Origin of the sequence: Streptomyces sp. ALB3 (assembly GCF_044385685.1) — a bacterium.
GTDB lineage: Bacteria > Actinomycetota > Actinomycetes > Streptomycetales > Streptomycetaceae > Streptomyces.
Map to the genome: position 1 here is coordinate 502,747 of NZ_JBISCE010000026.1, position 55,809 is coordinate 558,555.

General features: G+C 71.6%; 51 protein-coding genes and 1 pseudogene (2 of these 52 cut by a window edge). 26 read left to right on the forward strand and 26 right to left on the reverse strand.

The window, feature by feature from the left end:
• The 3 genes from ACHFIV_RS14275 to ACHFIV_RS14285 form a co-directional block, all read right to left on the reverse strand.
• A protein-coding gene (locus ACHFIV_RS14275; RefSeq protein ID WP_398967776.1) for a response regulator transcription factor crosses the window boundary here: on the reverse strand, positions 1-209 show its beginning. 514 nt of this gene lie to the left of the window's left edge; 209 of the gene's 723 nt are visible here — the first part of the coding sequence; it begins with the start codon at positions 207-209; the stop codon falls past the left edge of the window.
• A gap of 105 nt (positions 210-314) precedes the next feature.
• Complete coding sequence (locus tag ACHFIV_RS14280) at positions 315-1,607, reverse strand: YeeE/YedE family protein (protein ID WP_398967779.1); 1,293 nt, start codon at positions 1,605-1,607, stop codon at positions 315-317.
• A 77-nt stretch (positions 1,608-1,684) separates the two neighbouring features.
• A complete protein-coding gene (locus ACHFIV_RS14285) occupies positions 1,685-1,819 on the reverse strand; it encodes a hypothetical protein (RefSeq protein ID WP_398967781.1) in 135 nt (44 codons plus the stop codon).
• Between the two features lie 296 nt (positions 1,820-2,115).
• Between ACHFIV_RS14285 and ACHFIV_RS14290 the strand changes: the two genes are divergently transcribed.
• The gene (locus tag ACHFIV_RS14290) at positions 2,116-2,484 is read left to right on the forward strand and encodes a nuclear transport factor 2 family protein (protein ID WP_398967783.1); all 369 of its coding nucleotides are present in this window, start codon (positions 2,116-2,118) and stop codon (positions 2,482-2,484) included.
• A gap of 9 nt (positions 2,485-2,493) precedes the next feature.
• Here ACHFIV_RS14290 and ACHFIV_RS14295 read toward each other — a convergent pair whose 3' ends face one another.
• Positions 2,494-3,303 carry a helix-turn-helix domain-containing protein gene (locus tag ACHFIV_RS14295; protein WP_398968227.1) on the reverse strand — a complete coding sequence of 270 codons (810 nt, stop codon included), beginning with the start codon at positions 3,301-3,303 and terminating at the stop codon, positions 2,494-2,496.
• Between the two features lie 362 nt (positions 3,304-3,665).
• Between ACHFIV_RS14295 and ACHFIV_RS14300 the strand changes: the two genes are divergently transcribed.
• A complete protein-coding gene (locus ACHFIV_RS14300; protein ID WP_398967786.1) occupies positions 3,666-4,838 on the forward strand; it encodes a 4-hydroxybenzoate 3-monooxygenase in 1,173 nt (390 codons plus the stop codon).
• Positions 4,839-5,325: 487 nt separating this feature from the next.
• On the forward strand, positions 5,326-5,769 hold the full coding sequence (locus ACHFIV_RS14305) for a subtilase-type protease inhibitor (RefSeq protein WP_398967789.1): 444 nt from the start codon (positions 5,326-5,328) through the stop codon (positions 5,767-5,769).
• 253 nt (positions 5,770-6,022) lie between these two features.
• Here the strand turns inward: ACHFIV_RS14305 and ACHFIV_RS14310 are convergent, their stop codons facing one another.
• Positions 6,023-7,300: a lectin gene (locus tag ACHFIV_RS14310; RefSeq protein ID WP_398967792.1), complete on the reverse strand. Its 1,278-nt coding sequence runs from the start codon at positions 7,298-7,300 to the stop codon at positions 6,023-6,025.
• 496 nt (positions 7,301-7,796) lie between these two features.
• Between ACHFIV_RS14310 and ACHFIV_RS14315 the strand changes: the two genes are divergently transcribed.
• Entirely contained in the window at positions 7,797-8,501 is a 705-nt protein-coding gene (locus ACHFIV_RS14315; RefSeq protein ID WP_398967794.1) for a hypothetical protein, read from the forward strand.
• Positions 8,502-8,606: 105 nt separating this feature from the next.
• On the opposite strand, the gene ACHFIV_RS14320 is transcribed toward ACHFIV_RS14315, so the two are convergent.
• Together ACHFIV_RS14320 and ACHFIV_RS14325 are read right to left on the reverse strand one after the other, a co-directional pair.
• Complete coding sequence (locus ACHFIV_RS14320) at positions 8,607-11,615, reverse strand: family 16 glycoside hydrolase (protein WP_398967797.1); 3,009 nt, start codon at positions 11,613-11,615, stop codon at positions 8,607-8,609.
• Between the two features lie 503 nt (positions 11,616-12,118).
• The gene (locus ACHFIV_RS14325; protein WP_398967800.1) at positions 12,119-13,744 is read right to left on the reverse strand and encodes a sensor histidine kinase; all 1,626 of its coding nucleotides are present in this window, start codon (positions 13,742-13,744) and stop codon (positions 12,119-12,121) included.
• 102 nt (positions 13,745-13,846) lie between these two features.
• Here ACHFIV_RS14325 and ACHFIV_RS14330 point away from each other — a divergent pair, with 102 nt between their 5' ends.
• Positions 13,847-14,665, forward strand: coding sequence for a response regulator (locus ACHFIV_RS14330; RefSeq protein WP_398967803.1), 819 nt, complete (start codon positions 13,847-13,849; stop codon positions 14,663-14,665).
• A gap of 194 nt (positions 14,666-14,859) precedes the next feature.
• Here ACHFIV_RS14330 and ACHFIV_RS14335 read toward each other — a convergent pair whose 3' ends face one another.
• Positions 14,860-15,900, reverse strand: a complete 1,041-nt coding sequence (locus tag ACHFIV_RS14335; protein WP_398967806.1) for an NAD(P)-dependent alcohol dehydrogenase — start codon at positions 15,898-15,900, stop codon at positions 14,860-14,862.
• 171 nt (positions 15,901-16,071) lie between these two features.
• Here ACHFIV_RS14335 and ACHFIV_RS14340 point away from each other — a divergent pair, with 171 nt between their 5' ends.
• The 3 genes and pseudogenes from ACHFIV_RS14340 to manD all read left to right on the forward strand — a co-directional run bounded on the left by ACHFIV_RS14340 (position 16,072) and on the right by manD (position 18,596).
• The gene (locus ACHFIV_RS14340) at positions 16,072-17,016 is read left to right on the forward strand and encodes a helix-turn-helix domain-containing protein (RefSeq protein WP_398967809.1); all 945 of its coding nucleotides are present in this window, start codon (positions 16,072-16,074) and stop codon (positions 17,014-17,016) included.
• A 136-nt stretch (positions 17,017-17,152) separates the two neighbouring features.
• A pseudogene (locus tag ACHFIV_RS14345) lies at positions 17,153-17,335 on the forward strand (GntR family transcriptional regulator); the annotation flags it as partial.
• A gap of 46 nt (positions 17,336-17,381) precedes the next feature.
• Complete coding sequence (gene manD, locus ACHFIV_RS14350; protein WP_398967812.1) at positions 17,382-18,596, forward strand: D-mannonate dehydratase ManD; 1,215 nt, start codon at positions 17,382-17,384, stop codon at positions 18,594-18,596.
• A gap of 62 nt (positions 18,597-18,658) precedes the next feature.
• Here the strand turns inward: manD and ACHFIV_RS14355 are convergent, their stop codons facing one another.
• A complete protein-coding gene (locus ACHFIV_RS14355) occupies positions 18,659-19,198 on the reverse strand; it encodes a DUF1707 SHOCT-like domain-containing protein (protein ID WP_398967814.1) in 540 nt (179 codons plus the stop codon).
• Between the two features lie 325 nt (positions 19,199-19,523).
• Here ACHFIV_RS14355 and ACHFIV_RS14360 point away from each other — a divergent pair, with 325 nt between their 5' ends.
• A complete protein-coding gene (locus ACHFIV_RS14360; RefSeq protein WP_398967817.1) occupies positions 19,524-20,021 on the forward strand; it encodes a DUF2975 domain-containing protein in 498 nt (165 codons plus the stop codon).
• Positions 20,021-20,245: a helix-turn-helix domain-containing protein gene (locus tag ACHFIV_RS14365; RefSeq protein WP_398967820.1), complete on the forward strand. Its 225-nt coding sequence runs from the start codon at positions 20,021-20,023 to the stop codon at positions 20,243-20,245. The genes ACHFIV_RS14360 and ACHFIV_RS14365 overlap by 1 nt, the downstream gene beginning before the upstream one ends.
• 144 nt (positions 20,246-20,389) lie before the next feature.
• On the opposite strand, the gene ACHFIV_RS14370 is transcribed toward ACHFIV_RS14365, so the two are convergent.
• A complete protein-coding gene (locus ACHFIV_RS14370; RefSeq protein ID WP_398967823.1) occupies positions 20,390-20,899 on the reverse strand; it encodes a hypothetical protein in 510 nt (169 codons plus the stop codon).
• 524 nt (positions 20,900-21,423) lie between these two features.
• On the opposite strand from ACHFIV_RS14370, the gene ACHFIV_RS14375 reads away from it, so the two are divergent.
• Genes ACHFIV_RS14375 through ACHFIV_RS14385 form a run of 3 tightly spaced genes read left to right on the forward strand, consistent with a single transcriptional unit; the run spans position 21,424 to position 22,576 of the window.
• Positions 21,424-21,837, forward strand: coding sequence for a phage holin family protein (locus ACHFIV_RS14375; RefSeq protein ID WP_398967826.1), 414 nt, complete (start codon positions 21,424-21,426; stop codon positions 21,835-21,837).
• Positions 21,834-22,313, forward strand: a complete 480-nt coding sequence (locus tag ACHFIV_RS14380; RefSeq protein ID WP_398967828.1) for a DUF3618 domain-containing protein — start codon at positions 21,834-21,836, stop codon at positions 22,311-22,313. The genes ACHFIV_RS14375 and ACHFIV_RS14380 overlap by 4 nt, the downstream gene beginning before the upstream one ends.
• Positions 22,310-22,576 (forward strand): DUF4235 domain-containing protein, encoded by a 267-nt coding sequence (locus tag ACHFIV_RS14385; protein WP_398967830.1) that lies wholly within the window; start codon positions 22,310-22,312, stop codon positions 22,574-22,576. Before ACHFIV_RS14380 ends, ACHFIV_RS14385 begins: the two co-directional genes overlap by 4 nt.
• Before the next feature lie 155 nt (positions 22,577-22,731).
• Here ACHFIV_RS14385 and ACHFIV_RS14390 read toward each other — a convergent pair whose 3' ends face one another.
• A complete protein-coding gene (locus tag ACHFIV_RS14390) occupies positions 22,732-23,715 on the reverse strand; it encodes a BtrH N-terminal domain-containing protein (protein ID WP_398967833.1) in 984 nt (327 codons plus the stop codon).
• Between the two features lie 374 nt (positions 23,716-24,089).
• Positions 24,090-24,440, reverse strand: a complete 351-nt coding sequence (locus ACHFIV_RS14395; RefSeq protein ID WP_398967836.1) for a hypothetical protein — start codon at positions 24,438-24,440, stop codon at positions 24,090-24,092.
• 209 nt (positions 24,441-24,649) lie between these two features.
• On the opposite strand from ACHFIV_RS14395, the gene ACHFIV_RS14400 reads away from it, so the two are divergent.
• The 3 genes from ACHFIV_RS14400 (at position 24,650) to ACHFIV_RS14410 (ending at position 30,473) form a co-directional block, all read left to right on the forward strand.
• Positions 24,650-25,228, forward strand: a complete 579-nt coding sequence (locus ACHFIV_RS14400; RefSeq protein WP_398967839.1) for a maltokinase N-terminal cap-like domain-containing protein — start codon at positions 24,650-24,652, stop codon at positions 25,226-25,228.
• Between the two features lie 668 nt (positions 25,229-25,896).
• Positions 25,897-28,719, forward strand: coding sequence for a PQQ-dependent sugar dehydrogenase (locus ACHFIV_RS14405; protein WP_398967842.1), 2,823 nt, complete (start codon positions 25,897-25,899; stop codon positions 28,717-28,719).
• A complete protein-coding gene (locus tag ACHFIV_RS14410) occupies positions 28,716-30,473 on the forward strand; it encodes a ThuA domain-containing protein (protein WP_398967844.1) in 1,758 nt (585 codons plus the stop codon). The genes ACHFIV_RS14405 and ACHFIV_RS14410 overlap by 4 nt, the downstream gene beginning before the upstream one ends.
• A gap of 175 nt (positions 30,474-30,648) precedes the next feature.
• Here ACHFIV_RS14410 and ACHFIV_RS14415 read toward each other — a convergent pair whose 3' ends face one another.
• Both ACHFIV_RS14415 and ACHFIV_RS14420 read right to left on the reverse strand, forming a co-directional pair.
• Entirely contained in the window at positions 30,649-30,957 is a 309-nt protein-coding gene (locus ACHFIV_RS14415) for a hypothetical protein (RefSeq protein WP_398967846.1), read from the reverse strand.
• A 508-nt stretch (positions 30,958-31,465) separates the two neighbouring features.
• Positions 31,466-32,914, reverse strand: a complete 1,449-nt coding sequence (locus ACHFIV_RS14420; RefSeq protein ID WP_398967849.1) for a dihydrolipoyl dehydrogenase family protein — start codon at positions 32,912-32,914, stop codon at positions 31,466-31,468.
• A gap of 115 nt (positions 32,915-33,029) precedes the next feature.
• Between ACHFIV_RS14420 and trxA the strand changes: the two genes are divergently transcribed.
• On the forward strand, positions 33,030-33,419 hold the full coding sequence (gene trxA, locus ACHFIV_RS14425; protein WP_398967852.1) for a thioredoxin: 390 nt from the start codon (positions 33,030-33,032) through the stop codon (positions 33,417-33,419).
• Between the two features lie 75 nt (positions 33,420-33,494).
• Here the strand turns inward: trxA and ACHFIV_RS14430 are convergent, their stop codons facing one another.
• Positions 33,495-33,926, reverse strand: coding sequence for a hypothetical protein (locus tag ACHFIV_RS14430; protein ID WP_398967854.1), 432 nt, complete (start codon positions 33,924-33,926; stop codon positions 33,495-33,497).
• Positions 33,927-33,986: 60 nt separating this feature from the next.
• On the reverse strand, positions 33,987-35,015 hold the full coding sequence (locus ACHFIV_RS14435) for a LacI family DNA-binding transcriptional regulator (RefSeq protein WP_398967856.1): 1,029 nt from the start codon (positions 35,013-35,015) through the stop codon (positions 33,987-33,989).
• 246 nt (positions 35,016-35,261) lie between these two features.
• Between ACHFIV_RS14435 and ACHFIV_RS14440 the strand changes: the two genes are divergently transcribed.
• Positions 35,262-35,729, forward strand: coding sequence for a type II toxin-antitoxin system PemK/MazF family toxin (locus tag ACHFIV_RS14440; protein ID WP_398967858.1), 468 nt, complete (start codon positions 35,262-35,264; stop codon positions 35,727-35,729).
• On the opposite strand, the gene ACHFIV_RS14445 is transcribed toward ACHFIV_RS14440, so the two are convergent.
• On the reverse strand, positions 35,714-36,550 hold the full coding sequence (locus ACHFIV_RS14445) for a TIGR02452 family protein (RefSeq protein WP_398967861.1): 837 nt from the start codon (positions 36,548-36,550) through the stop codon (positions 35,714-35,716). The genes ACHFIV_RS14440 and ACHFIV_RS14445 overlap by 16 nt on opposite strands.
• Before the next feature lie 147 nt (positions 36,551-36,697).
• Between ACHFIV_RS14445 and egtA the strand changes: the two genes are divergently transcribed.
• Genes egtA through egtD form a run of 4 tightly spaced genes read left to right on the forward strand, consistent with a single transcriptional unit; the run spans position 36,698 to position 41,047 of the window.
• On the forward strand, positions 36,698-37,996 hold the full coding sequence (gene egtA, locus ACHFIV_RS14450) for an ergothioneine biosynthesis glutamate--cysteine ligase EgtA (RefSeq protein ID WP_398967864.1): 1,299 nt from the start codon (positions 36,698-36,700) through the stop codon (positions 37,994-37,996).
• Positions 37,993-39,333 carry an ergothioneine biosynthesis protein EgtB gene (egtB, locus tag ACHFIV_RS14455; RefSeq protein WP_398967867.1) on the forward strand — a complete coding sequence of 447 codons (1,341 nt, stop codon included), beginning with the start codon at positions 37,993-37,995 and terminating at the stop codon, positions 39,331-39,333. Before egtA ends, egtB begins: the two co-directional genes overlap by 4 nt.
• Positions 39,333-40,088: an ergothioneine biosynthesis protein EgtC gene (gene egtC / locus ACHFIV_RS14460; protein ID WP_398967870.1), complete on the forward strand. Its 756-nt coding sequence runs from the start codon at positions 39,333-39,335 to the stop codon at positions 40,086-40,088. The genes egtB and egtC overlap by 1 nt, the downstream gene beginning before the upstream one ends.
• Positions 40,085-41,047 (forward strand): L-histidine N(alpha)-methyltransferase, encoded by a 963-nt coding sequence (gene egtD / locus ACHFIV_RS14465; RefSeq protein ID WP_398967872.1) that lies wholly within the window; start codon positions 40,085-40,087, stop codon positions 41,045-41,047. The genes egtC and egtD overlap by 4 nt, the downstream gene beginning before the upstream one ends.
• Here the strand turns inward: egtD and ACHFIV_RS14470 are convergent.
• The 3 genes from ACHFIV_RS14470 to ACHFIV_RS14480 form a co-directional block, all read right to left on the reverse strand.
• Positions 40,990-41,829, reverse strand: coding sequence for a lysophospholipid acyltransferase family protein (locus ACHFIV_RS14470; RefSeq protein ID WP_398967875.1), 840 nt, complete (start codon positions 41,827-41,829; stop codon positions 40,990-40,992). The two genes, egtD and ACHFIV_RS14470, sit on opposite strands and share 58 nt — an antisense overlap.
• Positions 41,826-42,641, reverse strand: a complete 816-nt coding sequence (locus ACHFIV_RS14475; RefSeq protein ID WP_398967878.1) for a GNAT family N-acetyltransferase — start codon at positions 42,639-42,641, stop codon at positions 41,826-41,828. The genes ACHFIV_RS14470 and ACHFIV_RS14475 overlap by 4 nt, the downstream gene beginning before the upstream one ends.
• Before the next feature lie 177 nt (positions 42,642-42,818).
• A complete protein-coding gene (locus ACHFIV_RS14480; RefSeq protein WP_398967880.1) occupies positions 42,819-44,072 on the reverse strand; it encodes an extracellular solute-binding protein in 1,254 nt (417 codons plus the stop codon).
• A 204-nt stretch (positions 44,073-44,276) separates the two neighbouring features.
• On the opposite strand from ACHFIV_RS14480, the gene ACHFIV_RS14485 reads away from it, so the two are divergent.
• Positions 44,277-44,492: a dodecin gene (locus ACHFIV_RS14485; RefSeq protein WP_398967883.1), complete on the forward strand. Its 216-nt coding sequence runs from the start codon at positions 44,277-44,279 to the stop codon at positions 44,490-44,492.
• A 307-nt stretch (positions 44,493-44,799) separates the two neighbouring features.
• Here ACHFIV_RS14485 and ACHFIV_RS14490 read toward each other — a convergent pair whose 3' ends face one another.
• Together ACHFIV_RS14490 and ACHFIV_RS14495 are read right to left on the reverse strand one after the other, a co-directional pair.
• The gene (locus tag ACHFIV_RS14490; protein WP_398968230.1) at positions 44,800-46,056 is read right to left on the reverse strand and encodes a PP2C family protein-serine/threonine phosphatase; all 1,257 of its coding nucleotides are present in this window, start codon (positions 46,054-46,056) and stop codon (positions 44,800-44,802) included.
• Positions 46,056-46,856 (reverse strand): alpha/beta fold hydrolase, encoded by an 801-nt coding sequence (locus tag ACHFIV_RS14495; RefSeq protein WP_398967886.1) that lies wholly within the window; start codon positions 46,854-46,856, stop codon positions 46,056-46,058. Before ACHFIV_RS14495 ends, ACHFIV_RS14490 begins: the two co-directional genes overlap by 1 nt.
• A gap of 154 nt (positions 46,857-47,010) precedes the next feature.
• Here ACHFIV_RS14495 and ACHFIV_RS14500 point away from each other — a divergent pair, with 154 nt between their 5' ends.
• Positions 47,011-47,202 carry a DUF6381 family protein gene (locus ACHFIV_RS14500; protein ID WP_398967888.1) on the forward strand — a complete coding sequence of 64 codons (192 nt, stop codon included), beginning with the start codon at positions 47,011-47,013 and terminating at the stop codon, positions 47,200-47,202.
• 98 nt (positions 47,203-47,300) lie between these two features.
• The gene (locus ACHFIV_RS14505) at positions 47,301-49,727 is read left to right on the forward strand and encodes an ABC transporter (RefSeq protein ID WP_398967890.1); all 2,427 of its coding nucleotides are present in this window, start codon (positions 47,301-47,303) and stop codon (positions 49,725-49,727) included.
• A gap of 13 nt (positions 49,728-49,740) precedes the next feature.
• Here ACHFIV_RS14505 and ACHFIV_RS14510 read toward each other — a convergent pair whose 3' ends face one another.
• From ACHFIV_RS14510 to ACHFIV_RS14520, 3 genes are read right to left on the reverse strand one after another with little or no spacing between them, the layout of a single operon-like run.
• Positions 49,741-50,487 carry a succinate dehydrogenase/fumarate reductase iron-sulfur subunit gene (locus ACHFIV_RS14510; protein WP_398967893.1) on the reverse strand — a complete coding sequence of 249 codons (747 nt, stop codon included), beginning with the start codon at positions 50,485-50,487 and terminating at the stop codon, positions 49,741-49,743.
• Positions 50,484-52,433 carry a fumarate reductase/succinate dehydrogenase flavoprotein subunit gene (locus ACHFIV_RS14515; RefSeq protein ID WP_398967896.1) on the reverse strand — a complete coding sequence of 650 codons (1,950 nt, stop codon included), beginning with the start codon at positions 52,431-52,433 and terminating at the stop codon, positions 50,484-50,486. Before ACHFIV_RS14515 ends, ACHFIV_RS14510 begins: the two co-directional genes overlap by 4 nt.
• A 1-nt stretch (position 52,434) precedes the next feature.
• Positions 52,435-53,139 carry a succinate dehydrogenase gene (locus tag ACHFIV_RS14520; protein WP_398967898.1) on the reverse strand — a complete coding sequence of 235 codons (705 nt, stop codon included), beginning with the start codon at positions 53,137-53,139 and terminating at the stop codon, positions 52,435-52,437.
• 96 nt (positions 53,140-53,235) lie between these two features.
• On the opposite strand from ACHFIV_RS14520, the gene ACHFIV_RS14525 reads away from it, so the two are divergent.
• Complete coding sequence (locus tag ACHFIV_RS14525; RefSeq protein ID WP_398967901.1) at positions 53,236-54,168, forward strand: LysR family transcriptional regulator; 933 nt, start codon at positions 53,236-53,238, stop codon at positions 54,166-54,168.
• 10 nt (positions 54,169-54,178) lie between these two features.
• Here the strand turns inward: ACHFIV_RS14525 and ACHFIV_RS14530 are convergent, their stop codons facing one another.
• A protein-coding gene (locus ACHFIV_RS14530; protein ID WP_398967903.1) for a putative bifunctional diguanylate cyclase/phosphodiesterase crosses the window boundary here: on the reverse strand, positions 54,179-55,809 show its 3' portion. The gene runs 544 nt beyond the window's last position; the window shows 1,631 of its 2,175 coding nt (coding positions 545-2,175); the start codon falls outside the window, past its right edge — the gene reads right to left on this strand; its stop codon occupies positions 54,179-54,181.

The following is a 55,809-nucleotide window of genomic DNA, read 5'->3' on the forward strand; positions in this document are numbered from 1 at the left end:
GCGCGCAGGATGCGGACCACGTCGAGGCCGTCCGCCCCCGGCATCATCACGTCGAGGACGAGCAGGTCCGGTGCCCCCTGACGCGCCTGCTCGAGAGCGGCGAGGCCGTCCGGCACCACTGTGACCGCGTGGCCTTCGCGTTCGAGGTAACGGCGGACCAGCTCGGCTTGTTTGGCGTCGTCTTCCGCGACTATGACGTGTGCGCACACGCGGTCGATCGTAGAGGAGGGCCGGGCCGCGGCCGTCGGCAGTGGTGCGGCACGGGCCGCCCCGGAGCGGCTCGGTGACGAACGGCTCCTGGGCGGCCCGGGTGGTCAGCAGACGCCGTCGCCCGGCTTCGGGTTGCCCAGGCCGAACAGGGGGCGCAGCTTGAGCCCGGCCCAGGTACCGATGAGTGCGACCGCCCCCCACAGCCAGCCGCTCAGGCTGCCCGAGGAGACGCCCGCCAGGTAGGCGCCGATGTTGCAGCCCCCGGCAAGCCGTGCGCCGACACCCATCAGCACACCGCCGAGCACCGACGCGACGGCGGTGCGCCAGGGGATGCCTCGGTGCAGGGCCCAGGTACCGCCGAGCGCGGCGGCCACCGCGGCACCGATCATGATGCCGAGGTCGGTGAGGCTCGTCTTGTCGGCCAGGACGGGGCCCGCCAGCATCTCCGCGTTGCCGGCCTGCCGCCACCAGCTCCAGTTCTCCGGGTGGCCCCCCAGGGCGCCCACGAGTTCCGAACCCCACAAACCGAACGCGCTCGTGACGCCCCAGGCTCCGCCGGAGACCAGGAGCACGCCGGCGCCGAGCACGGACAGCGCCAGCGCACCGGCCGCCAGCGGCCAGGAGCCGCGGACGGCCCGCACGGCCGCGGTGCGGGCCGAGGGCACGGCGCCGACGGGCGGCGGGTTGCGCCGGGCCTGCACGCGTCGAGTGACGAGTACGACCAGCAGCAGCGCCGCGATCGTCACCGCCCATGAGCCGGCCCAGCCGATGTGGTCGGAGAGGACGACCGGCTCCCAGGCGGGAAGGTCCTTCCACAGGTCGAACTGCCAGGCGGCGAGCGTGGCACCCGCGATGAATCCGCCGAGGGTCAGGAGTACGGACGTCTGGCCCGAGCCGACGGCGAAGAGAGTGCCCGAGGCGCACGCGCCACCGAGCTGCATCCCGACGGCGAAGAGCAGCGAACCGACGATCAGGCCGACTCCGATCGCTCCCCCGGACGGCGCCGGCTGCGAGCCGAACAGCCCGGTGCCCGTGCCGATGACCAGCGCGAACAGCGTGGCCGTGGTGCCGAGCAGCAGCGCGTGCGCTCGCAGCCCGGTGCCGTTGCCGACGGCGACGAGCTGCCGCCAGGCGGAGGTGAAGCCGAACCGGGAGTGGAAGAGCGCGACGCCCAGGCCGAGCCCCAGCAGGAGCAGCACGCCGGGCCTGGCGCCGTGTGCGGACCACACGTAGGCGGTCAGCGCCACGGCGAGCAGTCCGGACACGGCCAGTGGTGTCCTGCGCACCGGGGGCAGGGGCGGCGCCTCCGGGGCCGGCGCGGAAGTGGGGGAAGTGACGAACAGGGCGGGCGGTACGCGCGGCGGCGCGGCCTGCCCGGCAGGTGGCGCGGTGGTCACGAGTGGTCTCCGGATGGTGCTCGGACGGACGGCGGCATGGGCTGCCGACGGCGCGGTGCGCGCTGCCGGCACGGGCTTCAGCCGCTACAGAGCCCGTCGTCGACGCACCAGGCCGAGTGCGCGAACAGCGCGAGGCACAGGGGCAGGACCGATGCAGACATGCGTACGAGAATACGGACGGCCTCGCTCCGGATGCCGGGTCGTCTCGCCATGCGGAACCTCTTCGAGACGGCGTCCGCCCCGGCCCCGGCCGACGCGAGCGCCCGCGCATGGCTCAGCGGCTCGTCACCCCGCCGAAGGACCGGTGTACGCCCCGGGCGGTCCGGTGAGGCCGGGGATTACCTCAGCGGTAATCGACCCTCCGCGACAGGTACGGCACGCTGCGGTAGCGGGCAGGGCGGCACACGGCAGGTGGGCCGCCGCCCGGCCGGGCCTTCGCCGACGAGGCGGAGGCCGGGCCCCGGGGACGCGCCGTCCGGTGCGCCCGTTCAGACGAGAGGACACCGTTGTGACCATGCACGAGGACGCTGTCGAGCGCTACTTCGCCGCTTGGAACGCCGCCACCCCGGAGGACCTGGCCAAGGCCGTCGCCTCGGCGTTCACCGAGGACGGCACCTACACCGACCCGCTGGGCGAGGCGAAGGGCCACGAGGGGATCACCGCGGCGATCGCCGGCGCCCAGCAGCAGTTCCCGGGTTTCACCTTCACGCTCACCGGCACGCCGGACGCTCATCACCACCTGGTGCGCTTCACGTGGGACCTGGTGTCCACCGCGGACGGGTCGGCTCCCGCCGCCGGCTTCGACGTGATCACCCTCGCCGACGACGGCCGCATCACGAGCGTCGCCGGCTTCCTGGACCGCCTCCCGGGAGCCTGAGCCCTCGGCTCAGTGTGCCGCGCGCAGGGCGGCGGCCGTCTCCGTGTCCGCGGGCAGGAACGTCTCGACCGCCAGCTCGGAGACGGTCACGTCCATCGGTGTGTTGAACGTCGTGACCGTCGAGATGAACGACAGCACCCGGCCACCCGCCTCGATCAGGAGCGGCAGCGCGAGGGGAGGGCCGGCCGCCGCTCCGGGCCCGGCCGGGCCGGCGGGGGCGTCACCGGCCGGTACCGGATAGGCGGCGACCTCCTCGTACAGGCCGCGCAGGGGCCGGGAGGAGCGCAACGCGGCTTGTCGCTCCATCCGTTCCAGCAGATGGGCACGCCACTCGGCCAGGTTGCGGATGCGCGGGGCCAGACCCTGCGGGTGCAGCGTCAGGCGCATGGCGTTCATGGGCGGCTGGAGCAGGTGGCCGGCGACTCCGTCGAGCAGCAGGTGTACACCCCTGTTCGCCGTCACCACGTCGTACATCCCGTCCATCACCAGTGCGGGGTGCGGTTCGTAGGCGGTGAGGAGCTGCTCCAGGCCGGCCCGGAGCGTCGTCATCGCGGGGGCGGCCAGCGACGTCTCCGGGTACGAGGGGGCGTATCCAGCGGCCAGCAGCAGCGCGTTGCGGTCCCTCATCGGCACGTCCAGCTGCTCGGCCAGGTGCAGCACCATGGAGCGGCTGGGCGTGGACCTGCCGGTCTCGATGAAACTGATGTGGCGTGCGGAACTGTCGGCCTTCAGCGCCAGTTCGAGCTGCGTGACACGTCGAAGCCTGCGCCAGCCCCGCAGCAGGCTCCCGACGCTCACGTCGTCGACCGTCCTGGTCATGGCAGTCGTCATACCCAGGACGCTATCCGATCCGCCGGTACCGGACAGGCCCGCATCCGGGGAATGACGCGCGACCGCTCGCACCCTGGCCGGAACAGCCATGGCCCCCGCGCACGGCACGTCACCCGGCACAGGCGCGCGCCGCTGCCCGGACGACGGAACCATTGACAGGCTGTGAGCCGGGCGGCAAACTCACCGCACACAGTGAACAAAAGTTCACTATGCGAACAGAGCCGGAAGCGCCCCCACGCGGGCGGCGGATACGACTGACGCCCGCGGGGCCGGCCGGCGCTCGGCCGTGCGGGGCGGCGCGTGGCCCGCCCCTGGGCGGGTACGCACCCGAGGACGAGGGAGAACGAGACGTGCACACGACCGTAGGAATCATCGGGGGTGGTCCTGCCGGGTTGCTGTTGTCCCGCCTGCTCCACCGCGCGGGCGTCGACTGCGTCGTCCTGGAGAGCCGCGACCGCGCCTACGTCGAGCAGCGCCAACGGGCGGGCATCCTCGAGCAGTCCACCGTCGACGCCCTTCGCGAGGCGGGAGCCGCCGAACGGCTGGACACCGAGGGACTGGTGCACGACGGCGTGGAACTGCGATGGGAGGGCCGGGCGCACCGGATCGACTTCCCTTCGCTGACGGACGGCCGACGCGTGTGGGTGTACGCGCAGACGGAGGTCGTCAAGGACCTCATAGCCCTGCAACTGGCCGACGGCGCCGCCCTCCGCTTCGGGGCCGAGGTCCACTCCGTCGAGGGCGCCGACACCGGCCGGCCGAGGATCCGCTACACCTACGGCGGCCACGACGAGACCCTGACATGCGACTACGTCGTCGGCTGCGACGGCTTCCACGGGGTGACCCGGGCAGCCGCCCCCGAGGGGGCCCTGCGCACCTACGAGCGCGTGTACCCCTACTCGTGGTTCGGCATCCTGGCCGATGTGGCACCGTCCTGCGACGAGTTGGTCTACGCCCACTCCCCGCGCGGCTTCGCGCTGCACAGCATGCGGTCGCCCGAGGTCAGCCGGCTGTACTTCCAGGTACCCAACGGCACGGATCCGGCCGACTGGACGGACGAACAGATCTGGGACGAGCTCGACGCCAGGTTCGCACGCGACGGATGGAAGCTGGAACGCGGGCCGATCACCGCCAGGAGCGTTCTGCCGATGCGCAGTTCGGTCACCGAGCCGATGCGGTACGGCCGGGTCCTCCTGGCCGGCGACGCCGCGCACATCGTGCCGCCCACCGGCGCCAAGGGACTCAATCTGGCGGCTGCCGACGTCGTGGTGCTGGGGCGGGCACTGATCCGGCAGCACAGGACCGGCGAGTCCGACCTGCTGGACGCCTACTCCGACACATGTCTGCGCCGTGTATGGCGGGCCGAGCACTTCTCCGCCTTCATGACCACGACGCTGCACACCGATCCGGACCAGAGCCCCTTCGATACGCGGCTCCAGATCGCCCAGCTCGACCGGATCGCCGCCTCACCGCACGCGGCGGCCGAACTCGCCATGAACTACGCGGGGTTGCCGCTTCCGTAGACGACACGGCACCTCCCGGGCAGGCGGCTGCGACGGCCGAGCTCGCGGCCGACACCGGACTGCTGCCTTACTCCGGCCGGCACGAGGAGGGGAGGCGGTGAAGCGGACCGTGCCGAGCTCGACACCGAAAGCAGGGGCACGGAAGCCCCCTCGCGCGGCGAACCGCCTGCCCGGTCCGGGCTCGACCGCGCATGCCCGTGCCTGTCTCCAGCGCCGCTTTCCGGCCGAAGCCGGGCTTTTCGCCGGAGTACCGCACGGGCGTCGTCGCAGGTCAGGCGGTAGTTCTCGGTTGTACCACCGCATTTCGTCCATATGGTGGACACTGCGCGAGCGACCCGCGCACCGCCTCCGAGCTGCCCGAACGGTCATTCGGTAGGGCGAGGGCGCGCGGGTCGGGCCGGAAAGCACTGATCGATGTGCACTCACTGTCCGCAGGCATCAGACTCCCCACCGCAACCGCACCCCGCGTACCGAAGGAGAAGTTCGCATGCGTGACCAGCTCTGCAGAATCGGCGCCATCGCCACGGTGTCCGCACTGATCGTGACCGGCACGGCCGCCGCGGGCGTCGCCCAGGCCCGGCCGGCGCAGCCGGCCGGGCTGTACGCCCCGTCGGCGCTCGTCCTCTCGGTCGGCAAGGGCGGCGCCGCCGCTGCGACCGTCCAGCGGGCCGTCACGCTGAACTGCGCGCCCCGCCCCGGTGGAAGCCACCCCGCGCCGGCTGCGGCCTGCGCGGAACTGCACGCCGTGGAAGGTGAGTTCGCACAGCTGACCGCACCGATGCCGCAGGGCTCCTGCACACGCCAGTGGGACCCCGTCACCCTCGACGCGAGCGGTGTGTGGGAAGGCCGTCGCGTCTCCTGGTCGGCGACCTTCGGCAACGCGTGCGAGATGCACGCGAGCCTTGCCGAGGGGCCGGTCTTCGCCTTCTGACCGATCGCGTCCCGTGGGCACGGGCCGGGCACAGGACGGGCCGGTCCCGGGCTGGAAGAGACCCGGGGGCCCGCCGGGGCCCCTCCGGACCTGCGAGTCCGCGACCGGCGCCGCCCTCGCCGCAGTGGTGCGCGGCGAGGGCGGAACGGGCGGGGGCCGGCCGCTACGGGAGTCGGCGACCTGCCGTCCGCCCGGTGGCCGTATCGGCCCGCTCGCGGACGTGACCGCCGAAGTTCCCGGGTTCCCTAGGGAGTCACCGGGTCACCGTCCACTTCTGGTTGGCGGCGCCGGTGCAGGTCCAGATCTGCAGACGGCTTCCGTTGGCACTGCTCCCACCGCTCACGTCCAGACACTTGTTCGCCTGCGGATTGACGATGTCCCGGGCGGCCGGCGTAGCCCACTGCTGCGCCGCCGACCCGTTGCAGTCCCACAGCTGCACCCGGGTCCCGTCCCCCGTGCCACCCGACGCGACGTCCAGGCACTTGCCCAGAGCCCGGACGGTCCCGTCGCCACCCACCGTCCACTTCTGCGCCGCCGTACCGTTGCAGTCGTAGAGCTGTACCGGTGTCCCGTTCGCCACCGCTCCGCCCGCGACGTCCACGCACTTGCCCGCCAGACCGGTGACGGGTCCGCCGCCACCCGGCTGACCGCCGTCGGTGCTGACGCGGACGTAGTCGACGAGGAGCTGCTGCGGGAAGACCGTGCTGCCGTCCGGGTCACCGGGCCAGTACCCGCCGACCGCCAGGTTGAGGATGACGAAGAAGGGCTTGTCGAAGACCCACTGCTTCCCGCCTAGATCGGCCGGGGTGCGCCGCTGGTAGACGGTGCCGTCGACCGACCAGGTGATGGCGTTGGGGCTCCAGTCGACGGCGAAGGTGTGGAACGCGTCGGCGAACGCCTGCCCGCCGGGCAGCGAGTAGCCGGCGCCTATGCCCCCGCTGCCCGAGTAGCCGGGACCGTGCAGGGTGCCGTGCACGACGGACGGTTCGAAGCCGACGTTCTCCATGATGTCGATCTCGCCGCTGTTGGGCCAGCCGACCTGCCCGATGTCGTTGCCCAGCATCCAGAAGGCGGGCCATATGCCCTGCCCGCGCGGGATCTTCATCCGGGCCTCGACACGGCCGTACGTGGTGGTGAACCTGCCCGCCGTGTTCAGGCGGGCGGACGTGTACTCGCACCGCCCGTACCAGCACTGGTAGTTGCCGGGATTCTCCTTGCGGGCGGTGATCACGAGATTGCCCTGGCCGTCGAGCGTGGCGTTCCGGTTGCCGGCGGTGTAGTACTGCCGCTCGTGGTTGCTGACGTTGTCACCGGTCTCGATCTGCCACTTGCCGCCGTCGACGGCGGAACCGGCGGGTCCGTCGAACTCGTCGGCGAACGTGACGGCCGCCGCCGCGGTGTGCGAAGTGGCCGCCGTGCGCTCGGCCACCGGCATAGGCGCGCTCTGCGCGAGACCGGTGGACAGCGAGGCGAGGCCGAGCGCCATGACGAGGGACACGATCAGGCGTCGGGACGAACGGAGGGAACTCATACCTTCTCCCTTCGGGGAGCGCAAGGGAATGACGTGCGCATGTCATTCAGATCCGGGCAGGCACCACATCGAGCTTCCCCGCGCACCCCGAACGGACCGGAGGGGAGGTGAAGGCCGGGAGCGCTTAGTTCAGTTCTTGATTTAAGAAACGAACGTCGGATGTGTCAAGAGCTTGGTATGGACCGCAGCCCTCGGCCGTGCGTCCGGGGGTGCGGCCGACGGCCGGAACGGCACCCGCACCGGCCGACCCGCGCCCCGCAGCCCACCCGTCGCGCACGGACACGGGGGACCACGATCAGCCCCGGGTGCGGCGATGCGGGGCCGCGTCGTGGAGACTTGAGAAGCCGGGCGGCAGCCGTCCCCGGCGGAAGACCTCACAGCCGGGCACGGAGAGCGCGACAGGAGCGCCGCCGCGCTGGAGCACCGGAACGACGCCGACGAGGGGGACACGATCGATACCGCCGAAACGGACCGGCACCCGCTGGACTCCACCAGCGTGGCGAACGCGAGGAACACTCTCCTGGAACTCCTGGGCCGCGCGGGCATGTTCCGCGGTGAGGCCGAAGAGCTGATCGCGCTCGTCGAAGCCGGCGCGATCGCGGAGGCCCACAGCGAGGCCGGGAAGGCGGAGGACCTGCCGGCCGGGAGGGGGGAGGACTACGCCACCGGCTGGCACGACGGCGCCCGGGCCGTCGGCGACGGGCTCGCCCGCGTCGCCGAGCGGGCCCTGGAGCGTGCCATCGGCCCAACGACGAGCGACTCGGTGGAGGACGCCGCGCGGGTGCGTCACCCCGTCGGGAGGATGGACGTGGAGCGGGCGAAGGTCGCCGTCACGCCGCACTTCCTGGCCTTCAGCGACACGTCGGACCTGGACCCCGAGGTGTCGGACGAGGTCCTCGGCGCCCTCCTCGGCACGATGAGCGTCGTGGCGAGGGTCGGGTACGCCGGACGGCTGGAGCAGTTCACCGAAGCCCACCGGGAGCGGCTGTCGCGGCTGTACGCGCGGTTCGGCCCGCACAGCCGCATCGCCGTCCACGGCCGCTACTCCCTCCTCCACTCCCCCACGAGCATCGCGGTGCTCGAACGGCTCACCTCCGCGCCGTCGGCGCTCCGGACGGAATGGGAACACGCGGAGCTGCCCCCCGCGTGGCTGGAAGGCCTGGAGACGGCCTGGCGCGCTTCGGAGATCCCGCGCAGCTGACGGGGGCCGGGGGCGGAGGGCCGTGGCCGGCCCGGGCCGGTCCGTACGGCGGACGTGGGGCACCCCCACTCACGGGTGCCCCACGTCCGTGGCCGGGCCCGGGAGTCAGCCCAGCGGTTCGATCCGGATGTCGCGGAATCGCACCTTGTTCCCGTGGTCCTGGAGACGGATCGCTCCGGCCGACGGGCCCTCCGCCGCGCCCGCGCCGGTCGGGCCGTCGACGGCGATGTCGTCGTGGATCCTCCGGCCGTTCCAGACCACTGTCACGCGGGCGTCGGCCGTCTTGCGTCCGCTCTCGTCGAACCGCGCCGCGCGGAAGGTGACGTCGTACGTCTGCCAGGTCTCCGGGGCCGTGGCGGCGTTGATGTCGGGCGCCTTCTTCTGGTAGATGGCCCCGGCCTCGTTCGTGTCGGGGGTGGTGTCGCCGTACGAGTCGAGGATCTGGAGCTCGTAGCGGTCCTGGAGATAGATGCCGCTGTTTCCCCTGTCCTGGCCGGTCACGTCGTCCGGCAGCAGCGGCACCCGGAACTGGAGCCGCAGCCTGAAGTCCTGGTAGGCGTCCTTGGTGCGGATGTCACCGCAGCAGACCTCCATCGACCTCTCGTCGGCCGTCGGCCATTCGACCCGGCGGCCGTCCGTGTGCTGCCACTGGTCCTGGGAGGCGGTGGTGCCGTCGAAGAGGGAGACCGGTGCACCGTGAGGGCGCACGGTGATCATGTCGAGGTTGACATGACCGGCGTCCCCTGGATCGAAGCGGTAGGACAGGGTGTTGGGTCCGGCGTGCAGGCGGACCCGCTCCGTCTGCGTGGACCAGGCGTCCCAGGTGCCGGTGGGGGCGAGTTCCGTCTGCCCCACCTTCCTGCCGTTGACGTGGAGGGACAGCGGCTTGGTGCCCCGGTAGGGGTCCGGGCCGTTGGAGTAGCGCAGGTTGACGTCGTACTCGCCCACTGCGGGGACCGTCACGTCGAAGGTCGTGGCGGCCTTGCCCTCCGTCCGGTAGCCGTCGACGAAGCCGCTGCCCGAGTAGCCGGTGTGGTCGGTGTTGATGCCGGCCGTCCCGGTGAGCCGTGCCTCCTCCGCCTCGTACAGCGTGGCCGGCGGCGGCTGCTTGCCCGGCAGTGCGTTGAGCGTGTACCAGGCCTCCGTGCTCCACAGCGTCTCACCGGAAGCGGAGGCGAAGGGGCGCGGAGAGCGGAGGTGTACGACCCGGCCGGGCTTGAGCCCGGCGAGGCGTACCCGCACCGTGCGTCCGTCGTCGGCGAGCGTCGCCGAGCTCACCGCGAGCTGCTCCTCGCCGATCTTCGGACCGCCGTAGTCGGACGTCGGTGTGTAGCGCCACTGCTCCGCCCGGTAGCTCGTCGCCAAGTGCTCCGCGGTGGCCTCCGACAGCGGCTGGGTGTACTCCAGGTCGAAGCCGCCGGGGACCGCACGCATCTCCTTGACGTCGAAGGTGTTTCCGCCGTTCGGTGTGAGTTTCTGCAGGCCGAACTTCAGTTTCCCTTCCTGGCCCCAGTTGCCGTCGGCACCGAGACCGCCCGCGTATATCGCACCGTCGGGGCCCATGGTGATGCGGTTGACGCCCGCCTCGAGTCCCTGGGTGTAGCGGAACACGGCCCCCTGGTACTGGCCCTTCACCTTCTCCAGGTAGGCCCGCTGGAGTCCGCCGTAGGTGACGTCCCCGATCAGCATCTGCCCGGCGAAGCGGCCCTCCGTCAGCTGGAGGGGCGTGCTGGGTGAGTTGCCGATCTCGTTCTGCGGCAGCCACACGACCGGCTGGGTGACCGGCCGGTTGTCGAACGGGCCCGACGGCTCGGTGTAGTGGTTGAAGAAGCGGTCCTGCTTGATGTGGACGAGCTTCGATGCCGGCAGCCAGCCGCCCTGGTTGTCGGTGGTGAAGATGTCGCCGCCGGGGCCCCAGCCGATTCCGTTCGGGGTCCGCAGGCCACCCGCGACCGGGTGGATCCTGCCCGTCTTCTTGTTGATCCGGTACGTCGTGCCGCGGCCGGGCGCAGGCTGCGGAGTGGTCGTGGCCCCGCCGTAGTCGATGGCGACGGAGAGGTTCACGTAGAAATGGCCGTCGCGGTAGAGGAGCCCGAAGGCGAACTCGTGGAAGTTGCCGCCGTAGGGCCAGGTCGCGACCGTTCGGTACTCGTCGGTGACGAGGTCCTTGTCGCTGTCGACGAGTTGTGTCAGTTCGTGCTTCTGCGAGACGTACAGCGAACCGTCGACGAACGTGATGCCCATGGGCTCTCGCAGCCCCTCGGCGATCTTCGTCACCGTCACCTTGTCACGGCTCGTGGCACCCGTGACGTGGTCGAGGAGGTACACCTCGCCGGCCTCGGTCTCGGAGCCACCCCACGTCGACAGGGCCAGGCGCCCGTCGGGCAGCCAGTCCATGCCTGTCACCTGCGGTTCGAAGCCGTCCGGGCGGAGGTCGGTGAGGTCGAGGTCGGGACGTACGGCGGTGAGCGGCAGACCGTCGCCAGGGGTGTCCGTGCCGGATTCGCACTCCTTGCGGCCCGGCGCCGTGACCCGGACGACCCCGGCGTCGGTACTCAGGGCCTCACCGGGGATGACACCGAAGTCAGCGGCACCCGGTGGCCTCCAGGACAGCGTCAGCTGTTGCCCGCCGCCCCGCTCGAAGTAGTCGATCCGGAACGGGTGCAGCCCTTCCGTCAGTCGGGCGGACCCGTCCTTGGGCTCGGCGCCGTGCAGGCCGTCGTGGTCGATGACCTCCCGGTCGTCGATGACGAGCCGGGAGCCGTCGTCACTGTTCAGCCGGAAGGTGTACGTCCCGTCGGCGGGGACGACCAGGTAACCGCTGGCCTCGGCCACGAAGTTGTCGGCGAAGCCGCCGAAGTCCCCGGCGGTCGACCAGTCCACGGTCGGCATCAGCTTGTCGTGGTTGGGTGTCTGGCCGGGTTTGAGCGTGCACAGGGAGCTGAGTGGTACCTGGGTGTCGAAGACGCGCAGGGTGACGCCCGGTTCCTGGGGCGGTATGTCGTCGGCTGCGGCGGCGGCCGGGGGCGCGGCCCAGACACCTCCCGCGAGGAAGCCTCCGACGAGCAGGGCGGTGAGCTGTTTTCGGGCACGCTGGACCAGCCGTCGATGCATCGGTCCTCCAGAAGGGGGGTCGCACTCCGGTGGGGCTGTACGGATCCGCTCACGAGCAATACGCCTACGGTTGCGCCGCCACGCTAGGGGCCTTCTGCTGAAGAAGTCCATACTTTGTCATCTGTGAGTTCAAAGTTCGGCGCACTGCTCCCGGCACCGACGAGCGGGCGTCACTTCCTGGCCTGGGTCCTGGGCAGCCTGGTGGCCCCGGGCAGCGAGTACGCAGGAGCCGAGCACCCACCAGAAGGTGTCCGGCAGCGGGTTCTTGGCACCGGCCCGGCCGGCTGGGGCAGCGCGCGGGGTGCGGCGACGGGCCGTCGCCGTCCGCTGCGGTGGAGCCGGGGGCCCGCAGCGGCGCCCAGCGCCGAGGCGAGAGGTGCGGCGCGTGAACGGGCAGTACTCCCCGGACCGGAGCCGGGATCGCCCCGGCGCACGACGAGAGGCGTGTCCGTCCTCCGCCGGGCCCCGGCCCGCGCCCGCCCGCGTGTCCGTCCGGTGGGGCCTCAGACCTCGGAGCCGGCGGTGGACGCGTCGGCGTGGGCGAGCGGCAGCGTGAAGACGAAGCGGGTGCCGGGAGTGTGGTCCGTGTCCACGGCGATGCTCCCCCCGTGGTACTCGACGATCTTCTTGCAGAGCGCGAGGCCGATGCCGTTGCCCGGGTAGGTGTCACGGGTGTGGAGCCGCTGGAAGATCACGAAGATCCTCTCCGCGTACTCCGGGCCGATGCCGATCCCGTTGTCGCTCACGGCGAACTGCCAGCGGGGACGGACGCCCTCGGCTCCGTCGGCACCGTCCGCGCCTCCCACGGGTCCGGCGGCGCCGAGGTGGATACGGGGCACGGTCCCCGGGGCACGGAACTTGATGGCGTTGGAGATCAGGTTCTGCAACAGGACACCGAGCTGGGCCGGGTCTCCGTGGACCGTGGGCAGGGGGTCGTGGGTGAGCACGGCTCCGCTCTCCTCGATCGCCATCGCCAGGGAGTTGGTGGTCCGGCGCAGCACGGTCTCGAGGCTGACGTCGGCGTCCTCGGCGTGCAGACGTCCCACGCGGGAGAAGGCGAGGAGGTCGCCGATGAGGGTCTGCATGCGGTTGGCGCCGTCGACCGCGAAGTCGATGTACTGCTTGGCGCGGTCGTCGAGCTGATCCGCGTAGCGGCGTTCCAGGAGCTGGCAGAAACTGGCGACCTTGCGCAGCGGCTCCTGCAGGTCGTGGGAGGCCACGTAGGCGAACTGTTCGAGTTCCTCGTTGGAGCGGCGCAGTTCGGCCGCCTGTTCCGCGAGCTGGGCCCGGGCACGGTCGCTGAACTCCAGCTCGCCGGCCAGGCGGCGGCGCATCCCGTCCACGTCCGCCGCCAGCGCTCGCAGGTCGGCGGGGCCGGAGGGGGCGATGGCGTGCTCGAACCGGCCGTCCGCGATCTCCTGTACGTCCGTGCGCAGCCTGTCCAGCGGTATCTGGACGCCCCTGCGCAGCCCGGCGAAGGCGAGCGCGATGAGGGCGATGACCACACAGGCGATCGCGGTGAAGACCGTGTTGCGCAGGGTCCGTGCCGCCTCGAGGTCGCGGAGCGACCGGTCCCGTTCGGCCTCGATGTGGGTCTGCTGTCCGGCCAGCGCGGCACGGAGGGCGTCGAAGGTGGCCTTGCCCGACTCGGTGTGCTGCTGAGCGGATACGACGGGGTCGGCCGATTCGCTGACGGGCCGGGCGGTGGTCACCTGCCACCGCTCGGAGTGTTCTCGCACCCGCGCGAGGTCGGCCGTCGCCCGCTCGTCGCCCTCGGCCAGGCGCGCCAGCTCGCCGGCCGCGGCCCTCTCCTGGGTGACGCCGTCCCGGTACGGCTCGAGGAACTCGCGCTTCCCCGTCATTCCGTAGCCACGGATACCCGTCTCCTGGTTGATCAGGGCGCTCTCCATCCGGACGGACGCGATCAGGGCCGGCGACCAGCGCCCGGTGAGCCGTTCGTTGACGTCGGTGGCGTGAGCGAGAACCCAGACGCCGCACCCGGTCAGGGCGAGGAGGAGCACGAGCACTGCCGCCGAGCCGGCACCGAGCCAGCCTCGGGTGGTCCAGCCGCCCGGGACGGACCGCGGCGGAAGGGTGACCGGGTCCTGCTGCACGGTGTCTATCTGCACGGGTTCATCCTCCATGGGCCCGGCAGCGCACCGGGCGGCGCCACCCTACCCGCGGGACAACCCTGGTTGTCGACGGGGTCCCGTGACGTCTACGGTGCATCCATGGCAGTAGAGACGGAGATCAGTCCGGAGCTGGAGGAACTGGCCGAACGGGCGCGACAGGCCGTCGCCGAGGCGGCCCGGCAGCTCGTCCTCCGCACGCCCGTGCCGGATACCGGCGCCCAAGGCCCGGACGAGCCCCGAGGGGACGCGCTCGCGTCTCTGCGTGCCTTGGCCTACCTGGGCAGGGCGGTGGAGGAGTGCGCGGCGCTGGCCGCACGGGCCGCCGCTCGGGAAGGCGCCGGCTATCCCCAGCTGGGGAAGGCCTGGGGCGTCAGCCGCCAGGGGGCCCGTAAACGCTGGCCCGGACTCGTCTTCACCACACGCCCCGCCTCACGCCCGCTACCCCGACACCAGACCCGGAGCTCGCTCATGAACGGCCTCGTCCCCCGCACCTACACCGTCCTGCTCGTGGAGGACGACATGGCCGACGCCATGCTGATCGAGGAGGCACTGACCGAGCACGGCATGGCGCGCGGGATCGAGCGGGCCGACGACGGGGTCGCGGCGCTGGAGTACCTCCGCGATCCGCGTAAGGACCGGCCGGACCTGATCGTGCTCGACCTGAACATGCCTCGGATGAACGGCCGCGAGCTGCTGAACGTCCTGAAGAACGACAGCGATCTGTCGAGCATCCCCATCGTCGTGCTGACCACGTCCGCCGCACCGGACGACGTCGAGGACGCCTACCGCCAGCACGCCAACGCCTATGTCACCAAACCCGTGAACCTCGACGACTTCATGGAGACCGTGCAGAGCATCGACTCCTTCTTCCTGGACACCGCCACGACTCCACCGCGGCACCTCGGCGACGACAGCTGAGGCGGAGCGGGGCGACGTCACGAGGAGGCGGCGGCCGTCCCGCTGCTCAGGCCGGCCGCCGCCCTCTCGCCGCCCGCGCGGGCCCCGCGCCGGGTGGCCCGTCAGCCGTACCGTCCGGGGGCCCGGCCCGATGCGGCGGGGCGCGCACCGGCGGGCGTGCGGCGTGCGCGTCGACGGCTGTGGGGCCGTCGACGTCAGATCGTCGCGGCGTCGATCACGAAGCGGTAGCGGACATCGCTGTCGAGCACTCGCTCGTACGCCTCGTTGACCTCGGAGGCGCTGATCAGTTCGATCTCGGCACCGAGTCCGTGCTCGGCGCAGAAGTCCAGCATGTCCTGGGTCTCCCGGATCCCGCCGATACCGGAACCGGAGAGGGACTTGCGGCCGCCGATGAGCGAGAAGAGGTTGACGGAGACCGGCTCCTCAGGGGCGCCGACGTTCACCAGCACACCGTCGGTCTTGAGCAGGGACAGATAGGCCCCGAAGTCCAGTGGCGCGGAGACCGTCGACAGGATGATGTCGAAGGTGCCGGCCAGCTCGTCGAAGGTCTCGGGGTCGCTGGTGGCGTAGTAGTGGTCGGCGCCCAGCTTCAGACCGTCGTCCTGCTTGCGCAGGGACTGCGAGAGGACGGTCACCTCCGCGCCGAGCGCGTGCGCGATCTTGACGCCCATGTGTCCGAGGCCGCCCATTCCGAGGACGGCGACCTTCGTGCCGGGCCCGGCGTTCCAGTGCTTCAGCGGGGAGTACGTGGTGATGCCCGCGCAGAGCAGGGGCGCGGCCTCGTCCAGCGACAGGCCGTCGGGTATGCGGAGGGTGTAGTTCTCGTCCACGACGATGTGCGTGGAGTAGCCGCCGTAGGTGGGCTCACCGTTCTTGTCCAGGGCGTTGTACGTGCCGGTGTTGCCCTTGGCGCAGTACTGCTCGAGGCCGGCCTCGCAGTTGTCGCACTCGCGGCAGGAGTCCACCATGCAGCCGACGCCGACACGGTCGCCCACGGCGAACCTGGTGACGCCGGGGCCGGTCTCGGTGACGATGCCGGCGATCTCGTGGCCGGGCACCATCGGGAAGATTCCCTTGCCCCAGCCGTCGCGGGCCTGGTGGATGTCCGAGTGGCAGATGCCGGCGAACTTGATGTCGATCAGGACGTCGAACTCGCCGACCGCGCGACGCTCGATGGTGGTGCGCTCCAGCGGAGCGTCGGCGGAAGGCGCGGCGTACGCGGTGACAGAGGTCATGCGGGAGTTCTCCTAAGGAGTGGTCCTGCGCCCGGCGGCTTTCGGTCCGGGCACGCGGTCCAGCCTGCCCCGCCGGGCCGTCTTCACCCAGGCCACGGTTCTGCGTACGTCCAGTGGTCCTACTACTGGCGGGGTCAGGATGCCGTGCGTACGTCCGTGGATACTGGACTCATGGACGAGCAGCCTGCACCTCAGCGGCGGACCGCCGGTGACCGGGGTACCGGTGACGGCACGGGGCGCGCCCTCGACCGGCGCGCCGAGCTCAGTGAGTTCCTGCGCAGCAGGCGTGCCCGGTTGAAGCCGGAGGACGTGGGGTTGCGCGACTTCGGACGGCACCGCCGGGTACCGGGACTCCGCCGGGAGGAGCTCGCCCAGCTGGCCGGCGTGTCCGTGGCGTACTACACGCGCCTCGAACAGGGCAACGGACAGAACGTCTCCTCGGAGGTACTGGGCGCGATCGCGTCGGCGCTGAGGCTGACGGACGCCGAGCAGGCTCATCTGACGCACCTCGCGAGGCCCGGGCAGCACAAGAGGAAGCAGTCCCCGCGGCAGCAGCGGGTGCGCGGCACACTCCGCGGGCTCCTCGACACGATGGACGGCGTTCCCGCGTACGTGGTCGGGCGGCGTTCGGAGATCCTGGCCTGGAACCGCATGGCCGCGGCCGTCTTCGGTGACTGGTCACAGGTGCCGCCGCAGGAGCGGAACTGGGCGCGGCTGGTGTTCCTGAACCCCGAGTACCGCGATCTGTTCGTGGAGTGGGACCAGAAGGCGTCGGACATCGTCAGCTACCTGCGGATGGACGCGGGCTGCCATCCCGAGGACCCGCGGCTCTCCGCGCTCGTGGGGGAGCTGTCCGTGAAGAGCGAGGAGTTCCGGCGGCTGTGGGCCAGGCACGACGTCAGGGAGAAGAGCCACGGCGTCAAGCGGCTTCGTCATCCTCTGGTGGGTGAGCTGTCGCTGTCGTTCGAGACGTTCGCCCTCCCCGACGACGCGGAGCAGTCGGTCGTCGCCTATCACGCCGAGCCCGGATCGACGTCCGCCGAGGCACTGCGCCTGCTCGCGAGCTGGGGCACGGACGCCACGCGGGCAGGCACGGCCGTGCCGTCGCGGGAGTAGCGGGAGCAGGCCGGGCCGTCCCTCCGGCCCGGCCCGCCGGGAGGGGCACGGGCCCGTCCAGCACATGCGTCGCCGACGGCGGTCCGCGGCGCCGATCGGCCGTTTTCCGCCCGGGACCTGCCTGTACGCTGCGGGGATGCAGCCGTCCGCCTCCTCGCCCACCGCGCGGTCCGGCCGGGCCCCGGCTCCCTCCCGGCGAGGGCTCCTGACGGAGCGGATCGCCCGGAATCGCGAGCACGGCATCCGGCCGGGTGACGTCGCCGCCGGGAAGAGACTCGCGTCGGAGCGCGAGCTCGCGGCGCGGTCGGAGCGGACACGCTTTCACGACGCCGTGGCCGAGGCGCCATCCGAAAGAAAGTACCTCCATGAAAATCGTTGACGCGAAGGTCGTCGTCACCAGCCCCGGCCGCAACTTCGTCACTCTCAGACTGACGACCGACGACGGGCTCACCGGCCTCGGCGACGCCACCCTCAACGGCCGGGAGCTGGCCGTCGTCAGCTATCTCGACGACCATGTGCTGCCCCTCCTCATCGGTCTCGACCCGCACCGCGTCGAGGACACCTGGCAGTCCCTGTACCGGGGCGCCTACTGGCGCCGCGGACCGGTGACGATGGCCGCGATCGCCGCGGTCGACGTCGCGCTGTGGGACATCAAGGCCAAGGCCGCGGGCCTCCCCCTCTACCAGCTTCTCGGCGGCGCGAGCCGGGACCGTGTGGGTACCTACGGTCACGCGAACGGCCGCGACATCCCCGAGCTCCTCGACTCGGTCCGGGCCAGGCTCGCCGAGGGCTATCCCGCAGTCCGCGTGCAGTCGGGAATTCCGGGACTGAAGGCCGTCTACGGTGTCTCGGGTACGGATGACGACGGCTCCCCCGTCCTGCACCAGCAGGCCCGGCCGTTGGTGGAGGACTGGGACACCGACGCCTATCTGCGGCACATGCCGGACGTACTGGAGGCCGTGCGCGCCGAGTTCGGCCCCGAGCTGCCCCTGCTGCACGACGCGCACCACCGGCTCACCCCGGTCCAGGCCGCCCGTCTCGGCAAGGACCTGGAGCCGTACCGCCTGTTCTGGCTGGAGGACTGCACGCCCTCGGAGAACCAGGAGGCTCTGCGCCTGGTCCGCCGCAGCACCACGACGCCGCTGGCCGTGGGCGAGGTCTTCAACACGGTGTACGACTACCAGGCCCTGATCACCGAGCAGTTGGTCGACTACGTGCGCTCAGCGGTCACGCACTTCGGAGGGGTGACCCCGCTGCGCAAGCTCTTCGACTTCGCGGCGCAGTACCAGATCAAGAGCGCGATCCACGGGCCGGAGGACATCTCTCCGGTCGGCATGGCGGCAGCCGTCCACCTCGACCTCGCGGTGCACAACTTCGGCATCCAGGAGTACTCGGGTCACACCCCGCTCACCGAGGAGGTGTTCCCGCACGCGTACACCTTCGAGGACGGATACCTCCACCCGGGCGAGGCACCGGGCATCGGAGTGGAGCTGGACGAGGCTCTGGCGGCTGCACATCCTTACGCGGCGGCGTACCTCCCGGTGAACCGGCTGCATGACGGGACGGTCCACGACTGGTGACCTGCCTGCGGCGGGCGTCCGGCACTTCCGGTGCCCCGTGGCCGGCGCCGCCGGCCGGGGCGTCAACGCCACGCGTGACGGATCTTCAACCGTCCGAACCCCATGGCTCCGGAGATCCGGATCCTCGGCCCGCCGGTGCGGGGGCGCCGGCGCGGCCTGTAGCGCGTGTCCTTCCACCCTGTGTGCAGAGCGTCGAAGTCGACGGTGGCGTCGCGCGGCACCGTGATCTTCGCCCTGCCGGTGCCGAGTTGCAGCTCGATGTCGACCACCGCGTGCCCGATGACCGCCCTGGACAGATCCAGGTGCACCGTCCCGTGAGCTGACGCGACCTTGAGTGTCCGAGGCACCTGCCACGCGCCGCGTCGCCGGATCCGCCCGCCGGCGGCGGCGATCGTGGACGTGCTGCCCGCGTCCTCGTCCGGGAGCGACGTCAGAGGCGGCACGAGCTCGCTGCGCGTCCTGGCGGTGAGTACCTGGTGGAGGCGTTCGTCCAGATCCCCGTGGGAGAGGTGGCCCCGGGCGTACGCCTCCTGCAGGCGCCGCACGGCCGTGTCGCGGTCGTCCTCGTCGATCAGCGACGTGTCTTCCGGCAGAGAGGTCACCGTTTCACTCTAGTGACGTGCGGACGATGTGTGTACTCCGAACCCCTGGGCCGCGCTCCCTGGTCGCACCGGCGGAGCGGATCAGCGCACTTCTGCTCGCGTCGTTTTCCGCTGCCGGGGAACGGGCGCCGGCGGTCGACATCCTCGGCAGACTCGCCTCGCTGGACGAGGAGTCGCTCTCCGGCAAGGGTGAGGCCCGGCCGGGGATAGCTCGGAGTCGACCGTCCGGCAGCGTGTACCCACCACCCGTGCCTGACGGCCCGCCACTTGCCTCACCTATCGATTTTCGATAGATTTCTATCGAAGTTCGATCGAGGGAGAGATGATGGGAAGACTGACAGTGCTCGCGTTGCGGGCCGTGCTCGTGGTGCTGCTCACCGGGTCGGTGTTCGTGCAGGCCGTGATGGTGCCGCTGCTGGCCGTCGACCTGCGGGGGATGGACGCGGACATCGAGTACCTGAGGGCCCCGCTCCTGGCGATCATCGTGCTGGGCATCGTCACGGTCGAGGTGGTCCTGGTCTGCGTGTGGCGGCTGGTGACGATGGTGCGGCGCGGCACGGTGTTCTCCCATGCCGCCTTCCGGTACGTGCACGTGGTGATCGGCGCGGTGGTGGCCGCCGCCTGCCTGGTCTTCGGACTCGCGGTCCTCCTGGCGCCGGGTGAGGCCGTCGCACCGGGCGTGGTCCTCCTGGTGTGCGGCGGAGCCCTGGCGTGCCTGGGGGTCGCACTCGTCGTGCTCGTCCTGCGGATGCTGCTCGCGCAGGCCGTCGACCGCGACGTCGCGGCGACGCGGATGCGGGCCGAGCTCGACGAGGTGATCTGATGCCGATCGTGGTGGACATCGACGTGATGCTGGCGAAACGGAAGATGTCCGCGGGTGAGCTCGCGGAACGCGTGGGCATCACGCCCGCCAACCTCGCGGTGCTCAAGAACGGACGCGCGAAGGCGGTCCGCTTCTCGACCCTGGCCGCCCTGTGCGAAGTGCTCGAGTGCCAGCCGGGAGACCTGCTGCGCTGGGACGAGCCCTCCAGCCGGCCTGCGGTCTGATCCCACCGTCCGAGGCCGCGCCCCTCGACTCCCTGCGCCGCACGGCGCTCCGCCCGGCAGCCGTGCGAGGGCATGCGCCATGCGCTGCCGCGAGGTCGGTCGAGCGGCGGGATGCCGCCCGGCTGGAACGGGTGGCACGCCTCGTCAGGATGCTGAGGGCGCCGGCGCCGGTGGGTCCGTGCGCGAGGAGGACGTGGAGCGGCCGCCGTCGCAGAGCAGCGTGATCACTACCTGGACCGTGGGGGAACCTGTCTCCCGAGGCCCGGGGAGAACGGTCGCCGCGATCCAGTCGCCCTTGCGCACGGTGAGGGTTCCGCTGCCCAGGTCCGGCCCCGGACCCCACTCGTGGTCCGTCCGGGCCCGGCCGAAACCGGCCCTCAGGGCCGTGCCGACCGTAGCTGACCCGTACTCACCTGTCAGGCTCTCCTGGCACTCGACGGCGCTCGGATCCCGCGGTGCGCGCACCAGGGTGACACCTTCCGCGGCCATGGCGGAGGTGAGCTCGGAGACCACGGTGTCCGCCGGAACCGGCGGGCCCGAGGAACGGGCCGGAAGCGGGCCGAGGTCCTTCAGAGGGTGGGAACACGCCGTCATGGTCGCGGTCGCCGCCATCACCATGGCCACCAGGCACCGGGCCCCCCGTCGCTGCCGCACGATCCCGCACGCCCCCTTCCGCGTCGTCCACGGCCGACCAGTCTCCCATCGTGCGTCCGGCGGGGCAGTCCGGGGTGCCACGCGCGCCCGTGACGAGTGCGAGCTCTCCTCGGACACGGACTGTTCCCACACCTGCCGGGGTCCGGCAGGCGACCCCGACGCGCGCTCGCCGGGCCCGTGGGGACCGCGCCGCGAACCGGAGGTCCCGCCTGCCCTCCCTGGGCCCGCCCGTGCCGTGAGCACATCCGAAATGGGGTACTGCCGTGCGGCCTTGGCGCATCCGCGTCACCTGCGCGTACCCACAGGACCGCCCGTGCCAGCCCACGCGGGCGAAGCCGTACCCGATGTGACGGGTGCTGGGGCGCTCGCGGGGTAGTCGAGCCGAGACACCGGCAATCACGAAACAGGGCCGATGTCCCGTCCAGGACACCGCGGACGGCACGGGCGGGCGGACGACCGACCCGCCGGAACCCTCTGAGGACGGCGATGTTTCCGAAGACCGAGGAAGGCAAGGTGACCTGAGCATGAGGACGGCAGAGCGGCAGACCGACGCCACCGACGATTCGGTGAGCGTGCTGGTCTCGCGCGCATCGCAGCAGATGTCGGAGCTGGTCCGTGAGGAAATGCGGCTGGCCCGGGCGGAGATGGCCCAGAAGGGCAAACGCTTCGGGAAGGGCGGCGGCCTGTTCGGCGCCGCCGGCCTCATCGGCATCCTGGCGGCCCAGGCTCTGATGGTGACCTGCATCGCGGCTCTCGCGCTGGTCCTGCCGGTGTGGGCGTCGGCCCTCATCGTCACGGCGGTGCTGGCGGCAGTGGCCGCAGCGGCCGCCCTGGCGGGAAAGAAGCAGGTCGACCGGGCCGGTTCTCCCGCTCCCGAGCAGACCGTCGACAGCGTCAAGGCCGATCTGGCCGAGATCAAGGAAAAGGCACACCGATGAACGAAGAGTCCCGGACCAACATAGGCACCCCCGTCCCCGACACCTCCGACCCCGAGCAGCTGCGCGAGCAGGTCGAGGCCACCCGCGACGAACTCGGCCGGACCGTCGAGGCGCTGGCGGCCAAGGCCGACGTCAAGGCACAGGCCAAGGAGAAGACGGCCGCCGCGAAGGAACAGGCTTCGGAGAAGGCGGCCCTGGTCGCCGACCAGATCCGTGAGAAGGCGGAGCAGGCGACCCGACTCGTCAAGGACAAGACGCCCGATCCCGTCCTGGAGGCGACCGCTCAGGCGGCGGCACAGGTGCGGGAGACCGCGAGCCGGGCAGGACAGTACGCGGCGGACAAGGCCCCCGACCCCCTGGTCGAGAACGCCGGTCGGGCCGCCTCGTTCGCACGTGCCAACCGCACTCCGCTCCTGGCGGGCGGTGCGCTGCTCGCCGCCTTCCTGCTGGTCCGCCGCGGCCGGGGGCGCCGATGAAGGCGTCCAGGATCGCCTACAAGCCGGTCGGGCTCGCTCTCGGCGCCGCGAGCGGCATGATCGCGGGTGCCGCGTTCAAGCAGGCGTGGAAGGTCATCGAGGGGGACGACGACGCCCCTGACGCCTTGGACGAACACCGCTCCTGGCAGCAGATCCTGCTCGCCGCCGCCCTCCAGGGTGCCATCTTCGCGGTGGTCAAGGCCGCGGTCGACCGTTCGGGCGCAGTGGCCACGCGGCGGGTGACGGGAGTCTGGCCGGGCTGAAGCCGCCGGGCGGCGCCGCTCCCGTGCACGTACTCCACGGCGGGCGGCGCGCCCGGCGCCCGGCGTCCGTCCGTTGCCGCCTCCGCCTTCCACGGCGCATTGCCCCTGGCCCGCTCCGGAGCGCCGACTCCGCCCGTGACCCGCCGGACCGGCCCCTACAGCGTGCTGAGCGCCCGCATCGCCTCACGTTCGAGGCGCGAGAGCTCGTGGAGAACGGAGCCGGCTCGGGCGAGGTCCTGCGCGTCGCCGGATCCGCCCGCCGCCGAGACGAGTGCGGCCACCTGTGTCCAGAGGGTGGCGGCCTCGGCGTACAAGGTGTGGCCGGTGCGCAGGTGGCTGCTGTCGATCAGCTGGGCACACTCGGCGAGGAAGTCCCGGTAGAGATTGCGGAACAGGGCGCCGCCGGTGCCTGCCGTCTCCATGAGTACGGCGGCCCGTCGCAGATGCTCCCTCGGATCGCCGCCGCGCTGCAGCCACTTCGGCACGCGCCCGGCGGCCTTCTCGATGCCCCGGTACCCCAGGTTCGCGATGGGCGGGTTCAGGAAGGCGTCGGCGCAGCTCCTGATCGCCGGGATGATCCGGTCCCGTGGTGACGCCGGGCGGCTGGGCGCAGTGATGGTGAAGGAGCGATGCCGGGCGGTCATGGGGCCGCGCTCGGCCCTGGCCCTGGCCAGGGCGGTGAGGCTGGTCCGGACCGCTCCGCCCTGCGGGGCGGTGTCCACCAGGTAGGCGTCCCTCTCGTCGTAGCCGTACATCGCCACGACGTGGCCACCGAAGTGCGCCTCGGTGCTGAAGTAGTCCAGGTGGTGACTGTCGAGCTGAAGGCCGACCGGCCGGCCCGCGTCGACGGGCTCCGCGACGTGTCGCCACGCCTTGCGCGGGGACGTGGTCTCCTCGACCACCAGCTCGAGCCTGAGTGCGGCGGCCAGGTTCCTGGTGAGCTCGAACGGCTTGACCCGGCCGCCCAGGAAAGGGAAGTCCATGCTCTTGCTGTCCCAGTAGACGAAGGACAGCCCGGAGCCGAGTCCGAACAACATGGGTTCGGACAGGTCGATCCCCTGATGCCGCAGCAGCACGCCCAGGGCCGTGGTCTCGCAGTGCTCCATACCGCGGGCATCGATGTCTTCCACCATGGTCACGCCCTTCATTCTCCTTTGTCGGTGGACGTCTGGGCGGCTGACGGGCGCTCCGGTCTCCGCCTTCGGCGTCCTCGTCGGCGTGTCGCTGCTCGCGCTCGCCCTCCACGAGTACCTCTCCGGGGCTTCGGCCGTCCGGTCCGGCATGGGGGCCATGATCCTTCTCAGCGCAGTCCGCACCCTCGTGCGGGTCGTACGCGGCCCCTCAGGCCTGACAGGCGGTTCCGGGTTCCCGCTGCGGCGGCGATCCCGCTCCGGATCGTGGAGGCGGGGCCGCGGCGCCACACGACGTGCTGCCGCCGGCACGACGGACCGTACGCCCGTGAAGCGGAGAGACCTCGGACGTCGGACGAGTACCATCCGGAGTGCCACGCCGCCTACGGTCCCGTCGCGCCTTCGTCCCGCTGCGTGGCGTCGAGGTCGGCGGCGCCGTCCTCCCAGCGCCGGCGCCGCTCGGAGGCGGGCTGTTCCCACCACGGGGTGCCCCGTTCACCGAGTGCCACCTTGGCCGTGTGCACCCGGCCCCGCGCCAGTTGTTCAGCAGCCGTGTCTCCCTTCCGGCGTGCGGCGCCCACCGCGCGCCGGGCCGCCATCAGGTGGCGGCGCAGGGCGGCAGCGATGTCCTCGGGGATCTCCGGGTCGGTCGCCCGCCACCGTCGGCCGTCGACCACGACGTACCGGCCGTCGGGCGTCCGCTCGGGCCGCTCAGGGGAACGCACCCGGCTCATGCTGCCCCATGCGATCGCGGATCCCGTCGGGCGACGCGCAAGAAGGGTTCTCGAAGGACCTGCGTCTCCCGGGCGGCTTCGCACAGGCGGGCGTGAGCCCGGGCTCCCCTGGTGAGGTTCCTCGCCGCCCTCGGGAGGACCGGCGGCGTCCTATAGGTTCGATCGCATCCCGTCCGAGGACGGGCCCGCCCGCCACGTGAGGAGACCGTATGGCCACCATCCACCGCACCACCATGACGCCCGGCAAGCTCGAGTTGCTCACCGGCTGGCTGCCGAGGCAGAGCTGGTACGCGGGAGGCGCGGAACGGCCGGAACTGGCCAACGCCGGGGGGTTCCGTCTGGACGATCCGGAGGGCGCGGTCGGGATCGAGTTCATGGTCGTGGTGACCACCTCCCCAGGGGAACCTGTGGCCTACCTGGTTCCGCTGGGCTACCGCGGTGCGGCGTCGGAGGACCTTCCGGACGAGGCGCTGATCGGTACCTCGGAGCACGGGGTGCTCGGCACCCGGTGGATCTACGACGGCGTGCACGACCCCGTGGTGATGGCGCGGCTGGGCGCACTCCTGCGGGGCGAGGCGACACCGCAGCACCAGAGCAGGAGCGACACTCCTGACCCGACCGTCACCGTGCACGGTCCGCGCCCTGACGGCGGGTTCGATGTCCGGGTGCACCGTGTCCTGCGGCCGGCTGACGGATCAGCGATCCCGTCCGGAGGCCTCGTCGCCGGCTGGACCTGGCCCGACGGCACGGCCGCACGAGGCACGTTCGCGACCGTCGCGCCGCGGTGACGGGTGGGCGGGGCAGGCAGCAGCGCGTGCCGCGCCTCCCCCGCCGACGGCCGCCGGGGCCCCGTCCTCCCGCTGTCGCCGGGGCCGGTTCTCAGCCGGCCAGGCGAGCGCGCCCGAGCCGGTGGGGTGCGGCCTCCCGGAGTGGGGTGGTGGGTCCTTGCCGTCGCAGGCGCGTGGCCCCGGACGAGGGCGCCGCCCGCAGGGTGGTCACAGGCTTCCCGCAGCGCTCTGCCGGAAGCGTCGGACCGCCGGTCGGGACGGTCCCGGCGTCGACAGCCCTGCGCGCCGGTCGCGGCCGTACGGCGTAGGCCTCCGGCAGGCGGCGAAGCCGGCGTGGGCGGGGGCTGTCTCCTGGCACGCCCCCGGCTGAAGCCCCTTCCCTGCCACAGGACGGCTTCTTCCCCGTGCCGGAGTACGTGTTCCCCTTCGTGCCGGAGGTACGTGCGGGACGGGTGTACCGGCTCAGCCGCTTTGTCCCGCTACTAGAGAAAGTTGGGTTCCGGTACGTCAAAGGGCTATCTGGCGGGTGTAAAAGCCATTACCTTCCTGACCTGAACCGGACAACAAGGACCGAGTGCCCTCCCCTCCCCCTGTGGGCACCCGCCTCCCCGGCGCGGCGGCGCGCGCCTGTGCTCCACCCCGGCCCCGTCACCACACGGAGGATTCGCGTGCACAGGAGACCCATCCGGCCCCTCGCGGCGCTCGTCTGCACCCTGCTCGCCGCCGCGGGCGCCCTCACGGCCCATCAGAGACCGGCCGAAGCGGCACCGGCCGCCGCCGACGCCTTCCAGCAGGTCACCCTCGCCAAGGGGGTGGCCGAGACCGGTGAGCCGATGACGCTCGCCGTCCTGCCCGACAGGTCCGTCCTGCACACCTCACGGGACGGCACCCTCCGCCTCACCGACGCCGCGGGCGCCACCAGGGTCGCCGGCAAGCTGGACGTCTACTCGCACGACGAGGAAGGCCTCCAGGGCATCGGGGTGGACCCGGGCTTCACCACCAACCGCTTCGTCTACCTCTACTACGCCCCGAAGCTCTCGACCCCGGCCGGGGACGCCCCCGCGAACGGGTCGGCAGCGGACTTCGCTCCGTTCGACGGCGTCAACCGGCTCTCGCGCTTCGTCCTCAGGACCGATGGCACGCTGGACACCGCCACCGAGAAGAAGGTCCTCGACGTCCCCGCCAGCCGGGGCCTGTGCTGCCACGTGGGCGGCGACATCGACTTCGACGGCCAGGGCAACCTCTACCTCTCCACCGGGGACGACAGCAACCCCTTCGCCTCCGACGGCTACTCCCCCATCGACGAGCGGCCCGGCCGCAACCCGGCCTACGACGCCCAGCGTTCCTCGGGCAACACCAACGACCTGCGAGGCAAGGTCCTGCGCATCAAGGTCGGCGCCGACGGCGGCTACACCATCCCCTCGGGCAACCTCTTCGCCCCGGGCACCGCGAGGACCCGGCCCGAGATCTACGCCATGGGCTTCCGCAACCCCTTCAGGATGAGCGTCGACAAGCCCACCGGCATCGTGTACCTCGGTGACTACGGCCCCGACGCGGGCACCGCGAACGCGTCCCGGGGGCCCGCGGGCCAGGTCGAGTTCAACCGGATCACCAAGGCGGGCAACTTCGGCTGGCCCTACTGCACGGGCAGGAACAACGCCTACGTCGACCACGACTTCGCCACCTCGACGTCCGGCGCCGCCTTCTCCTGCTCCGCGCCGAGGAACACCTCACCGAACAACACCGGCCTGACCGACCTCCCCCCGGCCCAGCCCGCCTGGATCCCCTACGACGGCGGGTCGGTGCCGGAGTTCGGCAGCGGATCGGAGTCGCCCATGGGCGGCCCCGTGTACCGCTACGACGCGGCGTCGACCTCGACGGTCAAGTTCCCCGAGAGCTACGACGGCGACTTCTTCGCCGGTGAGTTCGGCCGAAAGTGGATCAAGCGCGTCGAGCAGGGCTCCGACGGTTCCGTCCAGTCGATCAACGCCTTCCCCTGGCAGGGCACCCAGGTCATGGACATGGCCTTCGGCCCGGACGGCGCCCTGTACGTCCTGGACTACGGCACCGGCTACTTCAACGGCGACGCCAACAGCGCGCTCTACCGCATCGAGAACGTCACCGGCGGGCGCGCACCGCTCGCCAAGGCGACGGCCGACCGCACCTCGGGCAAGGCGCCGCTCACGGTCCGGTTCTCCGCGGCCGGCAGCTCCGACCCCGACGGCGATCCTCTGGGCTACGCGTGGAAGTTCGGCGACGGTGCCACCTCCACGGCGGCGAACCCCGCACACACCTACACCGCCAACGGCCGCTACACCGCGGAACTGACACTTTCCGACGGAACGGGGAACACGGCGACCGCCTCGGTCATCGTCACCGTGGGCAACACCGCACCCACCGTCAGCCTGGAACTGCCGGCCGACGGCGCCATCATCGACCCCGGGGCCGCCATGCCCTTCAAGGTGACCGTCACCGATCCCGAGGACGGCACGATCGACTGCTCGAAGGTCAAGGTCACGTTCATCGTCGGCCACGACAGCCACGGACACCCCCAGACATCCGCCACCGGCTGCTCCGGCACCGTGCAGACCATCGCCGACGGGGAGCACGATCCCAACGCGAACATCTTCGGTGTCTGGGACGCCGAGTACACCGACAAGGGGGCGAACGGCCAGCCCGCCCTGACCACGCACGACCAGAACATCAGCCAGGGCAGCAAGCGCCAGGCCGAGCACCACGGCGACTCGGCGGGCGTGTCGGTCATCGACAAGGCCACGGCGAACGGCGGGAAGACGGTCGGGAACATCGACAACGGTGACTGGATCTCCTTCAAGCCGTACATCCTCGCCGACGCCACGTCGCTGACCGCGAGGGTCTCGTCGGGAGGTGGCGGAGGCACACTGGAGGTGCGTGCCGGTTCCCCCACGGGCACCCTGCTCGGCTCCGCGGCCGTCCCCGTGACCGGAGGCTGGGAGACCTTCCAGAACGTGTCGGCGAACCTCACCGGCCGCCCCGCCGGCACCACCACGCTGTACCTCGTCTTCAAGGGCGGCAGCGGATCCCTCTTCGACGTCGACGACTTCACCCTCAGCACCGCTGGAACGCCTGCTCGCACCGGGCGGATCACGGGCATCGGCGGCAAGTGCGTGGACGTCGCGAACGGCGCGAGCGCGGACGGGACGCAGATCCAGCTGTGGACGTGCAACCAGTCCGCCGCCCAGAGGTGGACGGTCGGCACCGACTCGACGCTGCGCGCCCTGGGCAAGTGCCTCGACATCAGCGGGGGCGGCACGGCCGACGGCACGAAGATCCAGCTCTACGGCTGCAACAACACCGCGGCCCAGAAGTGGACGCCCCAGGCAGACGGCACCCTGAGGAACCCGCAGTCCGGCAAGTGCCTCGACGCCGCAGGCGTCTCCTCCGCCGACGGCACCAGACTCCACCTGTGGACCTGCCTGGCCGCCACGAACCAGAAGTGGATCCTGCCATGAGCCGACGACTCGTAAGCCTCGCCGCCTGGGCGGCCGGCGGTCTGCTCGCCGCAGCCGTCCTGCCCCCGGCCGTCTCCACGGCCGCCGGACCCGGCCCGGTGCCCCCCGCCCGCCCCGCGGCGGCGGCCGCCGACCCCGCGTACGACGTGCTGGTCTTCTCCAGGACCGCCGGCTTCCGCCACTCGTCCATCGACGAAGGCGTCACCGCCCTGCGCGAGTTGGGCGCCGCGAACAACTTCACCGTCACGGCGACCGAGGACCCGGCCGCGTTCAGCCCGGCGGGCCTGGCCGGCTACGAGAGCGTCGTCTTCCTCTCCACCACCGGCGACGTGCTGAACGCCGCCCAGCAGACCGCCTTCGAGGGCTACATAGCGGCCGGCGGCGGCTACGTCGGCATCCACGCGGCGGCCGACACCGAGTACGACTGGACCTGGTACAGCGGCCTGGCCGGCGCGCTGTTCCGGTCACACCCGGCGATCCAGCCGGCCACCGTCAAGGTGGAGGACCGCGCGCACGACGCCACGGCCCACCTGGGTCCCACCTGGCAGCGGACCGACGAGTGGTACGACTACCGCACCAATCCGCGCACCACGGCCCATGTCCTGGCCTCGCTCGACGAGTCCAGCTACAGCGGCGGCTCGATGGGCGGCGACCATCCCATCGCATGGTGCAAGGACTACCAGGGCGGGCGCGCCTTCTACACCGGTGGCGGCCACACCGAGGAGTCCTACGCCGACCCGGCGTTCCGCCGCCATCTGCTCGGCGGCATCCGCTGGTCGGCCGGTACGACCGAGGCGGACTGCCGCCCGGAGAGCGGCTACACCACGCTCTTCGGGACCTCGGGAACGACCGGCTGGAAACAGGCCGGGCCGGGCTCCTTCGCGAACGCCGACTCCACCCTCACCTCGCGGGGCGGCCTCGGACTGCTCTGGTACCAGGCCAAGGGGTACACGTCCTACTCGCTGAAGCTCGACTGGCGTCAGGCCGGCGACGACAACTCCGGCGTCTTCGTCGGCTTCCCCGCCTCCGACGACCCGTGGTCGGCCGTCGACAACGGCTACGAGATACAGATAGACGCCACGGACGCCACGGACCGCACCACGGGTTCCGTGTACGGCTTCAAGTCCGCCGACCTGCCCGCCCGCGACAGAGCCCTGAATCCTCCCGGTGAGTGGAACACCTACGAGATCCGTGTCGAGGGCGAACGCCTGCGGGTGTACCTCAACGGGACACAGATCAACGACTTCACCAACACCGTCCCCGCCCGCAGTCTCCAGCAGGGCCACATCGGCCTGCAGAACCACGGCGACGGCGATGACGTGTCCTTCCGGAACATCCGTATCAAGGAACTCGGAGGCACCACCGGCCCCACGGAGGGCGCCATCACGGGCATCGGCGGCAAGTGCGTGGACGTCGCGAACGGCGCGAGCGCGGACGGGACGCAGATCCAGCTGTGGACGTGCAACCAGTCCGCCGCCCAGAAGTGGACGGTCGGCACCGACTCGACGCTGCGCGCCCTGGGCAAGTGCCTCGACATCAGCGGGGGCGGCACGGCCGACGGCACGAAGATCCAGCTCTACGGCTGCAACAACACCGCGGCCCAGAAGTGGACGCCCCAGGCAGACGGCACCCTGAGGAACCCGCAGTCCGGCAAGTGCCTCGACGCCGCAGGCGTCTCCTCCGCCGACGGCACCAGACTCCACCTGTGGACCTGCCTGGCCGCCACGAACCAGAAATGGATCCTGCCCGGCTGACCGGTAGCCCGACTCCGTCGTCACCGCGGGAGGCGGTGGCGGCGGCACCGGCCGCGCCAGCGGTCCGGTGACGGAGGCGGGGCGCGACGCCGAAGCGCCCCGCCTCCGTGCCTCCACGACCCGGGCTCAGGACCGCGTGGGCCCGCCGGGGTCCCCGCGCGCGGGGACCGGCCGCTCACAGGTCGCTGTCGATCCCGGTGACCACGGGAGTGCCCAGCAGCGCGTCGGCTTCCGCGAACCCGCTCTCGTGCAGTGCCGAGGACACGAGTCCCACGGCGTCCAGCTCCGCTTCGTACCGGTCCGACGCACCGACTTCGAGGCGCACGGAGAAGGTGCCGTCGTCGTTGAGTGTGAGCAGGTCGAGGCCTTCGCTCTCGCTCAGATCCGTGTGCCGGGTGGCCAGCTTGCGCTCCAGAGCCGCCCGGGAGGTGTCCGTGACGTCCGTGACGAACGTCCCGGGCACGGTGATGACGAAGGTGGTCATGACAGCTCCTCGCGTCTGATGGGTGACCGTCGTGCGTTCCGTACCGGCTGCCCCCGATCGCGGAAGTCACCGGTTCGCGCGGCGAACCGTCACCGGCGCCCGGGCGTGCATGCCGTCCGCCGTCGGAGCGGACGTGCGCCGTGGGTGTGCGCTGCCGGGCCGATGCCGCCGGAGTGCGCGGAGGTACATCCTGCTCGGTCCATATGGTCTTCCGCTCGTCGGCGAAGCGGGCTCCCCACCGCCTGGCGAACTCCGCGCGGATGAAGAGCCCGCGGCCACCTTCGTGCGTGGTCCGCGCGTGGCGGTCGGGACGAACACCGCTCCGCCCCCGCCGTACTGACGGGGTGCGGTCCCGGCGGCGGTTCCGCACGTCGGCACGACACGCCCCTCGGCCCTCACCGGCTGTGCGGCTCCTGTCCCCGGCCGCCGGCATGCGACGGCCCGGGACAGGAGTTCCGCCTGTCACCACGCGCTGCGACGCCTTCGCTCCGCGCGGGTGCCGCAGCGGCTACTGCTCCCGGTAGGTCTCCAGGAGCCGCAGCCACACCTCGCTGATCGTCGGGTAGGCGGGCACCGCGTGCCAGAGCCGTCCGACAGGGACCTCCCCGGCCACGGCGATCGTCGCCGAGTGCAGCAGTTCGCCGATGCCCGGTCCGACGAACGTGACGCCGAGCAGGATCTCGCGGTCGAGGTCGACGACCATCCTGGCCCGGCCCTTGTACCCCTGCGCGTACAGACCGGAACCGGCGACCGAGGCCAGGTCGTAGTCGACCGCGCGGACCCGGCGGCCGGCTGCCTCCGCCTCGTCGAGTGTGAGGCCGACCGAGGCCACCTCCGGGTCCGTGAACACCACCTGGGGGACGGCGGCGTGGTCGGCGGTGGCCGCGTGGGCTCCCCAGCGGTCCGTCTCCAGCTGGGGGGTTCCCTGCGCGCGGGCCGCGATGGCGGCGCCGGCGATGCGGGCCTGGTACTTCCCCTGGTGGGTCAGGAGTGCCCGGTGGTTCACGTCGCCGACCGCGTACAGCCAGTCGCTGCCTTCCACGAGGCAGCTGTCGTCGACGGTGAGCCACGACCCGGGCTCGAGGCCGACCGTGTCGAGGCCGAGGTCGTCGGTGCGCGGGGCCCGGCCGGTGGCGAAGAGGATCTCGTCGGTCTCCAGCCGTTCGCCGTTGTCCAGTTCGACGGTGACCGGTCCGTCGTGGCCGGCCCTGCGTACGCCCTTGGCCGACACCCCTGTCAGGATCCGCGCGCCGGCGTCGGTCAGGGCCTCGGCGACCAGTTCGCCCGCGAACGGCTCCATCTTGGGGAGCAGGCCCTTGCCCCGGACCAGCAGGGTCACCTCGGCGCCGAGCCCCTGCCAGACGGTCGCCATCTCCACGCCGACCACTCCCCCGCCGACCACGACCAGCCGGCCCGGTACCTCCTTGGCGCTGGTCGCCTCGCGGCTCGTCCACGGACGGGCGTCGGCGATGCCGGGCAGAGCGGGGACGACGGCGCGGCTCCCGGTGCAGACGGCGACGGCGTGTCGGGCGGTGAGCCGCTGCTCGGCACCGTCGGCGCCCGTGACGGACACCTGCCGGACTCCCGTCAGCCGGCCCGTGCCGCGGTAGACGTCCGCGCCGATGCCGTCCAGCCAGCCCACCTGGCCGTCGTCCTTCCAGTGAGAGGTCTGCTCGTCGCGATGGGCGAGGACTGCGTCCGCGTCGAGCGGTCCCTGGACCGCGCCGCTCAGCCCGGGGACGCGGCGGGCGTCGGCACGCGCGACGACCGGGCGCAGCAGCGCCTTACTGGGCATGCACGCCCAGTACGAACACTCGCCGCCGATGAGCTCGGACTCGATCACCGCGGTGCTCAGTCCGGCGGCCCTGGCCCGGTCGGCGACGTTCTCCCCCACGGGACCGGCCCCGATGACCACCACGTCGTACTCGTTGCTCCGCACACCATCAACATCAGTCATGTGAACAGTGTCCTCGCGGGTGTGCGCCGCAGCCACATGGGCAGGCGGAATACCGCAAGTGACGCCACCGTTGTGCCGGACAGGTCCGAACGGTCCCAGGAAGAGGTAACAGAGTATGAGCACCGTAGAGCTCACCAAGGAAAACTTCGATCAGGTCGTGAGCGACAACGAATTCCTGCTGATCGACTTCTGGGCTTCCTGGTGCGGTCCGTGCCGGCAGTTCGCCCCGGTCTACGACTCGGCGTCCGAGCGCCACCCCGACCTGGTCTTCGCCAAGGTCGACACGGAGGCGCAGCAGGAACTGGCGGCCGCCTTCGAGATCCGGTCCATTCCCACGCTGATGATCGTCCGTGACAACGTCGCGGTCTTCTCGCAGCCCGGTGCGCTCCCCGAGGCGGCCCTCGAGGACGTCATCGGCCAGGCGCGCAACCTGGACATGGACGAGGTGCGGAAGTCGGTCGAGGAGCAGCAGCAGGCCCAGCACACCCACTCGGAGCAGCAGTAGTCCCTGAGGACGCGCGGCAGACGTGGTGAGGGCCCGGCCGTCCCGGCCGGGCCTTTGTCATGGGCCGGTGCGGGTTCAGCCGTTTCCGGGCTGTTCCGGCGTGGGAGGCGCCGGAGGGGGGCCCGGTACATGGGTCTCCCCGGTCGGTGCGGGAGCTTCCGCGCCGCCGCCCTGCGTCTCCGCTGCCTCCACCTCCGCTTCCGCTCCCTCCGTGTCCGCTGCCTCCCACCGTGCTTCGTCCGCACCGCCGACGCGCTCGGCGATCCTGACCGTCAGTCCGTAGTCCAGCTCCGCGCCGTCCACCAGAAGGGCCTCCACGGTGCGCGAGGCCGGGTCGATGTCCGCCTCCATGCCGCCCCCCGTGTAGCGCGGGTATCCCGATGTCCCGGTGTCCCCGGTGGCCGCCACGACCGCCGAACGGATGGCGGTGCCGGGCGCGGGGGCCCCGGTGGCCGACTCCTCCGGTTCCGGGAACAGCAGGATCTCGTAGCTCTGCGGATGGCTCATGCCGACGACGCTAGACATCCACTGCCTGCCTCGCATGTCGCAACGCCCGCCGGACCCGTGTCAGCTGGATTCGCGGGCCACCACCGCGGCCCGCAGCAGACGGTGGTGCTCGGGCTCGCCACCGGGATTCCGCACCAGCCGGTCGATCATCTGCGCCGGTGGCTGCGTGGTCGCCAGCTCCGTGGCGACGCTGCTGAGCCGGGGCCGCAGGAGCCTGCCGAGCATCAGGTCGTCGGCGCCGATCACAGCCGTCTCGGTCGGGACGTCGATGCCGGCGTCCTGGAGCGCTCTCATCAGCAGCATGGCGTATTCGTCGTTGTACGCGAACACGGCGTCCAGGCCGAGCGAGCGCCATCGGGCGGCGAGGTCGTCGGCCGGCCTCTCCTCGTACGGCAGGGGAAGCGCCTGGACGTGGGCGTCCGCCCCCGAGTCCTCGACGGCGCGCACCGCTCCCGCGAGGCGGGGTTCGGCGAGCTGGGCGAGGCCCGGTTCCCGGGGCATGACCACCCCGATGCTGCGGCGTCCGCGTGAGAGCAGGTGCCGGACGGCGCAGCCGCCGACCTCGCTCTGGTCCATGAGGAGGGCGTGCGCGCCGTCCACCGGCTGCGGCCCCAGAGTGATCACGGCCTTGGCGCCGGAGCGGGTGAGCACGTCTATGCCGTACGGGGTGAGTCCGAGGCCGCCGGGCGCCACGACGGCCACGGGACGGAGTTCCGCCCAGGCCATGGCCGCGGCGTCGGCGTCGAGGCCGACGCTGCCGTAGTGGACGACGGTGTAGTCGAGGTGGCGCAGTCCGCATTCGAGACCGGTGAAGAACCGCTGGCAGGGAAGCCCCGCCGACGCGTGCACGGACGGCAGCAGCACCGTCCTGGTGTGTCCGGCCCGCAGGCTCCGGGCCGCCGCGTGCGGGACGTAGCCGAGGTCGGCGGCGGCCTCCCTGACCCGGCGGCGGGTGGGATCAGTGATCCGGACGGTCGTGTTGTTGTTCATGACGTAGGACACGGTGGCCCGGGAGACTCCCGCGAGCCGCGCCACGTCGGCGCTGGTCGGTACGGAGATCCCTGCGGGCTGCTCGGGTAACTGGCTCATGGCGTCCGGCAGTCTTCCAGACCCCGGCGCCCCGCAGACGCGCCGGGGCGCCGTAACCGGACGGCGGCCGGTGGTACCGGCGGCTGCGCCTGACAGTGCGTCGGCGACGCTCGGGCGGCGGACCGCGTCAGGAGGGCGCCGGTGACGGTGGTGCCGGGCGGGCGTGTGACGGCGCGCGGGTGATCAGGGGGTTGAGGCGGCCGACCCGCTCCACGGACGGGGCGCTCCAGGTCCTACGGTGTTGCGATGACGTTCCAGCACACGAACCACAGCAGCGACAGCACGACCGACTTCCCCGGCCGCAGCGGCCCGGCCGCCACCGCGGAGGCCGACGCGCGCGTCGCGGGGCCCGTCCGCACCTCCTACGCCCCCGACCGCGACGGAGATCCGGACCCGGGCGAGATCGTCTGGACGTGGGTGCCGTTCGAGGAGAGGGACGGGCGCGGCAAGGACCGGCCGGTCCTGGTCGTGGCCCGGGAGGAGGAGGGCACCCTCCTCGCCGTACAGTTGTCCAGCAGGCAGCACGACGGGGACCACGAGTGGGTCGCGCTGGGCGCGGGGCCGTGGGACAGCTCGGGGCGGGCGTCGTGGGTGGATCTGGACCGGGTACTGCGGGTGCACGAGGACGGTATGCGGCGTGAGGCCTGCGCGCTGGACCGGGGGAGGTTCGACCTGGTCGTGGGGCGGCTGCGCGAGCGCTACGGCTGGAACTGACCGCCGAACGCCCGGCTGAAGGCCCGCCGGACGGCGGAGTCGGGAGCACGGTCCGGGACGCCGAAGACGATCTGCTCGAAGTGGCCCGCGAACCGCCCGGAGCCGGTGAGCAGGTCACGGAACGCGCCGGCCACCTCGTCCGGGTCGTTCATGAACACGCCGCAGCCCCACGCGCCCAGGACCAGCCGCCGGTAGCCGTGGAGGGCGGCGACCTCGAGCACCCGTTCCGCCCGGCTCGCCAGCGCGGCGGGTATGCGGGAAGCCGGCCCGGGGTCTCCGCCGCGGATGACTCCGGCGTTGGGGGCGGCTGAGGTGAGGAAGCCGACGGCGTGGGGCGACTCCAGCAGCCTCCCCCGGTCGTCACGGAAGACCGGCACGCCGGGTGAGTGGATGACCCGGTCGGTGTAGAGGGGGCAGCGTTCGGCGCGGTGGTGCGCGTAGAACTCGGGGGCCCGCAGCAGCGTGGCGTGGAGCGCGGAGCCGCGGCACAGGGACTCCTCCTGGGCCTGTGCGCCGTTGAGGTAGCCGCCGCCGGGGTTGCGGGCGGAGGCGTAGTTCAGTACGGCGACCTCGGCCGGTGCCTCACCCGTCATCCGCCGTGCCGCACGCAGGCTCGTCTCGTCCGTCACCTCGACGACCGGGCTGCGGTCGGTGTCCAGGGCCGCCACGGGTACGGGATCGGGTCCGTACAGCCGGGTGCCGGACAGCGCGGTGGCCAGGGCGCGTTCGATCGTCACCTCTCGCCCTTCGGGCGTCCGGTACCGCCCGGCCGTGACGATGGCCTCGGTCTCTCGCGCGATACCGCGCAGTCGTGCGCTCATGGGCGCGCCCCCGTGTGGTGCATACGGGGCATGCTGGGCGCGACGGCGGCATGGACGCAACCGGTTTTCCGTGGCTCAGGGGCACCCTTGTGCGAACCCCCGGTAAGGGTTTGGGTGGGAAGCAAGCACCCGAAGAGGAGGCCCAGCATGCCCCCGCATACTCTCGGCCAGCACGGCCCGCCCGCCGACGCCGCGCCCCTCGGCGAGGAGGAGGCGGAGGATCTGCTCCGCGGCATATGTTTCAAGACGGGACCGCCCCGGACGGTCGGTGTGGAGCTCGAATGGCTCGTGCACGACCGCGAGCACCCCGAGGCAGCCGTCCCGCACGACCGCCTCCGCGCCTCGGCCGACGCCGTGCGCGCGACCCCCCTGGACGCTGCCCTGACCTTCGAGCCGGGGGGTCAGCTGGAGCTCAGTTCCCAGCCGGCGGGCTCCCTGATGGCGTGCGTCGACACCATGGCCGCCGATCTGGCTTCCGTCCGTGCCACCCTCGGCCGGGCCGGCCTCGCCCTGGCGGGCATCGGCGTGGATCCGTGGCAGCCGCCCCGGCGCCTGCTGCGGGAGCCGCGCTACGACGCCATGGAGACCGCCCTCGACCGGTCGGGTTCCGCCGGCCGGGCCATGATGTGCACCTCCGCCTCCGTCCAGGTCTGCTTGGACGCCGGTGAGGAGGAACCGGGTCCACTGGGTTACGGGCGGCGCTGGCAGCTCGCGCACCTGCTGGGTGCGGTGCTGGTGGCCGCCTTCGCCAATTCGCCCTTCCGGCAGGGCCGGCGCACCGGCTGGCGTTCCACCCGGCAGTCGCTGTGGGCCGAGCTCGACCCGGCCAGGACGCTTGCCCCGGGGGGCCGTCTCGCGCCCCGGGACGCCTGGTCCGCCCATGTGCTCGCGACGCCCGTGATGTGCGTGCGGGGCGGCGACGGCCCTTGGGACGTGCCGGAAGGTCTGACCTTCCGGGACTGGATCCGCGGCAGCGGACCGCGTCCCCCGGTGCGGTCGGATCTCGACTACCACCTCACCACGCTGTTCCCCCCGGTGCGCCCGCGCGGGCACCTGGAGCTGCGCATGATCGACGCCCAGACCGGCACCGACGGCTGGCTGGTACCGCTGGCCGTCACCACCGCTCTCTTCGACGACCCGGAGGCGGCCGAAACCGTGTACCGCACCGTGAAACCTCTGGCCGAGACCGCGGGCCCGGCCGCGGCGCCCCGCAACCCGCTGTGGACGGCCGCGGCCCGCGACGGGTTGAGCGACCCCGAGCTGGCGGGGGCGGCAGCCGCCTGCTTCGAGGCCGCGCTGGAGGCACTGCCCAGGATGGGGGCGAGCGATCACGTCCTCGCCACGGTCGCCGCCTTCCAGGAACGCTATGTGGCCCGGGGCCGATGTCCGGCCGACGATCTCCCCGGCCCGGGACCGGCGCCGCACGGAAGGGGCTCGGCCCGATGACTGACATCCCCGCCGCCCACACCGGCCAGGAACTCGACGCGGAGGCGCTGCGCGAGCGGGCTGTGGCCGCGCTGGTCACCGCCCGCGAGCGCACCGCTCTGCTCACCGACAGCGTCGACGACCACGAACTCACCGCGCAGCACTCCCCCTTGATGTCGCCCCTGGTCTGGGACCTGGCGCACATCGGGAACCAGGAGGAGCTGTGGCTGCTCCGGGCCGTGGGAGGCCGCGAGGCACTGCGCCCCGAGATCGACGGGCTCTACGACGCCTTCGAGCATTCACGGGCGAGCCGGCCCTCGCTCCCCCTGCTGGCGCCCGCGGAGGCACGGACGTACGCCGCCGACGTACGTGGCCGGGCCCTGGACATCCTCGGTGGCGCGACGCTCCACGGCGGGTCACGCCCGCTGGAGCGGGCCGGCTTCGCGTTCGGCATGGTCGCCCAGCACGAACAGCAGCACGACGAGACGATGCTGATCACCCATCAGTTGCGTTCGGGGCCGGCGGTACTCGGCGCGCCGGAGCCCCCCGGGCCCGTCGATACGGTCACGCTGCCTGCCGAAGTCCTGGTGCCCGGCGGCCCGTTCACCATGGGCACCTCCACCGAGCCCTGGGCCCTGGACAACGAACGGCCGGCGCACCGCCGTGAAGTGGCGGCGTTCCACATCGACACCGCCCCGGTGACGTGCGGCGCCTATCAGCGCTTCATGGACGACGGCGGGTACACCGAGGCACGCTGGTGGGCGCCCGAGGGCTGGGCGATGGTCCGCGAACACTCGCTGAACGCGCCTCTGTTCTGGCACCGGGACTCGGGGCAGTGGCTGCGACGGCGTTTCGGGGTGACGGAGCCCGTGCGGGCGGACGAGCCGGTGCTCCACGTCAGCTGGTACGAGGCGGACGCGTACGCCCGCTGGGCGGGGCGACGTCTGCCGTCCGAGCCGGAGTGGGAGAAGGCCGCACGTCACGACCCGGCCTCGGGGCGTTCACTGCGCTACCCCTGGGGTGACGAGGACCCGACACCCGAGCGGGCCAACCTGGGCCAGCGGCATCTGCGGCCCGCCGCCGCCGGTTCCTACGCCGCCGGCCGTTCACCGGCGGGCGCGGGGCAGCTGATCGGCGATGTGTGGGAGTGGACGTCGAGCGATTTCCTGCCCTATCCCGGCTTCGTCGCGTTTCCGTACCGCGAGTACTCGGAGGTCTTCTTCGGACCCGGGCACAAGGTCCTGCGCGGCGGTTCGTTCGCCGTGGACCCGGTCGCCTGCCGTGGCACGTTCCGGAACTGGGACCTCCCGGTCCGGCGTCAGATCTTCTCCGGGTTCCGCACCGCGAGGGACGCCTGATGTGCCGCCACATCGCCTACCTGGGGCCCCGCGCGGCTCTGGGGGATGTGCTGGTCACCCCCGCGCACGGGCTCGTGCGCCAGTCCTGGGCACCGCGGCGCCAGCGGTACGGAACCGTCAACGCCGACGGGTTCGGCGTCGGCTGGTATGCCGAGGGGGACCCCGTACCGGGCCGGTACCGCCGCTCCGGGCCCGTCTGGGGCGACGAGACCTTCGCCGATCTCACCCGGGTGGTGCACAGCACGGCGCTGCTCGCGGCGGTACGTGACGCGACGTTCGCCGGGGCGGACGGGGAGGCCGCGGCGGCTCCCTTCGCCGAGGGGCGTCTGCTGTTCAGCCACAACGGCGCGGTGCGGGGGTGGCCCGGTTCCCTGGCACCGCTGGCCGGCGCCCTGCCGCCCGGGCGGCTGCTCGGCCTTGAGGCGCGGAGCGATTCGGCACTCATCTGGGCGCTGGTGCTGCACCGGGCGGCGGGGGGCGAGGCGATAGGGCGGGCGGTCGCCGGCACGGTCCTCGATGTCGGCGCCGCCGCCCCCGGTTCACGCCTCAATCTGCTGCTCACCGACGGCACCACCATCGTGGCGACCGCGTGGGGGGACTCGCTCTGGTTTCTCCACGACCCGGGCACCCGCACGGTGGTGGCCTCGGAACCGTACGACGACGATCCGTCCTGGCGCGAGGTCCCGGACCGCACCCTGCTGACCGCGACGCGCACCGATGTCCTGCTGACCCCGCTCGAGGAGCCCACCGCGTGAGTCCCTTCCTGCTGACCCGCTCCCTGCCTGCGGACGCGACGGACGCGGCGCTGCGCGCCGACGTGCTGAGCGGTCTGACGCGGCACCCGAAAACCCTGCCGCCCAAGTGGTTCTACGACGCACGGGGAAGTGACCTCTTCGAGGAGATCACCCGGCTGGCGGAGTACTACCCGACGCGTGCCGAACGGGAGATCCTGATCGCCCGTGCCGGTGACATCGCGGCGGTGTCCGGGGCCCGGACCCTGATCGAGCTGGGCTCGGGTTCCTCGGAGAAGACGAGACACCTGCTGGACGCGCTGCCGGACCTGCACACCTACGTGCCGGTGGACGTCAGTGAGAGTGCCCTCACGGGCGCGGCGAAGGCGTTGCTGGCCGACAGGCCGGAGCTCTCCGTGCACGCGCTCGTGGCCGATTTCACCCAGGTGCTGGAACTGCCCGAGAGCCCCGGCCCCCGGCTGGTGGTGTTCCTCGGCGGGACGCTGGGCAATCTGCTGCCCGAGGAGCGGGCCGGCTTCCTGCGGTCCGTACGGGCGCGGCTCGCACCCGGGGACGGGCTGCTGCTCGGTACGGACCTGGTCAAGGACGAGGCGACCCTCGTCGCGGCGTACGACGACGCGGCCGGGGTCACGGCCGCCTTCAACAAGAACGTGCTGGCGGTGGTGAACCGCGAGCTGGGTGCTGACTTCCCGGCCGGCGACTTCAGCCATGTGGCCCTCTGGGACGCGGACCACGAGTGGATCGAGATGCGGCTGCGCGCCCGCCGGGCCATGACGGTCAAGGTCCGGGAGCTCGACCTCGTGGTGCAGTTCGAGGAGGGTGAGGAACTGCGTACGGAGATCTCGGCGAAGTTCCGTGAGAAGCGGGTGCGCGACGAACTCGCCGCGGCGGGCCTGCGGCTGGATCAGTGGTGGACGGACGCGGCGGGCAGGTTCGCGCTGTCGCTGGCGACGGCGGACTGAGCCGCGCGCGCCAGGGTCCGGCGGTCGGTCCCCGCCTCCGCGGGGATGGGCGGGAGGATCCGGATCTCGGCGGTGAGCCCGGCCGCCGTCACCACGCGCCACAGGGAGACGGCGAGCGGATCGTCCCCGACGAACGCGGCGGCTCCCGCCGCGTCCGTCCCGGTCGTCCGGTAGCTGATGCGGACCGGGCGGACGGCGGAGCCGGCGTCGATCGCGGCCTGGAAGGCGGCCGGCCGGAACCGGCCGCCGCCGCTCCGCCCGCACCAGGTGCTGCCCTGCGGGAAGACCGCGACCCGTGCGCCGGAGGCCAGCGCCCCGGCGACGGCCCGAACCGCGTGCGGCAGGGACCGCAGCCGGTCCCGCTCGATGAACAGCGTGCCGCCCAGGGCGGCAACCGGGCCCAGCAGCGGCCAGTGGCGGATCTCGCTCTTGGCGACCATGCGGGCGGGGAGCACGGCGGCCACGAGTGGGACGTCCAGCCACGAGACGTGGTTGGCGACCACGAGTTCACCCGAGGGGGGTCCGGCCGGCCGGTCCGGGTTCCCGGTGACCCGTACGCGTACGCCGAAGGCACGCACCACCGTGTACGCCCATCGGCGGGTCAGCCGGTCACGGTGGGACGGCCGCAGGAGCAGCGCCACCGGCACGCACATCACCCCGACGACGGTGAGGGCGCAACCGGCGAGCAGCAGGGCCGCCGCCGGCAGCGCCGTGCGCGCGGGGCCCTCGTGACGCGCGCAGTCACGCGGGGTGCAGGGGGCGACGGGCAGCCAGGCACTCATCGCAGCGGGGCCAGCGAGAGGAAGTGGCGCAGGTAGCGGGGGTCAGTCCGGCGCATCGAGAGCAGGACGTAGAGGTCCGCCACGTCGAAATCCGGGTCATGCGCGGGCGCTCCGCAGACCCAGGCGCCGAGGCGCAGGTATCCGCGCAGCAGCGGGGGCAGTCCCGCGCGGCCGCCCGCCCCGCCGCCGGGGTGGCCGGTGGAGTCCCAGAGGCGGTGGGGGGTGACCCAGTACTGTTCGGGCGCGAGGTGGTGGGTCCGTACGGTGTCCCAGCTGCGGGCGGCGAGTGCGCCTCCGTCGGCGAGGGGCACGGAGCAGCAGCCCGCCAGCCAGGTGTGGCCGGTGCGCTCCATGTAGCGGGCGAGCCCGGCCCAGATCAGGGCGATGACGGCACCGTCCCGGTGGGCCGGGTGGACGCAGGACCGGCCCACCTCGACGAGGTCGTCGCGGATCGGGCCGAGCCGCCGCAGGTCGAACTCGCCTTCCGCGTAGAGGCCTCCTGCCCGCCTGGCGCCTTCGGGCGGGAGCAGCCGGTAGGTGGCGACCACCTCTCCGGTGGCCACCTCGCGTACCAGCAGGTGGTCGCAGTGGATGTCGAAGGCGTCGCTGTCCAGGCCGGGTTCTGCGCTGTCGAGCCGGGCGCCGAGTTCACCGGCGAAGACCAGGTGGCGCAGGCGCTGGGCGGCCCGTACGTCGTCCGGGCCGGAGGCAAGCGATACCCGGTATCCCGAGGGTGCGGCGGCGGCCGGTCGTCGCGGCGCGGGGACGCCGACGGGTGAGGGGGCGGGTGAGGCGAGGGGCAGCACGGTCATGGCGGTCTCCGGGGACGGATCAGCGGGGCGGCTGCCGGGCTGCCGCAGGAGTGCGACGGCCCGGCCCCCTACTTCTTCCGTGACCGGCTGGATTCGACGTGACCGCTGTGGAGCGAGGGGATGTGCGACGGCTGAATCCCCGGATCGCGGGTGCGACCCGGCCGCTCCCGGTGCCGGTCAGCCCGTGATCAGTTTCGACGTGATGCGGTCGGAGGCCTTCTTCGCTTCCACAGCCGGGTCCCCGCCCTCCAGCACCGCCGTCATGTACGGCTTGATCGGGTTGTCGGCCTCGACGGCCGGCCAGTGGGGTGAGTTTGGGGTGGCGCGGCCTTCGGCGGCGCCTTCCGCCATCGCGGAGGTGCCTTCCTGTCCCTCGACCACGTGCGCGAGGACCGGCTTGTTGGGGACGTAGCTCATGGCCCGGGCGAGTTCCGTCTGCCACTTCTCCCCCGCGAGCGCCTTGACGACGTCGATGCCTTCGCCGCGGTGGTCGGCGGCCTCCGGCACGATCAGGTCGGACCCTCCGGTGAAGACGGCGCCCGGCTTGTTCGCGCTCTTGCCGGGGATGGGGAAGTAGCCGAGCTTTCCCTTGAGTCCGGGGTTCCGCTGTTCGATGAGCGCCGCGCTGCCGGGCACGGAGATGATCTGGGCGACCTTGCCCCCGGCGAACACATCGGTCTCCGGTGGCGACTGCTCGTCGGCGTCCCTGGGTCCGCTGCCGAGCGCCTGGAGCGTCTTGTAGAAGTCCATGCCCCGCAGCGCGGCGGGCGAGTCCAGTGCGCCCTGCCAGTCGCCACCGCTGTCGTCCGCCAGCTCGCCGCCCTCGTCCCAGATGAAACCGGCGAGGACGTACCAGTTCTGCCCGGCGAGGTAGATGCCCTGCCGGCCGGCGGTGTCCAGTTTCTCGCTGATGTCCACCCACTCCTCACGGGTCCTGGGGAGTTCGGTGATCCCGGCCTGGGCGAAGAGGTCCTTGTTGTAGATCACGACGCGGTTGGCCGCGTACCAGGGGATCCCGTACTGTCCGCCGTTGACCTTGCCCGGTTCCGCGAGGCCAGGCAGCCAGTCCTCCCCGCCCAGGTCACGCATCGACTCCAGGGTGAGGTCGCGCAGTTCCCCGCTCTCCGCGTACTGCGCGACCTGGGTGTTGCCGACTTCGATGACGTCCGGCGCGTCGTCGCCCTCGATCGCCTTCAGGACCTTGGGGCCGATTCCGCCCCACTCCTGGATGATGAACTCCAGTTCGACCGAGGGGTGCTCGGCCTCGTACGACTTCTTGAAGCGGTCGACGAAGTCCTCGGAGGCGCTGCCCTTCATCAGCCATACCGTCACCGTGCTCCTGTCGGCCCCCGCGCCCGGGAGATACCCACAGCCACTCAGCACGACGGAGGAAACGAGCGCGACGGCTCCGGCCAGTATGCGGATCTTCACGGGGGTCACCTTCTGCGGAACGGCACGACGGCATGACAGGACCCGGGTGGGGGGACTGCGGGCGGCGCTCGCACGGGCGTATGGCTCGGAGTTTGGTATGGACCAATCCGCAGGTCAAGCCCCCGCGTCCCACCGATGGCCGCCGGGACGCCTCGCGCGCCGTCGGCGGGTGAGGCACCGTGGAACCACGAAAGGAGACATTAGATGTCCAATCACACTTATCGGGTCACCGAGATCGTAGGAACCTCCGAGGAGGGCCTGGACGCGGCGATCCGGAACGGCGTCGCACGAGCCTCCGAAACGTTGCACAATCTCGACTGGTTCGAGATGACGCAGGTCCGCGGCCACATCGAGAACGGCCGCATCGCCCACTACCAGGTCGGCCTCAAGGTCGGTTTCCGGCTCGACGAGAAGGCCTGACCGGCCGGCCACGCCTCCTCCGCCCGGGTGCGCCGTCCGCGTCCGGTCCTCCCGGTGCGCCCTCCCGCTCCGGGACGCACGTCGACGACGGCGGCGCGACGGTCCGCCGGCCAGGCACGACTTCGCGCCGGGTCCTTCGGGCCGCGTCGCGCACCCGCCTCGTGGCCGCGTCGGACACGACCTCGCGCCCGCGCACCGGCCGTCACGGTGATCCGCTGCCCGGCGTGGCGGGCCGGGACCGGGCGCCGCGCTCCCTGGCACACCGGCGGACCGTGCGGCGCCTCCTCACCGGCGGGACCGCCTCATCTCAGGACGGACGCCCTCCGTGGGGCACGCCGACCGCCAGGAGTGCGATGTCGTCGTCCAGTCCCTCACCGAACGAGTCCAGGAGTCCGGTGACCGCCTCCACGGCACGGTGGGCCGATACGGGCGCCAGGGCCCGCGCGAATTCCAGCAGCGCCTCGTCCCCGTACCGTTCGTCCGTGACGGGATCATGGGCCTCGGTGAGACCGTCGGTGTAGAGCAGCATCGTGTCACCGGGGCGCAGACCGACGGTGGCCGTCGTGAACTGCGCGTCAGGCACGACGCCGACGAGCTGGCCACCGGGCGTGGGCAGGTAGTCGGCGCTGCCGTCGGCCCGCAGAAGGACGGCGGGGGGATGTCCGCCGCCGGCCAGGACGACATGGAATCCCATGTCGCCCCCTTCCGGCTCCAGCAGACCGAAGATCACCGTGCAGAAACGCGGCTCGTCGTCCTGGAACTGCTGGGTGAGCGCGGTGTTGAGGTTGGCCAGGACTCTGGCCGGCACCGGATCGGACACCGCTGCGGCCCGCAGCGTGTAGCGCGCCAGCGACGTCACCACGGCCGCGTCCGCGCCCTTGCCCCGCACGTCCCCCATGAAGAATCCCCAGCGTCCGGCGGCCAGCGGGAACAGGTCGTAGAAGTCCCCGCCCACCTCGTCGGAGGACGCGAAGTGGTAGTGCGCCGCGACGTCCAGCCCCGGAACCGGTTCGAGAGCCGGTGGGATCAGCGTGCGCTGCAGCGTCGTGGCGAGACGGCGCAGGCGTTCGCGTTCGCCCTCGGCCTCCTGCCTGGCCCGCAGCAGCTCCTGCTCGTAGGCACGCCTGTCACCCGCGTCGAGGAGGGTGGTCCGGATGAGCAACGGCTCGCCGCTGCTGTCCCGCTTGACGATGGAGGTGACCAGGACGGGCAGCCGGCTGCCGTCCGAGGCCCTCAGCTCCAGCGCGACACCCTTGACCTCGCCCTGCATCCGCAGCAAGGGCGCGAAGTGGGTCTCGTGGTACAGCCTGCCGCCCACGGTCAGCAGGTCGGAGAACTGTCTGCGGCCGACCAGTTCCTCGCGCCGGTAACCCAGCCACGTGAGCAGGGTTCCGTTGACCTTGGCGATCCGTCCGTCGAGCAGCGTGGAGAGGTAGCCGCACGGAGCGTTCTCGTAGAGGTCCTCCGCGCTGTCGTCCAGCAGGGCGGAGAAGGGCAGCTGCTCCTGGTCGCGGTCTCCCGCGGCCCACGCCCCGTCGGCCTCCTCGCCGTCCGGGCGCGCCATCACGGCCTCTGCATGAAGGCGATGATCGCCTCGGTCGTCTCCTCGGGGGCGCTCAACTGGGGGCAGTGGCCGGTCGAGTCCAGCGTGACCAGCTCGCTGCCAGGGATCTGTGCGTGGACGAAGGCCCCCACCTCGCGCGGGGCGATCGAGTCGCGCGCGCTCTGGGCGATGAACGTCGGCACGGTCACGTCGGCCAGATCCGCCCGGTTGTCGGACAGGAAGGTGGCTCTCGCGAACACCCGCGCGATCTCCGGGTCCGTGCGGCAGAAACTGTTGGTCAGCTCCTCACCCAGCTCGGGGCGCTCCGGATTACCCATGATCACCGGCGCCATCGTCGCGGACCAGCCCAGGTAGTTGCTGTCCAGCGAATCGAGCAGCTCCTCGATGTCCTGCGCGCTGAAACCGCCCCGGTAGTCACCGTCGTCGATGTAGGACGGCGACGGCGTGAGGAGGATCAGCCTGTCGAACAGCCCGGGTTCCCGGTTGGCGGCGAGCACGCCGATCATGGAGCTGACCGAATGGCCGACGAAGGTCACGGGCCCGAGCCCGAGCGCCCGGCAGATCTCGATCACGTCCTCCGCGTAGCCGTCGAGGGAGGAGTACCGCTCCGGGCTCCAGGCGGACGCATCGGAGCGTCCGGCGCCCACGTGATCGAAGAGGACCACCCGGAAGCGTTTCTCCAGCTCAGGGGCGACGAGTCGCCACAGGTTCTGGTCACATCCGAAACCGTGCGCGAGCATCACGACGGGGCCGTCTTCCCTGCCCGTCACCGACACGCGGTTTCTTCGCAGAACGTCCATGGGAACATCCTGCCACTCCCCGCACCTGACGGCCCGGTCTGCGCCGTACGGGCCTGAACAGTGCGGATAGCACTGGGTGACCGGTCGAGATGCACGGGCGCCGGAGCCCTGATTCGCTGATGCTGTCCGCTTCCCCACAGATCCAGGAGTGATCATGAGCGTTGCAGGCGAATCCGGCGGTCGGGCCCAGCAGCTGCGCGCCAAGGCGCAGGAACTCACCGAGGCCGCGGAACGCTCCACCGATCCGGAACAGCGGCAGCGGCTCCGGGACAAGGCCGGCCGCCTGCGGGAGCAGAGCGAGAAGGAGAGCTCCATGAACGACCGCGGCATGGACCCGATGGTGTAGGTCCGGCACCCCGCGCTGCCGGTGGTCCTCACGGGTGCGGGAGGATCACCGGTACAAGCACGTCCGCCCCGCCGACCCCCCACGGAGCGCCACCACCGATGTCCACCCCACAGGATCCGTACGTACGGGTGCGCGGCGCGCGCGAGCACAACCTCCGCGATGTGGACGTCGACATTCCGCGCGACGCGCTCGTGGTCTTCACGGGAGTCTCCGGCTCGGGGAAGTCGTCCCTGGCGTTCGGGACGATCTACGCCGAGGCACAGCGCCGCTACTTCGAGTCCGTGGCCCCGTACGCCCGCCGGCTGATCCACCAGGTCGGGGCTCCGGATGTCGGGGAGATCACCGGTCTGCCGCCCGCCGTGTCCCTGGAGCAGCGCCGGTCCGCCCCCGGGTCGCGTTCGTCGGTCGGCACGGTCACCACGCTGTCCAACTCCCTGCGCATGCTCCTCTCACGCGCCGGCGACTACCCGCCGGGGGCCGAGCGGCTCGACTCCGACGCCTTCTCCCCGAACACGGCTGCCGGGGCCTGCCCCGAGTGCCACGGGCTGGGGCTGATCCACCGCACCGACGAGGAACTGCTCGTGCCGGACCCCTCGTTGTCGATCCGGGAGGGGGCGGTCGCGGCGTGGCCGGGTGCCTGGCAGGGCAAGAACCTGCGTGACGTGCTGGACGCCCTGGGGTACGACATCGAGCGACCGTGGCGGGAGCTGGCCCCCTCCGACCGCGAGTGGATCCTGTTCACCGACGAGCAGCCGGTCGTGACGGTCCATCCGGTGCGCGACGCGGGCCGTATCCAACGCCCCTACCAGGGCACGTACATGAGCGCCCACCGCTATGTCATGCACACCTTCGCGGAGTCCAGGAGCCGGACGCTTCGGGCTAAGGCGGAGCGCTTCCTGACGAGTGCGCCGTGTCCGGTGTGCGGGGGCGGCCGGCTGCGGCCGGAGGCCATGGCGGTCACCTTCGCCGGACGCACCATCGCCGAACTGGTCTCGTTGCCCCTGGCCTCCCTCGCCGAGGTCCTGCTGGCGGCGGGAGGCGGCAGCGACACGGCACGGTTGCTCACAGCGGACCTGCTGGCCAGGATCGAGCCGGTGACGGAGCTGGGGCTCGGCTATCTCAGCCTCGACCGCACGGCCCCCACCCTGTCTTCCGGCGAGCTTCAGCGGCTGAGGCTCGCCACGCAGCTCCGGTCGGGCCTCTTCGGCGTCGTGTACGTGCTGGACGAACCCTCCGCCGGACTGCACCCGGCCGACACGGAGTCACTGCTCGGCGTGCTCGACAGGCTCAGGCAGGCCGGCAATTCGGTGTTCGTGGTGGAGCACCAGATGGACGTGGTGCGGCACGCCGACTGGCTGGTGGATGTGGGGCCGCTGGCGGGCGAGCACGGAGGGCGGGTCCTGCACAGCGGTCCGCCGGCGGACCTCGCCGGAGTGGCGGGGTCGGCGACCCGGAGGTTCCTCTTCGAGGAGGGTCCGGCGCCTGCGCGCGAACCGCGCGCCCCCTCCGGCTGGATCACGCTGCGCGGGGTGGACCTGCACAACGTGCGCGGAGTCGACGCCGCGTTCCCGCTCGGGGTGCTGACGGCGGTCACCGGTGTGTCGGGGTCGGGCAAGTCGACCCTGGTCGGCCAGGTCCTGGCGGGGGTGCTCGCCGACCGGCGCCCGGTGGACACGGCGGATGCCCCTGCCGCGCCGGTGGCACGGGGCTGCGCGTCGGCGGAGGGGACCGACGCGGTCGACCGGCTCGTGCAGGTCGACCAGAAGCCGATCGGCCGTACGCCCCGGTCCAACCTCGCCACGTACACAGGGCTGTTCGACGTCGTGCGGAAGCTGTTCGCGGACACGGAGACGGCACGCGCCCGGAAGTACCGGGCCGGCCGGTTCTCCTTCAACGTGGCGGGCGGGCGGTGCGAGACCTGCCAGGGCGAGGGGTTCGTCTCGGTCGAACTGCTCTTCCTGCCCAGCACGTACACCCCCTGCCCGGACTGTCACGGTTCGCGTTACGACCCTCGGACCCTCGAGGTCACCTTGCGCGGTCTCACGATCGCCGAGGTGCTCGACCTGACGGTGGAGGCGGCGGCCTCCTTCCTCGCGGACAGTCCGGCGGCCGGGCGCAGCCTGCGGGCCCTGACCGACGTGGGGCTCGGATACCTGCGTCTGGGCCAGCCGGCGACGGAACTGTCGGGTGGTGAGGCGCAGCGGATCAAGCTCGCCGCGGAACTCCAGCGTGCCCGGCGTGGGCACACGCTGTACCTGCTGGACGAGCCGACGACGGGACTGCATCCGGCCGATGTGGAGGTGTTGATGCGGCAGTTGCACGGCCTGGTGGACGCGGGGAACACGGTGGTGGTCGTCGAGCACGACATGGCGGTGGTGGCCGGCGCGGACCGAGTGATCGATCTGGGGCCCGGTGGTGGGCACCGGGGCGGCCGGATCGTCGCCACGGGCACACCCCGGGAGGTCGCCCGTGCGGCGGGGAGCCGTACGTCCGCGTACCTGGCGAAGGCGTTGCGGACGGGCTGACCCCCCGCCCGGGTCAGCGGCGGACCTTGCGGTTGGCCCGGAGCCATTCCTTGTTCATGGCGGTGATCGACGGCAGCGGGATGCCCTTGGGGCAGGCCGTGGCGCATTCGCCGGTGAGCGTGCAGCCGCCGAATCCCTCGTCGTCCATGGTGGCGACCATGTCGAGCACCCGGGTCTCCCGCTCGGGCGCTCCCTGCGGGAGCACGTTGAGGTGGTTGACCTTGGCGGAGGTGAACAGCATCGCCGAGCCGTTCGGGCATGCGGCGACGCACGCGCCGCAGCCGATGCACTCGGCGTGTTCGAAGGCCGAGTCGGCGTCCGGCTTGGGCACCGGGGTGGCATGGGCGTCGGGCGCCGTGCCGGTGGGCGCGGAGATGTACCCGCCGGCCTGGATGATCCTGTCGAAGGAGGACCGGTCGACGACGAGGTCCTTGACGACGGGGAAGGCCGAGGCGCGCCACGGCTCGATGTCGATCGTGTCCCCGTCCTCGAAGGACCGCATGTGGAGCTGGCAGGTGGTGGTCCGCTCGGGACCGTGGGCTTCGCCGTTGATGACGAGGCTGCACGCGCCGCAGATGCCCTCGCGGCAGTCGTGGTCGAAGGCGACGGGCTCGTCACCGCTGAGGATGAGCTCCTCGTTGAGGGTGTCGAGCATCTCCAGGAAGGACATGTCCTGCGAGATGCCGTCGACTTCGTACGTGGCCATGGCGCCGGGCGCCTCGGCGTTCTGCTGGCGCCAGACGCGCAGGGTGAGCTTCATGCGTAGCTCCGCTGAGTGGGGTGGACGTACTCGAAGACGAGGTCTTCCTTGTGCAGGACGGGGGCGTCGCCGGTGGCGCTGAACTCCCAGGCCGCGGCGTAGGAGAACTCCTCGTCCCGGCGGGCGGCTTCGCCGTCCGGGGTCTGCGATTCCTCACGGAAGTGGCCGCCGCAGGATTCGGCGCGGTGCAGTGCGTCGAGGCACATGAGCTCGGCGAGCTCCAGGTAGTCGACGACGCGGTTGGCCTTCTCCAGCGACTGGTTGAACTGTTCGCCGGTGCCGGGCACCTTGACGCGGCGCCAGAACTCCTCGCGGATACGCGGGATCCGGTCGAGGGCCTGGCGGAGCCCCTGCTCGGTGCGGGCCATACCGCAGTACTCCCACATGAGTTCGCCGATCTCCCGGTGGAAGGAGTCGGGAGTGCGGTCACCGTCGACCGCGAGGAGGAGGTTGAGCCTGTCCTCGGTCTCGGCGACGGCTTCGGTGACCGCCGGGTGGCCGGCGTCGATCTCCTCCGTGTGCGGGTTGCGGGCCAGGTAGTCGTTGATCGTGGACGGCAGGACGAAGTAGCCGTCGGCGAGGCCCTGCATCAGCGCGGAGGCGCCGAGGCGGTTGGCACCGTGGTCGGAGAAGTTGGCCTCACCGATGGCGAAGAGCCCGGGAATCGTGGTCTGGAGGTCGTAGTCGACCCAGAGGCCGCCCATCGTGTAGTGCACGGCGGGGTAGATGCGCATCGGGGTCTCGTACGGGTTCTCGGCGGTGATCCGCGCGTACATGTCGAAGAGGTTGCCGTACTTCTCCTCGACCTTCTTCCTGCCCATGCGTGCGATGGCCTCGGCGAAGTCCAGGTAGACGCCCTGGCCTCCGGGGCCGACGCCGCGGCCCTCGTCGCAGACGTTCTTCGCGGCGCGCGAGGCGATGTCACGGGGCACGAGGTTGCCGAAGGCGGGGTAGACGCGCTCCAGGTAGTAGTCCCGCTCGTCCTCGGGGATCCGGCCGGCGGGGCGGTCGTCGCCCTTGGCCTTCGGGACCCAGATGCGGCCGTCGTTGCGCAGTGACTCACTCATCAGCGTCAGCTTCGACTGGTGGTCACCGGTGCGCGGGATGCAGGTGGGGTGGATCTGGGTGAAACAGGGGTTCGCGAAGTAGGCACCGCGGCGGTGGGCTCGCCAGACGGCGGTGGCGTTGGAGTTCATGGCGTTCGTCGACAGGTAGAAGACGTTGCCGTAGCCGCCGCTGGCCAGGACGACCGCGTCGGCGAAGTAGGTGTCGATTTTCCCGGTGACGAGGTCGCGTGCCACGATCCCGCGGGCCTTGCCGTCGACGACGATCAGGTCGAGCATCTCGGTGCGTGCGTGCAGTTCGACGTTGCCCGCGGCGATCTGACGGGACAGTGCCTGGTAGGCGCCGAGGAGGAGCTGCTGTCCTGTCTGGCCGCGGGCGTAGAACGTGCGGGAGACCTGGACGCCGCCGAAGGAGCGGTTGTCGAGGAGCCCGCCGTACTCCCGGGCGAAGGGGACACCCTGGGCGACGCACTGGTCGATGATCTCGACGGAGATCTGCGCCAGGCGGTGGACGTTGGACTCGCGGGCGCGGAAGTCGCCGCCCTTGACGGTGTCGTAGAAGAGGCGGTGCACCGAGTCGCCGTCGTTGCGGTAGTTCTTGGCGGCGTTGATCCCGCCCTGCGCGGCAACGGAGTGAGCCCGCCTGGGTGAGTCCTGGAAGCAGAACTGGACGACGTGGTAACCCTGTTCGGCGAGTGTCGCACCGGCCGAGCCGCCGGCCAGGCCGGTCCCGACGACGATGACGGTGTGCTTGCGGCGGTTGGCCGGGTTGACGAGCTTCGCCTGGAAGCGGCGGGTGTCCCATCGCTCGGCGACCGGGCCCGTGGGCGCCTTGGTGTCGACGACGGGCTCGCCGGTGCGGTAGTTCGTGTAGTCGCTCATGTCAGCTCACCACTCCGGTCATCACGGCTACGGGTACGGAGACGAAACCGGCCGTCAGCAACACTGCCAGGACGTCGGCGAGGGTCTTCAGAACGCGGTTCCGGGTCGCGCTGCCCACGCCGAGGGTCTGGGCCGCACTCCAGAAACCGTGTCGGACGTGCAGTCCCAGAGCGAGCACGGCGACGATGTAGATGACGTTGCCGTACCAGGTCGAGAAGGTGTCGAGCACGTTCTGGTAGGGGTGCCCGGACTGGAATCCGCCGGTGTGCACGGTGCCGGTCGTGAGGTCCAGGATGTGCCAGACGATGAACAGCGCGAGGATGACGCCCCCGTAGCGCATGGTGCGCGTGGCGTAGCTCGAACGCGCCTTCCTGTGCACATACGCCGTCGGTCGCGCCTTGAGGTCGCGTCGGCTCAGCTGGTAGGCGGAGACCGCGTGCAGGACGACGGCCGCGACGAGCACCAGACGGACGATCCACAGCGCCCACTCGTGGTGCAGGAAGGGCTCGCCGAGGGTCCGGAGCCAGTGCGCGTAGTGGTTGAACTCGTCGGATCCGAAGAAGATCTTCAGGTTGCCCAGCATGTGGACCACCAGATAGCCCAGCATGATCAGGCCGCTCACGGCCATGATCGTCTTCTTGCCGACGGACGAGTCCCAGAGCGTACGCGTCATGGACGGCCGTCGGTCCCGCGTTGCCAATGCCATGGGCACGACGCTAGAGGGCAAGGGCATCATCAGTCCAAGACATGAAACGACTCATCTTCATAGGCGCTGGCTATGCAGGCGCGTACCCTCGTCCGTATGCACTTCCAGCAGCTCGCCTACTTCGTGGCCGTGGCGGAGGCCAGGCACTTCACCCGGGCCGCGGAGGAGGTGCATGTGTCCCAGCCCTCGCTCTCGCAGCAGATCAAGGCCCTGGAGAACGAACTGGGTGCCGAGCTGTTCAGCCGGGCACGAGGCAACATCGCGCTGACCGACGCGGGAGAGGCGCTGCTGCCGCTGGCCCGCAGGATCCTGGCGGACGCGGACACCGCGCGGCACGAGGTGCAGGAGCTGGTACAGCTGCGCCGGGGGCGCGTCAGGCTCGGAGCGACCCCGAGTGTCTGCACCGGCCTGCTGCCCGAGGTGCTGCGTGCCTTCCACGGCGCCCACCCCGGGATCCGGCTGCTGATCGAGGAGGGCGGCTCGCACGACCTCGTGCGGCAGCTGGCGCGGGGCGCTCTGGATCTCGCGCTGCTCGTCCTGCCGCTGCCCGCCGCGTCACCCGCGCTCACCACGGTGGAGCTCCTGCACGAGGATCTGGTGGTGGTCTCGTCGGCGGCCCGCCCCGCACCGGGGCGGAAGGGGTCCGTGCGTGTCGCCGACCTCGAGAACGAACCGCTGGTGATGTTCCGGCACGGCTACGACCTGCGGGAGCTGACAGTCGCCGCGTGCCGTGCGGAAGGCTTCGAGCCGTCGTTCACCGTGGAGGGCGGCGAGATGGACGCCGTGCTCGGCTTCGTACGCGCGGGCCTCGGTATCGCCGTGGTCCCCCGCATGGTGGCCGTCCGGGCCGGCCAGGGCCTCCGGGCTACGCCGCTGGCCTCGCCGGGCCTGCGGCGGACGATCGCGCTGGCGCACCGCAGCGATGTCGAGCCCCCGCGGGCGGCGCGTGAGCTCCAGCGCATGCTCCTGGGTGCGGGGCCGCCCGCGGCGCCCCCGGCCGCCGGCGGACGGAGCCCGGCCGACGACTGAGGACGGCCCCTCAGACCGCGTCCGCCAGCAGCAGCGCGTGAATCATGTCCGGGGCTCCCGGACGCGCGTAGTACCACCCCTGGGCGGTGTCGCAGCCGAGCTGTCGCAGTTGCTCGGCCTGGGCGCCGGTCTCGACCCCCTCCACCGTGACGGCCAGGTCCAGGCTGTGGGCGAGCGAGACGATACCCTCGACGATCTTGAGGTCGACCGGGTCCGCCGGATGGTGCTGCATGCCCTGGGTGAAGGAACGGTCCAGCTTGAGCACGCTCACCGGAAGCCGGCGCAGGTTCGCCAGGTTGGAGTACCCGGTGCCGAAGTCGTCCAGCGCGATGTCGACGCCCATCTCCGCCAGCTGGCGCAGCGGTTTGAGCAGATCGTCGTCGGCCCCGATCAGCGCGGACTCGGTGACCTCCAGACAGAGGGCGCCCGGTTCCAGACCGGAGCGCTCCAGGACGTCGACGGTCTCGGCGACCAGCCTCGGGTGGTGCAGCTGGGTCGGGGAGAGGTTGACGTTGATCCGCAGGGGCCCGCCGTCGGTGTGACGTTCCTGCCAGAAGTTCGCCTGCCGGACGGACTCCTCCAGGACCCAGCGGCCGAGCGGCACGATCAGCCCGGTGTGTTCGGCGAGCGGGATGAAACGGTCCGGACCGAGCACGCCGTGCTGCGGATGGCACCACCGCACCAGCGCCTCGGCGCCGTGCACGCTGCCGTCCCCGAGGTGCACCAGCGGTTGGTACTCGATGAAGAACTCACCGCGGTCGAGCGCCGTGGGCAGCGCGGTGGTCAGTCCGTGACGGGTGATGGCCCGCGCGTCGGCCTCGGCGTCGGCGAGCGCGAAGCGGTTGCCGCCCGCCGCCTTGGCCCGGTACATCGTGATGTCGGCACTGCGCAGCACCTCGGCCGCGGTGCGTTCGCCCGAAGGCCCTTCGACGACACCGATGGATCCGCGTACGGTCAGCTCCCGGCCGTCGAGGCGGATGGGCGTGGCGAGCGCCGAGAGGATGCGCGCGGACAGCTCGTGGACCTCTTCCTGGGTGCGGGGCCCGGTGGTGAGGGCGACGAACTCGTCACCGCCGAGCCGCGCGACCATCTCGCCGGGGGCCGTCGCGCAGCTCTGCAGCCGGTCGGCGACCTCGACCAGGAGCCGGTCCCCCGCCGCGTGGCCCAGGCTGTCGTTGATCGCCTTGAATCCGTCGAGGTCGAGGTAGCAGAGGCCGAAGCGCATGCCCTCCCGGGGCGCGAGTGCCTTCTCCAGGCGCTCGAAGAACAGGGTCCGGTTGGGCAGGCCGGTCAGCGCGTCGTGTGTGGCCTCGTAGCGCAGCCGCAGATTGAGCAGCCGCCGCTCGGTGGTGTCCTCCATGAGGGCCAGCTGGTACTCCGGCCGGCCTTCCGGGTCCCGGAGCAGCGACACGGTGAGGTTGGTCCACAGGACGGTGCCGTCGTTGCGGTAGTACGGCTTCTCCACGCTGTAGTGCTCGCGCTCGCCGCGCACCAGCTCGTCGTAGTACTTCCACACGTACGGGGAGTCCTCGGGGTGCACCCACTCGTTCACCTTGTGGCTGCGGACGTGGTTCTCCAGACCGCCGAACATCCGCGTGAGGGTGTCGTTGATCTCCAGGATGTTCCCGTCGAGGTCGGCTA

Coding starts and splice junctions, on each gene's coding strand:
- ACHFIV_RS14285 (WP_398967781.1), bottom strand. CDS start 1,819: ATGGCGAGACGACCCGGCATCCGGAGCGAGGCCGTCCGTATTCTCGTA.
- ACHFIV_RS14295 (WP_398968227.1), bottom strand. CDS start 3,303: ATGACCAGGACGGTCGACGACGTGAGCGTCGGGAGCCTGCTGCGGGGC.
- ACHFIV_RS14305 (WP_398967789.1), top strand. CDS start 5,326: ATGCGTGACCAGCTCTGCAGAATCGGCGCCATCGCCACGGTGTCCGCA.
- ACHFIV_RS14310 (WP_398967792.1), bottom strand. CDS start 7,300: ATGAGTTCCCTCCGTTCGTCCCGACGCCTGATCGTGTCCCTCGTCATG.
- ACHFIV_RS14320 (WP_398967797.1), bottom strand. CDS start 11,615: ATGCATCGACGGCTGGTCCAGCGTGCCCGAAAACAGCTCACCGCCCTG.
- ACHFIV_RS14330 (WP_398967803.1), top strand. CDS start 13,847: ATGGCAGTAGAGACGGAGATCAGTCCGGAGCTGGAGGAACTGGCCGAA.
- ACHFIV_RS14335 (WP_398967806.1), bottom strand. CDS start 15,900: ATGACCTCTGTCACCGCGTACGCCGCGCCTTCCGCCGACGCTCCGCTG.
- ACHFIV_RS14340 (WP_398967809.1), top strand. CDS start 16,072: ATGGACGAGCAGCCTGCACCTCAGCGGCGGACCGCCGGTGACCGGGGT.
- manD (WP_398967812.1), top strand. CDS start 17,382: ATGAAAATCGTTGACGCGAAGGTCGTCGTCACCAGCCCCGGCCGCAAC.
- ACHFIV_RS14360 (WP_398967817.1), top strand. CDS start 19,524: ATGGGAAGACTGACAGTGCTCGCGTTGCGGGCCGTGCTCGTGGTGCTG.
- ACHFIV_RS14365 (WP_398967820.1), top strand. CDS start 20,021: ATGCCGATCGTGGTGGACATCGACGTGATGCTGGCGAAACGGAAGATG.
- ACHFIV_RS14375 (WP_398967826.1), top strand. CDS start 21,424: ATGAGGACGGCAGAGCGGCAGACCGACGCCACCGACGATTCGGTGAGC.
- ACHFIV_RS14380 (WP_398967828.1), top strand. CDS start 21,834: ATGAACGAAGAGTCCCGGACCAACATAGGCACCCCCGTCCCCGACACC.
- ACHFIV_RS14385 (WP_398967830.1), top strand. CDS start 22,310: ATGAAGGCGTCCAGGATCGCCTACAAGCCGGTCGGGCTCGCTCTCGGC.
- ACHFIV_RS14395 (WP_398967836.1), bottom strand. CDS start 24,440: ATGAGCCGGGTGCGTTCCCCTGAGCGGCCCGAGCGGACGCCCGACGGC.
- ACHFIV_RS14400 (WP_398967839.1), top strand. CDS start 24,650: ATGGCCACCATCCACCGCACCACCATGACGCCCGGCAAGCTCGAGTTG.
- ACHFIV_RS14410 (WP_398967844.1), top strand. CDS start 28,716: ATGAGCCGACGACTCGTAAGCCTCGCCGCCTGGGCGGCCGGCGGTCTG.
- ACHFIV_RS14415 (WP_398967846.1), bottom strand. CDS start 30,957: ATGACCACCTTCGTCATCACCGTGCCCGGGACGTTCGTCACGGACGTC.
- ACHFIV_RS14420 (WP_398967849.1), bottom strand. CDS start 32,914: ATGACTGATGTTGATGGTGTGCGGAGCAACGAGTACGACGTGGTGGTC.
- trxA (WP_398967852.1), top strand. CDS start 33,030: ATGAGCACCGTAGAGCTCACCAAGGAAAACTTCGATCAGGTCGTGAGC.
- ACHFIV_RS14430 (WP_398967854.1), bottom strand. CDS start 33,926: ATGAGCCATCCGCAGAGCTACGAGATCCTGCTGTTCCCGGAACCGGAG.
- ACHFIV_RS14435 (WP_398967856.1), bottom strand. CDS start 35,015: ATGAGCCAGTTACCCGAGCAGCCCGCAGGGATCTCCGTACCGACCAGC.
- ACHFIV_RS14440 (WP_398967858.1), top strand. CDS start 35,262: ATGACGTTCCAGCACACGAACCACAGCAGCGACAGCACGACCGACTTC.
- ACHFIV_RS14445 (WP_398967861.1), bottom strand. CDS start 36,550: ATGAGCGCACGACTGCGCGGTATCGCGCGAGAGACCGAGGCCATCGTC.
- egtA (WP_398967864.1), top strand. CDS start 36,698: ATGCCCCCGCATACTCTCGGCCAGCACGGCCCGCCCGCCGACGCCGCG.
- egtB (WP_398967867.1), top strand. CDS start 37,993: ATGACTGACATCCCCGCCGCCCACACCGGCCAGGAACTCGACGCGGAG.
- egtC (WP_398967870.1), top strand. CDS start 39,333: ATGTGCCGCCACATCGCCTACCTGGGGCCCCGCGCGGCTCTGGGGGAT.
- ACHFIV_RS14470 (WP_398967875.1), bottom strand. CDS start 41,829: ATGAGTGCCTGGCTGCCCGTCGCCCCCTGCACCCCGCGTGACTGCGCG.
- ACHFIV_RS14475 (WP_398967878.1), bottom strand. CDS start 42,641: ATGACCGTGCTGCCCCTCGCCTCACCCGCCCCCTCACCCGTCGGCGTC.
- ACHFIV_RS14485 (WP_398967883.1), top strand. CDS start 44,277: ATGTCCAATCACACTTATCGGGTCACCGAGATCGTAGGAACCTCCGAG.
- ACHFIV_RS14490 (WP_398968230.1), bottom strand. CDS start 46,056: ATGGCGCGCCCGGACGGCGAGGAGGCCGACGGGGCGTGGGCCGCGGGA.
- ACHFIV_RS14495 (WP_398967886.1), bottom strand. CDS start 46,856: ATGGACGTTCTGCGAAGAAACCGCGTGTCGGTGACGGGCAGGGAAGAC.
- ACHFIV_RS14500 (WP_398967888.1), top strand. CDS start 47,011: ATGAGCGTTGCAGGCGAATCCGGCGGTCGGGCCCAGCAGCTGCGCGCC.
- ACHFIV_RS14505 (WP_398967890.1), top strand. CDS start 47,301: ATGTCCACCCCACAGGATCCGTACGTACGGGTGCGCGGCGCGCGCGAG.
- ACHFIV_RS14510 (WP_398967893.1), bottom strand. CDS start 50,487: ATGAAGCTCACCCTGCGCGTCTGGCGCCAGCAGAACGCCGAGGCGCCC.
- ACHFIV_RS14515 (WP_398967896.1), bottom strand. CDS start 52,433: ATGAGCGACTACACGAACTACCGCACCGGCGAGCCCGTCGTCGACACC.
- ACHFIV_RS14520 (WP_398967898.1), bottom strand. CDS start 53,139: ATGGCATTGGCAACGCGGGACCGACGGCCGTCCATGACGCGTACGCTC.
- ACHFIV_RS14525 (WP_398967901.1), top strand. CDS start 53,236: ATGCACTTCCAGCAGCTCGCCTACTTCGTGGCCGTGGCGGAGGCCAGG.